The following is a 57,671-nucleotide window of genomic DNA, read 5'->3' as shown; positions in this document are numbered from 1 at the left end:
ACCAGTTCTCCAGTTTGCGCCGGCGTATGCCGCGCGAATAGAAAGACAGCCCGACATAGGCAATCGTCTGGATCACCAGCAAGATCAGCAAAAGGCGCAACAATCCAATCATTTCAACCTTTCCTCACCGAACCCCACGGACCAACCCGAGCAATTATGTCATCGCTGACGCGATCGTCACCACTCATATCCGGCTCATGTCCGAACAGGGCGGCGCGGGCGCCTTGCTTGTCCACCTGATATTCGCGCGCAAGGAAGTCGGCCACATAGGCCTTCTTGCTCTCGGGCCAGCCAGAATATGTTCGGTAGAACAATTCTTTGTGGCAGATGAACATCTGGCGCGGGTCCAGCGGGGCCAATTCGGACAACAGCATGTTCACCAGATCGCGGTTCGGCGTATCGGCGGCGCGTAGCGTGTAGAAATAGGCCGGGTGGTCCGAGGTGATGCGCGGCCACGGACCCCCGTCACTTGCCCAGCGCAGCAGTTGCGCAAGCCCGTGATAGGCCTGCGGCAGGCGATCCGCGTGGTTCCGGGCCAACCGCCGCATGTCGCTGCGATCCAGCCCGGTCAGGTTGACATCGGCATCTGCCGCCGCATCGACGGTCAGGAAATCCATCTTCTGTTGCAGGATCGCGGCCGCATCCACGCCGCGCGCCTTGACGATGGGCTCAACCAGATCGTTGTAGTCCAGAAATTTGGCAATCTGGTTCCGCTGCGGCGGATCAAACGTGTATTTGATCGGCAAGTCGTCAGGCTTTTCACCCATGCAAATCGCTGCCGGGTGATCAACGTCAGGAAAAAGATAAAGCCCACCGAAATGTGCCGTCCAGAAGTTTCGCTGCTCAAAATCCGTATGACGCAGGCGCACCGGGTTTCGGGTGACGTCACCGGTTTCCCTGGCGGTTTCGATCATCTTGGCGATCAGCACATCATCGAACCAGGCGTCCTCTTCGGTTTTGAACCGTTCGACCATGCCTGCCAGTTGCTGTGCCTTGCGCAGGGTGCCGCCTGTTGTGTCGGCCTCAATCTCGATCTTGCGCAGGTTCAGCAGGTCGCGCGGCGTGGTGAGTTTGAAAACCGAGTTCACCAACTCTCCGGCCACCGCATCGGTGGCGGTCAGGGCGAACAGCTGCGCCTCGTTCATCTCGATGAATTCCCGCAGGATATCGCGCGAGGTCGAGAATTTGACGTTCAGCAAAGGCGCACGTTTCTGCTCGGTCGTCAGCAGGATGAACTGCCGGTTGACCCCGTTGGGGTTGAGGTAGAGTTCATCCTCCAGCTCAATCCCCACCTCCGGCGAATAGCCCGAGATATCTACATGGAAATCCGTCAGCGCCGTTGTCTTGCCCGCCAGATGCTGCAACGCGCGGTTATACCGCTCGACCAGAGCCGGGCTGGAGATGTGGACGAGGTTGCCAAACATCAGGCCTTTTTTGATGAGGCGGATCATAACTCCTTCCCCAAGTCTCGTGATGCAAACAAAGGGATGCGGAAGTCAGAAAATTCCCCGACTTTTTCAGAATTAATCCAGAACACGCTCTCCTTCTTAAACTTATCAGAAAGTTCTGATGCAGCCAATTGCGTGAAAACCTTTAGGTGACATGCTCTCACCCAACTGTTCGCCTTTAAATTCCAACCAAACAGTTGGTCAATCAGTTGGTTTCTATCTCCTGCACTAGCTGGAGAAGCACCGTGTCGATTTAATCGACCAGCAAACATTACCTCCTCACCGAAAGGGTAAAACGAGTTTCCAGCTTGCTTGTTAACGAACATACTAGCGATGCCCTCGTTGTTGACATGGCCTAGGTTCTTTTTTGCGGCACTGAATGAGTAGTGACCAGCAGCTTCATGTCGTACATCTCTGGCAAGCGAATAGGACCTATCCAACTGAAGTTCATGGTTGAACTTGTTCAGGCAGTATTCAGCGACCAGTTTTACTTCGCTCCCAGAAGCCTCTTTGCCACTGGCTAGTTTTTTGATGCATTCATGAAACTCGAAGAGCTTTAATGTCCAAATCCTCAAGATGCAGCATTGTTGGATAAAAGCTGCAACATTGACTGGTTCATCTTTTTCGGAAGGTTGGAATGTAGAGAGAACCAAGCGCGCGATGACGTTTAACTCTGTAATTGCAAAGCTAGTGACGGCAAAGAGAGCCAAACTATCTTTGGGAACACTTCTTAGGTCCTCCACTTTGAGAGGCAATTCCTCAAAGTGTACGGCAGAGTAGTTTCCGTCGCTCACCCCTTCCCCTCCAGATACCGCCGCTTGGCCTCTTCCATTCGGCCCATCTCACGCACCGCATTTTCGATGGCGACCTCGTCGCTCTTGTCGGCATAGCGGAACTCGCTGTCGGCGTAGCGGTTGATCTCTTGCATCACCATCTCAACCGTGATCGGCTGGCGCAGATCCTCGATCATGGCCTTTTTGGTGTCGTAGTCGCGGAACAGGAACAGGTCGGGGTTTTCCATCCACTCGTCGGGCAGTTCGAAATCCATCGCACGGACCTTGACCGCGTCGGTGATGTTCTTGATCGCGCGGCCGGTGAACCGCTCATCCGCGGCTTGGATCGCCTTGAGGTAAGTGCCCAACTTGGCGATCGTGTCCATCTGTCCGATCTCGCCAGACACCCGGTCATAGACCTGCAACAGCGCGTCCTCATGCGGGCGGGAATGGCTTTCGAAGCTGGCGGCAACGGCCTTTTTGATTTCCTGCGCGGCATAGGCCTCGTGCTCGCCCAGCGGGATGTCATGGTTGCGGCCCATCAGCAGGTGCAGGATATCGATGTAATCCTCGCGCGTTTGCGGCCCGTCCACCAGAAACCGGGCGCCCGCCCGCTGGCGCAGAGCGTCGTCCACATTCTCGGGGTAGTTCGAGAACATGCCAAAGGTGCAGTTGCCGCGCACGACGGTGTTGGCGCCCGCAAAGCTCTCCATCAGCACGGCGGTGATTTCCAGTTGCCCGGCTGACGACTGCCGGTCGCCGCGCTTACCCGCCAGTTGGTCGATATCGTCGATGGTGCCGAACCCGATGACCGAGGGGTCGATGATCGTGTTGATAAACGCCTTGGCGTTCTGGCCGGATTTGCCCTGATAGCTGTCGATGTTGTCGGTGCTCAGGTTCTGATAGCGGAACGGATAGCCCGCGTTCTGGCAATAATCATTGATCAGCCCCGCCATCATCTGGATCAGGGTGGTCTTGCCGGTGCCCGGCTTGCCGTCGCCCATGAAGGTAAAGATGAACCCGCCCAGTTCCGCGAACGGGTTCAGGCGGCGGTCGAAGTCGTAGGCCATCACCATCTTGGCCAGTTTCATGGCCTGATATTTGGCGATATGGTTGCCGACCACCTCGTTCGGTTTCTTGAACGTCATGGTGAGCGTGGTGGATTTGGCTTTTGAGGCCGGCTCAAACCCCCGGATGGTCAGGTCATCCGCCTCGATATGCCAGGCAGCATTCTGGAACGGGGCCAGATGGCCTGCGGACCCTGCACGCAGGGCGGCCTTTTCCATCAGTTGTTCGGCATAAGCGCTGGTAGCCGCGATCAGATGGGCGTCGTCGGGGGCGTGTTTGGCCAGCACCTGATCCAGCTCCCACAGCGCGCCATGCAGGGCAAGCTGGCCATTGTCGGTCAGAACCTCTTCAATCTCACTGAGATCAACGGTGGTTTCGCCCAGATGCGAAGACATCAGATAGGCCAGCGCGTTGCCGAACGTATGGAGCGTGATCAAAGCCTCGGCGGTCAGCAATTCCGAGAATTCAGTCTTGCGCGCGGCAGGTAGATCCCCGGCCAAATTGGCACGTTTCAGATCGGCCAACGGCGTCTGCTCCGTATAGGCCTCGGCCACGGCCAGAGCGATGGCAATCGCGCGCCGGATGGCCTGCTGCGCAGTCGCCTGCGGGGGTGAGACCAGCGTATCGCCATCATCCGACGCCTCGATTCGTTCAACCAGATGCACCCCATCCGCGCGCACCGTGCGCCGTGTCACCAAACCCGGTGTCGTCGACCGAAACCGCCGCCCCGTCGACACACCCGGAGACCGTTCGACGGCGGCCTCAACGGGTTTGGCAATCCGCGGTGCATGCTCGAACCCGTTCAACAGGGCGGTCGCTGCGGGATAATGCTTGCGAATGTCGTCTTCGCGCAATTCCATCTGATCTGACGTCAAACTCATCTCAATAACCGCCCTTGCTTCATCTTTTCAAAAATACTCCCGTCGGAGGCGAAAAATTCAATATCTCAGCACCTGCCCAGTCTTGCTGACGACGAACTTGCGCACATCGGCAAAGCCTGGCGGGTTGCGCTCGGCCAGCACCTGAAACGGCCGCTGGGGCAGGATGATCGACCGCTGGGTGCGCGTAGCCCCAGTCTCGGCCCCCTGCCCGCCGAACGGGTCCAGTGCAAAGACCTCGCGTTCGACGGTAGAAAACCAACCGGCGCGTTCTTCGATCACCTCTTCGCTTTCCAGCTCCTCGGTGGTCCAGGCCAGCGCCCAATCCTGACCTTCGGGCGCCTGTGCGTCCTCCAACACCTGCCGCAGGGGGCCGGATTGCTCGGTATAGGCCGAGGAATACATCGGGCCCACATGGATGCGGCGCATGTGTTTGGGGTGCAGGTCGTCGAAATCCTGATCGAACCCCTTGGCGATCGTCACCAGTTTCAGCCCGCCCAAGCTTTGCGCCATCAGATGCGCCTGTACCTCGGGCCAGCGGCGTTGATCCTTGGGCAGGGCAGTTTTGCCGCTGTCCTCCAACTGCATCAGATAGATGACGGGCAGGTTGATCTGGCTGTCATAGACCGCCCAGTGGATCAGGAACTTGCGCCGCTCGCCCTCATTCCCGATCCAGTGGCATTCGGGATCGTTGCGGGCCCAGAACAGCTGACCTTTCAACAATTCCTCGTAATAGAGCCTTTGGGACAGCGCGAATTGCAGCTTGGTGGGAATCTCCCGGTCGCCAATAATTGTCCGCACCATGTCGGTTTTCAGATCCTCTTCCGAGGGCATGTTCGCCAGATGCACCTGCGCCTGCTGCGCGTCATTGGCCATGGTCAACAACTCGGCCGCCACCGGAAACCCGCTGTCGCGCTTGTCCATGGCGAGGCTGCCAAAGAACCGCCCCGTATCGCGCCCCACCAGCAGGTATTTCATGCTGAGCGCACGGAAGGTGTAGAGCAACCCCGAGAGGTAGCGCGACACGATCTGCACCTCTTGTTTGCTGATCGCCCCCTCGGCCTCCATCGTCGCCGCCACGCGCAGAAGGTGGACGGTGATGACCTCAAATTTGCGGAAATAGCGGCGTGAGGCGAAGGTGTCGGTCAGGCCGACATGGTCTAGGGTGGGGTCGTTCATAAACGGTTCCCAAATCTGTCGAAAAGCCAAGGTCGATGTTTCTTTTCGATTTTGAGCATTTCTTCTTTGAGTATCTTCAACGAATACAAAAGACAGTAAAAGCTACCGAGCACGACAGACAAACCCACCATCTGAAACAATAGATAGTGCGCGCTTAAAATCCTTCTGGTTGCTACGAATACGATTAGCATCGCCCCAACAATACACCCGTACATCGCTAGCATTTTGAGGAGCAGAATAAGTACGTCTTTTATCACGTTGGACCCGCTGGCCTGTTCACCCACGATATAAATTCTTGTCATGCTTCTCGACAATCGAGGCAAACCGGCGGGCAAAGCGCTCATCCGCCTTGGCCTTTTTCTCCAGCACGTCGCGGGCAAAGACCATGTGGTCCTCGTGCGCCTCGAGCATGTCGGCCATTTTCTGGTTGGTCGCGGTGCCGATGGCGGCCATTGCCGTCTGAGCCTCCTGGTCGGTCTGCACGCCGATCTCGTTGATGCGGTGGGCCACGTCCTGCTGCTGTGCAGTTTTCAGCGATTTGGTCAGGGCGTCATACAGCACCACGCGCTGTTGCGTGTCTGTTTGCAGCTTGTTGATCAGCACCATCTGCGTCGCCGCCTGGTTTTGCAGTGAATCGACCCAGGTTTTGCCCTTTTCGATGTAACGCTCCAGCGTTTGGGATTTGGCCAACTTGACCTGTTCTTCCTGAACCTTGGCGTTGTATTGTTTGTTCAACTCGGCAAGTTCGGTTTCCAACTGGGTGCGCGCGGCGGCGTCCTGTTCGACGCTGATCTTGTTTTCCAGCGTGATGATCGTCGGATCCATACCCTGAATCTCGGCGCGCAGCGCCTCGAGTTCCGCCACAGTCGCCTCGCGATCGTCCAGCGTGACGGTCAGGTTGTCCTCGACCTTGACGCGCTGTTCCTCCAGCACGGCCAACTGCCCTTGCAGCAGTTTGACGATCACGTCGGATTTGGCGATCAGGTCTTGCAGCTTGTCATCGATATTGGCGGTGCGCATCCGCTCCTGCCGCATCGACTCGGATTTGCCTTTCGAGAAGATGCCGACAAACGACTCCCACCCGGTTTTCGAGCGCATCTCGTCAAAATCCTTGGAAAACGCGCTGGTGACGTCGTCCAGCCCCATGATCAGTTCGGCGATATTGGCGTTCATCACCTCGGTATGGGCGTGCACATCCTCGAGCGTGGCGTTTTCGATGTCGATATCGGCCTCGGCAGTGCCGATCTTGGCGCGGGCCGCTTCAATGCGCGAGGTCAGCCCTTCGATCTGAGACTGGCTTTCGCGCACTTTGGCTTGAGTCTCTTCTATCAACGCTTCGAATTGCTGGTTCGACATCGCTTCTATCCCTTTTTTCTTCTATTACCCAATAAGATAGGGAATGTTACACTGATTTACATCCCCCGGGTCTCAAAATTCACTCAGACTTTGGCAAACTCCTTGGCAAAAAGAAAGGCGAGACCGGCCAATGAAACGCGCAGATTTCGGGTGACTCGATTAATTTAACTTGTTAAGTATTTTTTTGATCAAATCTGGATTGATTCCACATCCAGAGTGGCCATAGACAATTGAGACATCACCTGATTGGGTGCGCACAACCCAATTCACGCCGGAGGCTTATCATGCTGGACGCAACGACCGATCTGAAGTCAATCCTGAAGAACCCCGAATTGCTTGTAACCAAAGCCTATATCGGCGGTCAGTGGGTAGACGGTGACAATGGCACGTTCAAAGTCACAAACCCCGCTCGGGGCGATGTGGTCGCCGAGGTGGCAGACGTAAGCCGCGCTCAGGTCGCCGGAGCAATCGCACAGGCCGAAGCCGCGCAGAAAGAATGGGCCAAACTGACCGGCAAGGAACGTGCAGCCATCCTGCGGCGCTGGTTCGATCTGATGATGGAAAACGCCGAGGATCTGGGCAAGATCCTGACCGCTGAACAGGGCAAACCCCTGGCCGAAGCCATCGGTGAGATCGGCTATGGCGCGTCTTTCATCGAGTTCTTCGGTGAAGAGGCCAAGCGCGTCTATGGCGAGACCATTCCCGGCCATCAGCGCGACAAGCGGATCATGGTGATGAAGCAGCCGATCGGCGTTGCGGCCTCGATCACGCCCTGGAACTTCCCCAACGCGATGATCACCCGCAAGGCAGGCCCGGCTTTGGCCGCTGGCTGCGCCTTTGTGGCGCGCCCGGCCACCGAAACGCCCCTGTCGGCGCTGGTACTGGCGCTGCTGGCGGAACAGGCCGGCGTACCTGCGGGCGTGTTCAACGTGGTGCCCTCGTCGCAGGCCGGTGAGATCGGCAAGGAGTTCTGCGAAAACCCCGGTGTGCGCAAGCTGACCTTTACCGGATCGACCGAAGTGGGCCGCATCCTGCTGCGCCAGGCAGCCGATCAGGTCATGAAATGTTCGATGGAGCTGGGCGGCAACGCACCGTTCATCGTGTTCGACGACGCCGATCTGGATGCCGCCGTCGAAGGCGCGATGCTGTGCAAGTTCCGCAACAATGGCCAGACCTGTGTCTGCGCGAACCGTATCTATGTGCAGGCCGGCGTCTATGACGCATTCGCGGCCAAACTGAAAACGGCAGTAGAGGCACTCAAGATCGGCGACGGCTTGACCGAAGGCACCACCACCGGCCCGCTGATCAACGCCGACGCGGTCGCCAAGGTCGAGGAACATATCAAGGACGTGACCGACAAGGGCGGCGCGGTTCTGACTGGTGGTCTGCCTCATGATCTGGGCGGCACGTTCTTCCAGCCAACCATCGTGACCGGCGTGACGCAGGACATGCTGGTGGCGCAGGACGAAACCTTTGGCCCGCTGGCCCCGCTGTTCAAATTCGAGGACGAAGACGACGTGATCGCCATGGCCAATGACACGATTTTTGGTCTGGCCTCGTATTTCTATGCCAAGGACCTGAGCCGCGTCTACAAGGTGGCCGAAGCCTTGGAATACGGTATCGTCGGCGTGAACACCGGCATCATCTCGACCGAGCTGGGCCCGTTCGGCGGCGTCAAGCAATCCGGTCTGGGCCGCGAAGGCAGCCATCACGGCATGGAAGACTATCTGGAAATGAAGTACGTCTGCATGTCGGTCTGATCCAATACGGTCTCTGTCCCATTGCGGTGGGCAGAGACCCCGCGTCCGGAAACGCAATCGCGTCGTGTTTTGAGTGTGTATGGCGGCGGCCCAGTCGACGCTGACACGGCTATTCTGCGGACTTGTCGCGGATTTGTTCGATTGCACGGGTCGCGAACTTTCCCTGCAACGAACCGTCAACCATGGCTTCCAGCGCGGGCAATGCAGAGGACGCCGCGCCACCAATTTTCCCCAATGCAATAGCTGCCTCTTTGCGGACAAACACCGACGGGCTTTCAAGAAGCGCGATCAATTCCGGCACCGCTGGCTCTGCCTCGGGACCGAACAGGGCCAGCGATTGGGCTGCCGTCCTCTGATCTTTGGCATCCCCCCGTGACAGATCCGCCCTCAGACTTGCTATGGTTTTTTCCGGAGGCAACGCCGCCAGACGCAGCCCGTCGTTCAGCCGGGCGTTCAAATGTTGGTTCTCACCGACCCAGCGAATGATGAAAAAGTAATTCTGAACAGCGTCCTGTATGACACCGGCATGCTTGCCCTTTTGCCATCGGTCGATGATGGCCCTGCCCGCACGTCGATCTCCATTCAGGGCCAGAACCGAGGCTGCAAATGGCATCAGTTCAGTTGCCTGCGGATTTCTGTTCAACTCTTTCTCGATCACATCTGCCGCACCCGTCAGGTCATTCAATGCGTAAAGAGCCGCCGCTTCAAACAGCGCGTAGTGGCTGGGATAATTGGGATCCAGCCGGGTCGCGGCCTGTACAAAGGCCAATCCTTCCTCGGGCTCACCGGCTGCAATCAGCGCCCATCCCATCGTCAGATGCGCCTCGGGGTCGCTGGGTTGCAGCGCGATGGCTTTCGCTGCTTCTCGTCTGGCTTCTTCCGTCCCCCGACCTACCCGTAGGTTACTGTCCCAATCCGGAAGGTTGAGACTGACAATAGCCCGGATAACGTGCACCAGGGCGGTGTCCTGCTCCATCACATCCCGGTAATATCTGTAAAACAGGCCGATATGCATTTGCGCGCCTGACTCTGCAAACCCATTCCAATGATGAAAGATGTGCGGTCGCAAATGCGCCAGGGCAAGCGTCGCCCAGGCACGCCCATAATCCGGGTCCAATTCCACGGCCTTTTCAAAATGGGGAATTGCCGCAAGGTTGTCCTGTTCGTTGAACTGCGAATACAACTCCCACCCGCGCTGGAAGGCCTCGCGTGCTGCAATGGTCTGGGTTTCCACGCTTTCGATGGCTTGCCGGCTTTGAGGGTCGAGCGGAAGATCCAGCTCCTGAGCAATTGCGAGAACAATGGTTTTCTGCACTTCAAAGATGTCATCAATCGCGCCATCAAACCTGTCCGCCCAGATCAATCGCCCGTTCAATGTGTCGGTCAGGCGAATGTTGATCCGGAAATCTTCATCCGCACGTCGCACGCTGCCGTCAACGACGTAGCGAACCCCAAGTTCTTCGGCGAAACGAGCGATATCTATGTTCCTGTCGCGGTATGCGAAGGATGAATTGCCGGCGATGACGAACAATCCGGATATTCGGGACAGGTCCGTGATCAAATCCTCAGAGATACCGTTGATCAGCATTTCCTTGGATGCGTCATCGGTGTAATTCGCAATCGGCAACACTGCGATGGAAGGTAGATCCGGCAAAGGGTAAACCATCTGCGCCTCTGAGGCGCGCAATTGGCCAGTCTTCCACGGTTTCGTCAGAAAAAGCCCAACAGCCGCCAACATCACGAGCAGAGCCGCCAGCGGCAGCCAGCGGGATTTCCTCAGTGTGCGGCTTTTTCGCGGTGAAGGCAAAATTTCCGCTTCTACGCGAAAGGCCTGAACTGGGTCTGCGATGTTCTTGACGTTCTGTGGCCCGATCGGGGCAAAACCATAGGGCACTTTGTTGCGCGCATAATCGACGATGGATTGTGAAACAATGATACCACCGGGATCTGACAGTGCCTCGAGCCGCGCGGCAACGTTCACCCCGTCGCCAAGGATGTCATCCCCGTTCGAAACCACATCGCCGACATTCAGGCCGATCCGAAACGTGATGACGCTATCTTGATCGGTACCCGCGTTTCTCTTTGCAAGGTCGGCCTGAATTTCCACGGCAGCGTGAACCGCATCGACGGCGCTGCGAAATTCGATCACAAAGCTGTCTCCCGCAGTGTTCGCGATGCGCCCTGAATGCCGGGCGATCGCCGGCTCTATGACTTCGCTGCGGATCAGGCGAAGCCTTGCGATGGTACCTTCTTCGTCCAGACCAACCAATCTTGAGTAGCCGGCGATGTCGGCTGCCAGGATAGCTGCTAGTCGACGTTTTGGTCGGCTTTCCATAATACCGAAGACTATCAGGCGGATAATTTGCTGGGAACCAGTTTTCGCACACGCCCAAAACACAACGCCCCGCGTCTGGAGGAACGCGGGGCGTGTGTTGCGGCAGTCCGGGAGGAGTGAACTGCCGCGGGATATTCAGAAGCCTCAGTTCACGGCTTTGGCGTCCACCACATCCTTCTCGATGGCTTTGGCCGAGGTGATCTCGATCCGGCGCGGTTTCAGAGCCTCCGGAACCTCGCGCTTCAGTTCGATGTTCAGCATACCGTTTTCGTGGCTCGCACCGGTGACGCGGACATGATCCGCCAGGGCAAACCGACGCTCGAACGCGCGGGTGGCGATGCCACGGTGCAGATAGGTGCGCTCTTTGTCTTCGGCGGCTTTTTTACCTGCCACGACAAGTGAATTTTCTTTCACTTCCACGGTCAGGTCGTTTTCCGAAAAACCGGCAACGGCCACCGATATCCGGTAGGTGTCGACATCGGTTTTTTCAATGTTGTAGGGTGGATAGCTGGGCTGGGCCCCATCGTTGGTCAGAACGCGATCCATCATGTCGGCGATCTGGTCAAAGCCAATGGTGGCGCGGTGCAGCGGTGCAAAATCAAACGTACGCATGTGTCATATCCTCATTCTTGAGCGATTTGCGATAAGTGCCCTCCGACTGGACGGGCGATTTCAGGTACCGGACCCCGTTGTGGCGGTCCGATACACATCACATGGGTAGCGATTTCGCCGAGTTCAACCCCCGCCAGAACTGATGAATTTCGCACCAGATCCTGACTTACCGGACCCGACCTGCAATCGGCGGATCGACGCCTTGGGCTGAGGTGCGTCGCGCCGCATGATGGCCTTGAGCTCGGCGACGATCCCGCCAAGCTCCATGCCAAACCCCACCTTTCTACGGCCGTTCGTGCCTACCGCCGATACCACAGACAGGATCTGCCAGCGCGCACCGTTTTTCGCCAGAATTGCAGACCCGGAAGACCCGAAAGTAATGTCGCAATCAAAGGTGATCAGACCCTGGCTGCGGTCGATGATACGGCACGAACGCTCTCGGGTGATCGCCTCGGACCGTCCCCGCCCATACGAGGCAATGCTGATCTCGTTGCCCGGAACACGGCCGCTGTGCAGCGCAAAAGGGTCGGCGACCGAATACGGGATAGGCTCGTTCAGCCGCATCAGGGCCACGTCCAACTGGACACCTTCGTGCGACAGCGGGTTCTGCGCCCCATAGCTGGGATGAAGGGCGATTTGCGTGACCTGACGCTCGGCCAAGGCGTTGCCGTTGCTAAGGCCTGCACGAAACGTGATGTCTTCGGGCACATAAGTCTTCCCGGTACGACGATCCACCGCACAATGGGCTGCGGTCAGCACCATGTCCTGCGCGATCAACGTGCCGGTGCAATACGAGGCATCGCGGACATCCAGCCGACCGATAGCCTCCCAACCATAAAGGTCATCCCGGTCGGTCAGCTTGCGCTTGTTGGATTGCGCTTGCGGCGCTGTTGCCAAGACGCTCAGGCCCAATAACAGGCTCCAGAAGACTCTCATCATGGTCGAATGAACCTTGCGCCTATGTTCTTGTTCGTTTCCGATCCGGACGAGGAAAGCCCAAATCCCCGCCCCGCAGAAAGTTCGTCACGCAGCAATTGCAGAGAATGCTCAACCGCGGTTCCAATTGCGACACTTTGGCCGTCCATACTGGCCTTGGCCGCAACCACCGATACGATCTGAGGACGCGCGCCCGTGAAAGAAAAAACGGGTGCCCCCGAAGACCCGAAATCAACGTCGCAGGACATGACCATAACCCCGGCCTGCCGGTTCATGACCGAGCAGACCTGTTGCAGCGACGGAGCTTCTGACCGGTCATGCGCATAAGACACAACGCCCACTTCAGCGCCACGTTTGGGCTGATCGCCCGACTCAAATGGAATGACGGCTGTATTGCGGATCGGCTGCCACAGCTCGATCAAAGCCACGTCCGCGCTTACCCGGTCGGCCGTAGAGTCGACGCCATATTGGTAGTCCGGATGGATCACAGCCTGGCGCGCGGTCCGATAGGCCAACGCACGTCCCAAACGCCACCCGGCCAGAAACTCGATATCCGCAGGGTTGATCCGTTGTCCTGATCTTTTGTCGAACAGGCAATGCGCCGCTGTCAGTACAAGCGTCGGCGACACCAGCGTTCCGGTGCAAAACCCTGCGCCGGCGATATCCAACCGCCCGACAGCCATCCACTCGCGCCCGGAATCCGACGTATCCAGGCTTTCCAGCCTAGTGTCCTGCGCCGTGGCCGCCAATGGCAAGACACAGAGCACGATCGCCTTGATCCAGTTACGCACGAGGTTCTCCGAGACTCACTTCGAAGCTTTTGTCCTACGTGCCGCGTTGGGCGAAAATAGGGCGATCATGCACCAAAGGTATTTCCCTGGGAAATGATGCGCGCTGGCATCAGCATGATTCACCGCAAGACGGGAACCGGGTTCCCTGTTCCCTGCAAGGCCGGTGGCTTTGGTCCGCCGGTCGCCCAGTCCAGCAACTCTACTGTGTGAACGATCGGCAGTTGCGTACCAGAACCGATCTGCATCATGCACCCGATATTGCCGGCAGCAATGATATCAGGCTTTTTCGCCTCAAGAGTTCTAACTTTTCGCTGTTTCAACTGGCCTGATATGTCCGGCTGCATCAGGTTGTACGTTCCCGCGCTGCCGCAGCACAAATGACTGTCGGCGGGTTCGACGACCTTGAAACCCGCGTGTTTAAGCAAGTCTTTGGGATAGGATTTGATCTTCTGCCCATGCTGCAATGAACAGGCCGCATGATAGGCGACGGTCAGGTTTTGGTTTTCCCCCGCCGGCAGGTCCAGCTGGATCAGAAGTTCACTGACATCCATGGCGATTGCAGACACACGCGCCGCATCTTCGGCAAGCGGGCCATTGCGAAACATATGCCCATAATCTTTCACGGTGGTGCCACAGCCAGAGGTATTGATGACGATGGCGTCCAACCCATCACCGTCCATTTCCCGTTTCCAGGCTCTGATATTGGCGGTTGCCGCCATATGACTGTCTTGCACCTTGCCCATGTGATGGGTCAAAGCTCCGCAACAGCCAGCACCTTCGGCGATCACGACCTCGCACCCCAACCGTGTCAGCAGGCGGATCGTGGCGTCATTGATATCGGTGTTCAGCGCCTTTTGTGCGCAGCCCGTCATCAGCGCCACCCGCATTTTTCGTTCACCACCGGGCGCAAAACTCTGCGGGTCATCGTTGCGGCTGACAGGCGGGATATGCTTGGGCGCCATCTCCAACATCGCGCGCAGCCGGGCATCGGGCATCAGGAACCGGAAAGGACGGCCCAGCCTGGCCCCGATCAGGGCCCAACGGAACCGCATCGGATAAGGCAGGATCTGCGCCAAAAACCAACGCAACAGCCGATCCGTCCGCGGACGCTTGTAGTTGGCCTCGATATATTCGCGCGCATGATCGACCAGATGCATATAATGCACACCTGACGGGCAGGTGGTCATGCAGGCCAAACAGGACAGGCAGCGGTCGATGTGCTTGACCGTCTTTTCGTCGGGCACACGCTCGTTTTCCAGCATGTCCTTGATCAGGTAGATGCGCCCACGAGGACTGTCGAGCTCGTCTCCCAGCACCTGATATGTCGGACACGTGGCCGTGCAAAATCCGCAATGGACGCAGTTTCGCAGAATCTCGTTCGAGCGCTGGATTGCCGGGTCTTGCAATTGCTCATCGGTGAATGTTGTCTGCATCGCCCTATCCCATCAGCCCCGGGTTGAACAAACCCCGAGGATCAAATTTCGCACGCAAGCCCTTTGTTAGAGCCGATATTGATGTGGGTTCCGGATGAAATCGCCCCAGTTTTCTGACCGTTTCGTGGTCGGATCGTACCAAAGTGGCATGACCCGAAAACGCACAAAGCCGGCCACGCACATCCGTGCCACCCGGGACCCGCAGCCAGACAAGACCACCGCCCCAGTCAAACAGCGTTTGATCCGCTTCGGCGCGCGCCGAAATCTCCGCCGCGTCACCCGGTTTTACCGAAAGCCGCCAGACGTCCCCGTCCTTGCCCTGAAATGGGTGAACGTCGCGGATCCCGGTCCAAAGCGTTGCGGCGTCTCCCTCGTCTGTCACCTCACCATAATCTGCCAGTAAGGCGGTCAACCGACCGATCCTGTACGTCACCGATTCTGCAAATCCCTCGACCCTAAGCAGGGCATTTCCACCCGCCGGGTCATAGGCGGCACCAGTCACTTCAAAAGGTGAATTCAACGCAGCGGAAAGAACTTTCACCGCGCTGCCGGCATCCCGAACGGCGACGGACAAAGTCGCCACTCTTTCCGGCTTGGGCAGCACCTTCAACGACACTTCGGTCAGAATTCCCAGTGTTCCCCAAGACCCACCCATCAATTTAACGAGATCATAACCGGTGACGTTTTTCATAACTCGCCCACCATTCTTGACCACCTGCCCGCGCCCGTCGACGAAACGCACACCCAGCAGGAAATCCCGGCAGGCACCGACCTGAATCCGCCGCGGGCCCGAGATATTGGCCGCGACGACACCGCCGATCGTTGGTTCACCTTGAGTATCAAGCAAACTGCGGTGATCCATCGGCTCAAACGCCAGTTGCTGACCTTCCGCTTCCAGCACGGCCTGGATCTCTGCCAATGATGTCCCGGCCTTGGCCACAAGAGTAAGTGCTCCGGGTTCGTAAAGCGAAATACCACGCAGAGCCCCGGTTTCGATATTCGCTTCGGGACCGGTGACCGCGCGCGTGCCGCCACCGACGATGCGAACAGGCTCTTTCAATCCGGTCACCATGTCGGCCAGTTCAGATTCTGATTCAGGTTTCATGGCAAAATCCGTTATTAGAGCCTTTTATTCGGCAGCAATCTGCGCGTGGCGACGGGTTTCCGAAACGTTCAGTGGAAACACCTTGGCAGGGTTCAGCAGCCATTTGGGGTCAAAAACGTCCTTGACCGCCATCTGCGCCTCAAGATCGGCAAGCGCATATTGATGCGACATCAGATCCCTCTTCTCGATACCCACGCCGTGCTCACCGGTCAGACAACCGCCTTCGTCCACGCATAATTTCAGAATTTCGGCCCCGAATGCCTCGCATTTTTCGAGATCACCCGGTTTGTTGGCATCGAAAAGGATCAGCGGATGCATGTTCCCATCCCCTGCGTGAAAAACGTTCCCGACAGGCAGACCGAATTCTTCACTCAACTCGCCGATACGGCGCAGCACCGTTGGCAGGGCCGACACCGGGATCGTACCGTCAAGGCACATGTAGTCGTTCAACTGCCCCATGGCGCCGAATGCGGATTTCCGACCAAGCCAGATTTTTGCGCTTTCTTCGGCTGACTGGCTTTCTCGCAGCTCGACCGGGTTGTGGCGTTTGGCGATCTCGATGATTTTCGACAATTGATGGTCAATTTCGGCTTCCGACCCTTCCACTTCGACAATCAACAGCGCATGGCAGTCGGGATATCCGGCGTGTGCAAAGTTTTCGCAGGCTTTTATGCACAGCGTGTCCATGAACTCGATCGCAACCGGCAGAATGCCCGATTTGATAATGTCCGAAACACACTGGCCCGCAACTTCGTTGTCGTCGAACCCCATCAGAACCGGCCGCGCGCCTTCGGGTTTGCGCAGAATGCGCAGTGTTGCTTCGGTCACCACGCCCAACTGACCTTCCGAGCCGCAAATGACGCCCAAAAGGTCCAGACCGGGCGCATCCAGATGCGCGCCGCCGATCTCGACGACACTGCCACCCATCATCACCATGGTCACGCCCAGAAGGTTGTTCGTTGTCACGCCATATTTCAGGCAATGCGCGCCACCTGAATTCATCGCGATATTGCCGGCAATGGCACATGCCAGTTGCGAGGAAGGATCAGGCGCATAAAAGAAATCCTCCTCCTCGACCGCGCCGGTGACGCTCAGGTTTGTGCGGCCCGTCTGCACCCTGATGAAACGGTTGTCATAGTCAACCTCCAGCACCTCATTCATCCGCGCGACGCCCAGAATGACGCAATCAGCCGTTGGCAATGCCCCGCCGGCCAGCGACGTACCCGCACCGCGCGGCACGACAGGCACGCCTTCTTCATGGCAGATGCGCAAAACGTCCGAGACTTCCTGCGTGCTCGACGGCAACACGGCCAGCATCGGAGGGCATTTGTAAGCCGTCAGGGCATCGCACTCATAGGCTCGGGTTTCAGCCGGATCATGGATAATTGCCGTATCTGGCAAAACCCGCGACAGCCGCGAAACGATCGCGCTTTTCCGGCTCAGTACGTCCGGGCTTGGCTTTGGCATTTCCATGGCATCCCTCCCTTTGGTAAAATAATATTACCAATTTACCACTCTGGCAAGTTCCGATGTCCGGTCGTACTGTCGCGCCATGACCTGGATCGAACGTGCCGCCCTATTTTCCCCTCTGGATTATGCTGCCATTGCAATATTGCTGGGTGCGTGGCTGTGGATCGGATGGAAGATCGAACACCCGTCACCACAGAAGCCGTCCGTCGCCCTTGTGATGGATGGCTACCGCCGCGATTGGATGCACGAGATGGTGACGCGCCAGCCACGGATGTTCGATGCGCAGGTCGTGGCTGCCATGCGGCAAGGCAGCACTTTTTTCGCCTCAACCACGATGATTGCCATCGGGGGCGGTCTGGCCCTGTTGGGCAATACCGAGCGATTGGCCGGGGTGGCGACGGATCTTGCCATCGGCAGCGCACCGGCGATGGTCTGGGAAATCAAGATACTTGTGGTTGTCCTGCTGCTGGCCAATGCTTTTCTGAAATACGTCTGGGCACATCGTCTTTTTGGATATTGCGCCGTTTTGATGGCCTCGGTCCCAAACGATCCTGAAGACCCGAACGCCTATCCTCGGGCCGGTCAGGCGGCCGAGATCTGCGTGACCGCCGCCCGAAGCTTCAACCGCGGTCTTCGCGCCACCTATTTCGCCCTTGCTTCGCTGGCGTGGTTTCTCGGGCCGATGGCATTGGTGTTGGGCACAATGATCACATTCGGTGTCCTGTATCGCCGCGAGTTTGCATCGCATTCCCGCGCGATCCTCACGGCCCAAACTTCGAACACAGAGACGTGATCCCCAAGCGCGGCATTAAACCCTAGGTTCGAACCATGCGATATGTGATTCTCAGCGCCCTTCTGGCTGCACCTGCCCTTGCCGACCCGCCGACAATCGAACAGGTCCGCGCCAGTGCCACCGGTGACACATGGCGGTTCGACGTGACGATCCGGCATCCCGATACAGGCTGGGATCATTACGCCGACGGCTGGCGCGTTCTGGACATGGACGGGAATGAACTGGGACTGCGGGTGCTGCACCACCCGCATGAGACAGAACAACCTTTTACCCGCTCGCTTGGCGGCGTGGTGATTCCGGAAAACGTTTCACAGGTGCAGATTCAGGCCCGGTGCAATGTGGATGGCTGGAACGAAGACACGACGTTGGTCGAACTGAACTGACCTTCAGAAAATCCCCATGGCCAGGCCCGCACCCAACGCGGCGCCGATCTCGCGACACCGATCCAGCTGATCTTCCGGAATGGTTTTTCGGGCCAGAATGACCTCGGGCGTTTGCGCGTGCGTGCAGACAATCAGCGGCGACTGGACCTCTTTCAACCGCCATCCAGTGGCGATCCGTGCGATCTGGCGGGCTGCATTCTCTCCGTCCGACCCGGCGCAAATCATCTGCGCATATGGACGACCTTCGATCTGTCCCAGAACTGGGTAATAACAGCGGTCGAAGAATTCCTTCATCAAGCCAGAGATCGCCGCCAGATTCTCTGGCGCGCAGAAGATGTAGCCGTCGGCGGCCAGCACATCCTCCGGCCCCGCCTGATCCGCAGGCACAAGCTCAACCTCGGTTTCAGCCCGCGCCGATTCAGCCGCCGCTTCGGCCATCTGCCGGGCACCACCTGTGCGCGAATGATAAACGATCAGAAGCTGCGCCATGTCAGACCCGGTGATAGGGGCCACCTGACAGAATGGTCGCGGCCCGATACAGTTGCTCGGCCAGCATCACACGGACCAGCATATGAGGCCAGACCATCGACCCGAACGAGATGGAAAAGTCGGCCTCCGCCCGCAAAGCAGGGTCTATTCCGTCCGCTCCGCCGATGATCAGCGCCAGATCCTGCCGCCCCGCATCGCGCCAACTACCCAGTTTCTTGGCAAAATCGGGCGAGGACATCACGCGCCCGCGTTCGTCCAGCGTACAGATCACCGCGCCCTTGGGCAGCGCCTTGCGCAGCAACGCGGCTTCGGCCCCCATGCCTGCGTTTTTCTTGTCCTCGACCTCGATCACCCGCGCGGGACCAAGGCCCGGGCCACGGCCGGTCCGGTCAAAGCGGGTCAGGTAATCATCAAGCAGGGACTTCTCCGGTCCGGAGCGCAATCGCCCGACCGCAACTATGCTGATACGCATATCTCTCTCGCCTCCGGCCCCTCAATACGGGCCGGGATGGCGCCTCAGTTCGCCGAGGCGCTGCCGCCCTGGGGCAGCCACATCTTTTCCAGCTGGTAGAATTCGCGCACTTCGGGGCGGAAGATATGGACGATCACGTCGCCCGTATCGATCAGCACCCAATCGCCGGCATCCTTGCCTTCGACCTTCGAGGTGAAACCGAATTCCTGCTTGATGCGATCCGTCAGCTTTTCCGCCATGGCCGAGACCTGACGGGTCGACCGACCCGAAGCAATGACCATGTGATCCGCGACAGACGACTTGCCTTGCAGGTTGATCTGCACGACGTCTTCGGCCTTGTCATCGGAAAGTGAGGAAAGGATACGCTCAAGCAGCTTGTCGCTGATTGACTGAGAGTGGGCCATTACACGGGACCCGTCTTCGGCAGGCAAACCCGCCTGTGTATGTAGTGACAGGACATAGTCCTCCTTTGCTGCGCGCCGTGAAACCCCGGCGCCGGGGTACTAATAAAGTAACAAGGGGAATGCAACATTTCAATGAAAGCGCGTCCGGCCCCGCGCAGGGTTGATCACTCTTCTGCGATTTGTTGCATGTTTGCGTTTTCCGACAAAAGCCGAACCTCGCGCTGCGGGAAGGGAATCGAGATGCCTTCGTCCTGAAACGCATCCCACAGCGCAAGATAGACATTTCCCCTGATATTGGTCAGCCCTTTGGTCGGATCGCTGATCCAGAACCGCAGAACGTAATCCACGCTGCTGTCGCCAAAACCGGTGATATGGCAAACCGGTTCATGTTTTCCGCCACTCAATACGCGGGTCACTGCCTTTACAGCCCGGATCGCCGTTGCCCGCACTTTGTGGGGGTCATCCTCATAGCTGGTGCCGAAATCCAGATCCAACCGCACGAATTTGTCGGAATGCGACCAGTTCACCACCTGGTTGGTAATCAGGTCCTCGTTCGGGATCAGGTATTCCCGCCCGTCCCGCGTGACAACCGAGACATAGCGTGCGCCCAGCGCATTGATCCAACCGAACGTATCGCCCAGCGAGATCACATCGCCTGGCTTGATCGACCGATCCATCAGGATAATGATCCCCGATATGAGGTTCGACACCACTTTTTGCAGGCCGAACCCGATGCCCACGCCGATCGCGCCCGACAACAGCGCAATGCCGGTCAGATCGAAGCCCAGCGTGCGGATCGCAGCCAGAAAGACCGCGCCATACAGCAGCACCTGAATTCCCTTGGCCAACAACACCTGCATGGACGGGGTGATGTCGTCATTGCTCTGCAATCCACGCTCGGCCGCGCGGGTGCCGATGCGGGCCAGCGTCAACAGGACCCCGATCAGCAGGATGGCCTTGAGAATACCCAGCAAGGAAATATGCAGGTCACCGACGGAAATCGCGACCCCATCGAGGAATTCGGCCACGTCATCCGTCAGATTCAACGCAACAAGCGTTGCATAGACCCACATTGCCCACTTGAATATCCGTCGCAGCGTCCGGTTGCGGACAAGCCTCGCCACCAGTGCAATCGCCAGCCACGCAGTTGCCAGAGTTGCAATGATCCCAATGAGATAACTGCGCGACGGCCAGGTGACATGCTGCATTACCTGGTACAAGAGCCAGGACAGCAGCACGAAATAGACCAGTGTCAGCCGCTGCATCAGCTGTACCATGGTGCGAAGCCGCCATTTCGGCCATCCGGTGCGGGCACGCGTCCAGGCATCCCATCGCGGCTGTGTCAGAACTTTCAGAAGGAAAGCCAGCGCCCAAAGAAAAAGGATGATGACCAACTGATACTGCCGCCAGCCCGGCGTAACCACCAACTCGACCAGTTCTTGAAGCTCGGAAGCGAACCCCGCGACCATGTTGTTGTAAAGGTCTGTCAGCGAGCTGGGGATCAGGTCTTGGTTCATACGCGCCTCCTGCACGGCAGCTTGGACAGCAATGCTGGGCGATGCAAGCCTGACACCGGTTTTGAACCTTGATTGCAGCAAAGGCGCGGTATATCTGAACCGCATGAGACTCAATGTGGCCCAAGAACAGAATCTGGAAGACCGCGCGCGTCTGCGCGAACGGTTCTTTGGGGCTGCCCGCACGGTCCTGGCGCGCCTACCCGTCGCCTGAGCCAACTCGCCAGCTATTTCTCATTACATACGGGAGAGGACACATGTCCCCCAAAACACTCTATGACAAGATCTGGGATGCCCATGTCGCGCACGAAGCCGATGATGGCACCTGCCTGCTGTATATCGACCGCCATCTGGTCCACGAGGTCACCAGCCCGCAGGCGTTCGAAGGCCTGCGCATGGCAGGCCGCAAAGTGCGCGCCCCAGAAAAAACCATTGCCGTGCCGGACCACAACGTTCCGACCACACCGGATCGGGTGAACGGTATTGAAAACCCCGAATCGCGCATTCAGGTCGAAGCGCTGGACAAAAACGCCCGGGATTTCGGCATTCACTACTACCCGGTGAATGACGTCCGTCAGGGCATCGTGCACATCGTCGGCCCCGAACAAGGCTGGACCCTGCCGGGCATGACCGTCGTCTGCGGCGACAGCCATACCGCCACGCATGGCGCATTCGGCGCATTGGCCCACGGCATCGGCACGTCCGAGGTCGAACACGTTCTGGCCACGCAGACCCTGATCCAGAAGAAATCCAAGAACATGAAGGTGGAAATCACCGGTAAATTGCAGCCGGGCGTGACCGCCAAGGATATCACCCTGGCCGTGATCGGCGAAACCGGCACCGCCGGCGGCACCGGCTATGTCATCGAGTATTGCGGTGAAGCCATCCGCAACCTGTCGATGGAAGGCCGCATGACCGTCTGCAACATGGCCATCGAAGGCGGCGCACGCGCAGGGCTGATTGCACCGGATGAGACCACGTTCGAATATGTCAAAGGCCGTCCGCATGCGCCGAAAGGTGCGCAGTGGGAAGCCGCGATGAATTGGTGGAAAACACTCTACACCGACGAAGGCGCGCATTTCGACAAGGTTGTCACGATTCGTGGCGAAGACATCGCGCCTGTCGTCACCTGGGGTACTAGCCCCGAGGATGTTCTGCCGATCACTGCAACCGTGCCGCACCCCGAGGATTTCGAAGGCGGCAAGGTCGAGGCGGCCCGCCGGTCAATCGAGTATATGGGTCTGAAGGCCGGTCAGAAGCTGAGCGATGTCGAGATTGACACCGTCTTTATCGGGTCCTGCACCAACGGACGTATTGAAGACCTGCGTGCCGCAGCCGAGATCCTGAAAGGCAAGAAGATCAAGGACGGGATGCGCGCCATGGTCGTGCCGGGTTCGGGGCTGGTCCGCGCCCAGGCCGAAGAAGAAGGCCTGGCCGACATCTTCAAAGAGGCCGGGTTCGAATGGCGTCTGGCAGGCTGTTCGATGTGCCTGGCGATGAACCCCGACCAGTTGCAACCGGGCGAACGCTGTGCCGCGACCTCGAACCGCAACTTCGAAGGCCGTCAGGGCCGGGGCGGGCGCACACATCTGCTGAGCCCGGCAATGGCTGCCGCAGCGGCAATCACGGGACGGCTGACAGACGTCCGTGAATTGATGTAAGGTGCCCTCATATCTAGATATTTGAGGGATTGAACAAATGAGTGACTGGGTCAAATGGCTCCTGCTGGGGCTTCTATCAATTGCGTTCGGCGTCTTTGCGCTGGGCAATGCGATTGCGGCTTCGCTTGCCGTAACGGTCGTGACCGGTGCGCTACTGCTGATTGCGGGCGCGATGCAGGTGGTCGGCGGTTTCACCGTCGAAGGCACAGGCAACAAGATTCTGTCACTCATCATGGGTGTGGTCATGCTGTTCCTGGGCTGGTCCTTTCTGGATCACCCGCTACAGGGAACACTGACGCTGGCAACCGTGATGCTGATCCTGTTCATGGCAGGCGGCATCGCGCGGGTCATTCTGTCGTTCCAGATGAAAGGAACACAGTTTTTCTGGCCCACGATGATCTCGGGCATCTTGTCGATCATCCTCGCAGGTATCATCTGGTCTTATGCAAGCAGCGAACCCGCCGCTTTGCTGAGCCTTCTGGGTATCCTGCTGGGCATCGAGATGCTGTTCAACGGGTTCGGATTGGTGTTCATGGCGTTCTTCGTCAAGAACGCACCCAAGGACGAAACAACAGAAGCGAAAGAAGCTTAATCGCGGGATACGGGCGCGGCCCTCTCCTGCAGGAGTGCAGACATGGAAAAGTTTGAAAAAGTCCACGGGGTGGCCGCCCCGATGCCACTGATCAATATCGACACCGATATGATCATTCCCAAAGTGCATCTGAAAACCATCAAACGGTCCGGCCTTGGCGTCGTGCTGTTTGATGAAATGCGCTATCATGATGACGGGCAGGAGAACGAAGAGTTCGTCCTGAACAAACCCGCCTATCGCGAGGCCGAAATTCTGGTCGCCGGCGACAATTTCGGCTGCGGCTCGTCGCGCGAACACGCACCCTGGGCGATCAAGGATTTCGGCATCAAGGTCGTGATCTCGACCAGCTTTGCCGACATCTTTTTCAACAACTGCTTCAAGAACGGCATCCTGCCGATCGTGGTTGAAGAAGAACACCACGCGATCCTGATGGAAGACGCACATAAGGGAGAGAACGCCCGGATGACCGTGCACCTGGAAGATCAGCAGATCACCACTTCGGATGGGATCGTGATCGAATTCGACATCGATCCGCACCGCAAGCACTGTCTGCTGAACGGTCTGGACGATATCGGTCTGACCATGGAGAAAGACCACCACATCGACAAATTCGAGGATCACGCAAGTCAGGCCCGCCCCTGGGTGTAAGGCCTTAGCCGATTCTTTGGATACTCAACCTAACGGGGTCGCCAAGGCGGCCCCGTTCTCATTCTTGGGGTTGAATTTACCAGAACCACAACATCTTGGTCTCACATTGAGATACACGTCGGATTTGCGTCGAAAATGATGCAATCCCGCACCAGTTGCGCCATCATTTTGCCCGAAATCACGTGTTTTCTGCACCCTGTCTTGAGCGAAATGCCGCTTATCGTCCATGTTGGCGCTAAAGAGGCATCCGTCAAAAACTCGAGACGATGGGCACAAGTTGGAATGTAAGTCGGCGAAGATCGACTTATCCGGTTTGAAAAAGGGTTCGGATAGTGATTGCGCGCACAACAGGGGCGGCGATACGCGGAATACTTGTGGCACTGATGGTGCTGACACCCGCGTTGTACCTGCCTGTATCATCGACGAACGGGACCGAGATTCTGGTCTTCCTCGCGATTCTCGCGTTCATCCTGACATTCGCCGAGTACAATTCTGCCTTTCCCAGCTTTATTGAATTTCGCGATGCGCCGCCGGTGAACCGTCTGCGGTTTGTCGGGCTGATGTCGATGGTCACCTTTCTGACCCTGGTTTGCAAAAACGCCTATGAGCCGACTGAGCTGACCGCGTTCGCCTACACCGCGGGTCTGGCCGTCGCGAATGTCGCGGACTTTCCCTATTCCCCGGTTCGGTTGATCGTGCTGATGCTGCCCTTGGATGCGGGCCAGCCGTTGATCGAATTGGTTCGGATCGCAGCCAGTGTGGCCTATGTGGCCGCCTTGGTCACCGTCGCCAGCTTTGCCTATGCGGTCAAAGTGCGTGGCTGGCCCACGGGCAATGGCGCCTTCAACGTGTGGACCAATCTACCGTTGTTTGATCCGACCAAGGGCGGCGATGTCGTTACCCGTCTGCAACGCGATGGCCGCCTGAATATCTGCATTGGCGTTCTGCTTCCCTTCCTCATTCCGGCTGTAATCAAGCTCATGAGCAGCGTCGTCGCCCCGATCTCGCTGAGCAATCCGCAAACGTTGATCTGGACAATGTGCGCCTGGGCCTTCCTGCCCGCCAGCATGATCATGCGCGGCATGGCGACGCTTCGCATCGCGGGTCTGATCGTAGAAAAGCGCCGCGCCTATTCGACAAGCGAGACAACGCAAGCCGCATGATCCGTGCCCTTGCCCTGCTGCTGCCTTTATCGGCGCAGGCAGAGGTTTATCGCATCGCCACCTACAACACTGAACTCAGCAGAAACGGCCCCGGCCTGCTGCTGCGCGACATCCAGCGGGATGATGCGCAGGTTGAAACTGTTGTCGAGGTCATTGCCGCTGCGCGACCTGATGTCATTGCCCTGCAAGGCATCGACTGGGATCTGGAAGGCGCGGCCCTGAGCGCCCTGTCCGAGAAACTGCGCGAGGCGGGCCTGGATTTCCCCTATCACTTTTCCGCCCAACCAAATGCTGGGTTGGAAACACCGCTGGATCTGGATGGTGATGGCAAAATGCAAGGCCCCGGCGACGCGCAGGGCTGGGGGAAGTTCACCGGCCATGGAGGAGTGGCGGTGTTGTCCCGTTTCGAAATCATGACCGATGACGTTCAGGATTACACCGATCTGCGGTGGAAAGATCTGCCTGGGGCTGCTTTGCCACGCAGTGATGGGCTTCCCTTCCCGTCTGAAGCTGCGCACGACATTCAGCGCCTGTCCTCGACCGTGCATTGGGTGCTTCCGATCGAAACCCCGCAGCGGCGATTCAGCCTGATGGCCTTTCACGCTGCCCCACCGGTTTTTGACGGACCCGAGGATCGCAACGGTCTGCGCAACAGGGATGAGATTCGCCTGTGGTCGGTTTTGTTGAATGGCGGTCTGGGGCCAGTTCCTCAAGGCCCCTTCGTGATAGCTGCGGACGCCAATCTCGACCCGACCCGCGGAGAAGGCCACAAACAGGCCATTCGCGCGCTTTTGGCCGATCCCAAGGTGCAGGACCCGATGCCAATGGACCCATCGGGGTCATCAGCAACGGTCGAATGGAAAGCCACCGGGGAAATGCGCGTTGACTACGTGTTGCCGTCCAGTGATCTGCAAATCTTGGAAACCGGCATTGTCTGGCCCGTGGAAGGTGACATGCTGTACGACAGTGCCCGACGTGCCAGCAGGCATCGACTGGTCTGGGTTGACATAATCCTACCCTAGAACCTCGCCCCCGTTCCCGGTTGTTGGCGATGAAGCGGCACGTTGGGGCGAAATGGCGGAGCGCAAGGCATCCTCCAGCTTCGTTTCAGAAAACGAGGCCAGCAATTCTTTCATATAGCCGCCATCCAATTGATGCGGCACGTGCCAGAGGTACCGCATCTCGATCAAATGAGGAGCCATGCGCCAGAATGGGCGGGCCAATTGCAGCGGCCACCAATTCATGCGTCGCACTGCAACCGGCCGGCCGGTGACTTGCGAAAGCGATTGAGCCATCTGCGTCCCGGTCAAAGTGTACCCTTCAAAGGGAACATCGCAAAAACGGGGAAGGTCTTGCCGCATCTCTGCCAGCGCGACGGCGGCACGGGCCAGATCAGGCAGAAAGGCCCAAGCGTGCGGTGCGTCCGGATCACCGGGGTAAACGAACTGACCGCGCGAAAGACGCTTGATCATGACCTGATCGTACCAGTTTCCGGATGCATTGGTGTCGATGAAATCCCCGGCGCGCAAAAGGATGGTGCGCACGGTTGACGCGCGATAGGCCTCTTCCATCTCGATCCGAACCCGGCCCAGAGGGTTGGTGGCCCGATGCGGCGTCCCGCCCGACCATGGACCCGGCGTATTTCCACCAAATACGTAGACATTGCCCGGCACGATCACGGTCGCCCCCGTATCTGAGGCCGCATCTATCACCCGTTTGGTCAGTACCGGCACATCGCGCGCCCAATCGGAATAGGGCGGATTCCATCCGTTCACGATGACGTCCACGCCGCGCGCCGCCTGTGACAGCGAATCGGACCTGCGGTCAAATTCCGTCACATCCCAGCCCGCGCGCCTGAACGCCAGGGCTGCATTGCGTCCAAAACGACCTGTTGCGCCCAGTACCAGTGCAGACTGTGCCATGTTTGCCTCCTGACTGAGATCAATCTAGCCATTCACTTCGCGCAAGGAATTGCCGCAATTCGCAGAACGTGTATTCATTTCTGAATGGACAAAGCTCTGACACATGCAGATTGGTCTCTGATCCAATGCTTTCTGGCCGTGGCCGAGACGGGATCGCTGTCCGCCGCCGCCCGACATCTGAATCGCAGCCAACCCACTTTGGGGCGACAGGTCCAAAACCTCGAGGATGAGCTGGGTGTCTCTCTTTTCGATCGCCACGCGCGTGGTCTGAAGCTCAGCGAAGCGGGTTCACAGCTTTTGCCGATGGCCCAGCAGATGCACAGCGCCATGACCGCGTTCAGTCTTGCTGCCGCGGGGCAATCGCAACAGCTTGAAGGTTCGGTGCGCATCACAGCATCCGTCTTTGCCTCGCATCACCTGCTGCCACCGATACTGGCGTCCATCCGCAAGCAGGAGCCCACGATCCAGCTTGAACTGGTGGCCACTGACACCACCGAGAATCTGCTCTATCGAGAGGCGGATATCGCCGTGCGGATGTATCGCCCAGCGCAGGTGGATCTCATTTCGCGCTATCTCGGGGATGTGCCGCTGTGTTTTTGTGCGGCAAAGTCCTATCTGGACCGGAAGGGGCGCCCCAACACACCCGAAGAACTGTTTACGCATGATCTGGTGGGGTTTGACGCGAACCAGGAGATCATCAAAGCCATGCGTGAAAAGGGGTGGCCAGCCAGCCGCGACAGTTTTGCCACCCGCTGTGACCTGCAAAGCGCCTATTGGGAACTGATCCGGGCAGGCTGTGGCATAGGCTTCAGCCAGGTACAGGTTGCCCAAGCCGACCCCGACGTGGAAATCCTGCCGCTGGATGTTGACATCCCGATTCTACCCGTGTGGCTGGCCGCACCTCAGGCCATGCGCCAGACCCCGCGCATCCGCAGAGTCTGGGATTTGTTGGCAGAAGGGCTCAAAGCCGCTCTTTGAGGGTCAAAGCGGACCGGTATAAGTTCCACGCGCGGGATAGTTGTTGCCCAATGTGAATTTCAAACCACCCGCAATATCCGACATGGACGGGCGACCGAAAGGCGTGGTCTGTTGCCATGCATAGTACAGCGTCCGGTCGGGTGCGATGTAGAAGTGCCCCGGCTCGGCGAACAGGTCCGGTTCGGCGCTGCCTTCGCGCTTGGTCGAGATGTTAAGGCCCCAATCATCCCGCGCGGCGGACAGGGGAAGGCTGTGACCCACCCGCAGGCGCGACGCTCCGGCTTTTTCGGCGGTTTCCGCCGCGCGCTCGGCTGTATCGGTGGTGATCATGATGACCTCGACGCCCAGCGCCGCAAAGTCATCCAGCGCCGCTTCGACCTCGGCCATCTGCTTGATGCAGATCGGGCAATGCAGCCCGCGATATTGAATCACCAGCGTCCCGTTTTCGCCCTTGTCCGCGTCCAGATCGAAGCTGCCATGGGCAACAGTTTCGATTTTCAGCGCAGGAACCGGATTTCCAGGAGTCAGCATGTGTTTTCCTTCTGTTTTGGCAGGTTCGTCTCATTGACCCGATGCAACGCAGACGCTAGGCCCTGTGCAACAAAACGCAAGGAGACCCTTCATGTCCAACCCTTCGCTCCTTATCCTGCCCGGAGACGGAATTGGCCCGGAAGTCATGGCCGAAGTGCGCAGAATCATCGATTGGTTCGGCGCCAATCGCGGTCTTCAATTTGACGTGAGCGAGGATCTGGTCGGCGGTGCCGCCTATGACGCCCACGGCAAGCCTTTGTCCGATGAGACGATGGCCAAGGCGCAAGAGGTCGACGCGGTTCTGCTGGGCGCTGTCGGTGGTCCGAAATACGACGATCTGGATTTCAGCCTCAAGCCCGAGCGCGGCCTGCTGCGCCTGCGCAAGGAAATGGACCTGTATTCGAACCTGCGCCCGGCCCAGTGCTTTGACGCGCTGGCTGACTTCTCGTCGCTGAAGAAAGACATCGTTGCCGGTCTGGATATCATGATCGTGCGCGAACTGACCTCGGGCGTCTACTTCGGTGAACCGCGCGGCATCTTCGAGGAAGGCAATGAACGCGTCGGCATCAACACCCAGCGTTACACCGAATCCGAGATTGAACGCGCCGCACGCTCGGCCTTTGAACTGGCGATGCGCCGGAACAAAAAGCTGTGCTCGATGGAAAAAGCCAACGTGATGGAATCGGGCATCCTGTGGCGCGAAGTGGTCAACCGCGTTTCCGCTGACTACCCCGAAGTTGAGCTGAGCCATATGTACGCCGACAACGGTGCCATGCAGCTGGTGCGCGCGCCGAAACAGTTCGACGTGATCCTGACCGACAACCTGTTCGGTGACATCCTCTCCGACTGCGCCGCGATGCTGACCGGGTCTCTAGGTATGCTGCCGTCGGCGTCGCTGGGCGCGCCGATGGCCAATGGACGCCCCAAGGCAATGTACGAGCCCGTACACGGATCCGCCCCCGATATCGCGGGTCAGGGCAAAGCCAACCCGATCGCCTGTATCCTCAGCTTTGCGATGGCTCTGCGCTACAGCTTTGATCAGGGTGAGGAAGCCGATCGGCTGGAAGCTGCGATAGAGAAGGTTCTGGCCGACGGCGTTCGCACCGGCGACCTGCTTGCGGATGAGGGCGTTCAGCCCGTCTCGACCAGCGAAATGGGCGACGCGATCCTATCTGCATTGGACGCAAGCGTCTGAGTAACGAAAGTAAGAAAAAACAAAAGGCGGTGCACCGGGCACCGCCTTTTTTTGTTTTGGCGTTTCGAGATTGCTTTAGTTGCCGCCGAAAATGTTCTTCAGCAGATTGTTGATGTCATTGGCAAAACCTCCGCGCTTTCGGCGGGGCTGCGGCTGGGCAACCTGAACCGGTGGTTCCGGCGCCATCATCGGCAAGGGCGTGGGCGTCATGCCCTCGGTCACGCGCAGCATGGTTTCTTTCCAGATCTCGGCCGGCAAGCCACCACCGGTCACGCCGGACAAGGGCGTGTTGTCATCATACCCCATCCAGACCCCGGTCACATAATCCGCCGTGAACCCGATGAACCACGCATCGCGCGCGGCCTGGGTCGTGCCGGTCTTGCCCGCCACCTGCCAGCCGGGCAATTTGGCCCGCCCGCCGGTTCCTTCAGAGACCACGCGCTCCATCATCCAGGTCAGTTGTTTGGCAGCCTTTTCATTGATCACCCTCTCGCCAATACCGGTCGTCGTGACCATGACGGGTGTTTCGTCGCCCAGCAGCTTCAGTTCGGTCAGCCCATAAGGTTCAACCTGTGACCCACCATTCAGGATGCCCGCATAAGCCCCGGTCATCTCGATCAACGTGCTTTCAGATGCACCAAGCGCCAGCGCAGGCCCCTGTGCCAGGTCGCTGGCAATCCCAAAGCCGCTGGCGACCGTCCGAACATTGTCCAGGCCGGAAATCTCGGCCACTTTCACCGCCGGTATGTTCAGCGAGTTTTTCAGCGCATCCGCCAAGGTCACCCGCCCATAATACTTGTTGGTGTAGTTCTTGGGGCACCACTGGCCTGACCCCGGAATATCGACGCAATAGGGTTCATCCATCACCGTATCCAGCGGCGAATATCCAAGTTCCAGCGCGGTGGCATAGACGAATGGCTTGAACGATGATCCCGTCTGTCGCAACGCCTGCGTCGCCCGGTTGAACGCGCCAGACACGCGTGTCTTGCGCCCACCAACCATCGCGCGCACCGCACCGTCGGCCGACATCACCACAATGGCCGCCTGTGCCTTTGATCCTTCGCGCACTTTTTCCTGAAAGATGAATTTCAGCGCCTCTTCCGCTGAGGTCTGAATGCGCTGATCCAAGGTGGTCCGGATCACCACATCTTCGGTCGTGTTGCGGGTAAAGAACTCGGGCCCGCTGGCCATGACCCAATCTGCAAAATACCCCCCGGCCCGCGCAGCCGCCGCCTCGGACAGTTGGGCTGGGCGCGCCCGCGCTTCGCTGGCCTGCGCGGCGGTCAGATAGCCCTGATCCTCCATCAGACCGATTACAAGGCGGGCCCGGTCCTGCGACCGTTGCAGATTGTTCGTCGGCGCATAGCGTGTGGGCGCAACCAACAGCCCGGCCAACATCGCTGCCTCGGCCGGCGAGACTTCGGCAGCGGACTTGCCAAAGTACCGCTGGCTTGCGGCCTCGAACCCGCGCGCGCCTGCACCAAGGAAAGCCCGGTTCAGGTAGATCGTCAGAACCTCATCCTTGGAGTATTTCACCTCCATCGCCATTGCATAAATGGCCTCTTTGGCCTTGCGCCACAGCGATCCCTGACGGCAATCGGCTTCATAGGCGGCCTCTGATTCCCATTCTGTCGGATCATAAGGCACGCCCAGACACAACAATTTGGCCGTTTGCTGCGTTATGGTTGACCCGCCATGCCCGGACAACGGGCCGCGCCCTTCGCTGAGATTGATGCGCACGGCGCTTGCCACACCGCGCGGGCTGACCCCGAAATGGCGATAGAACCGTTTGTCCTCGGTCGCGATGACGGCGTTTTTCAGATGCGGCGACACCGTATCAGCCGTGATCACCCCGCCAAACTGGTCGCCCCGCCAGGCAAACACTTTGCCGTCGCGGTCCAGCAGCGTGACAGACCCGCGCGCACGGCCGTCCAACAAGGCATCCAAGTCAGGCAACGAGGAATAGACGACACCCACCGCCAAGGCGATCAGGATGGCCACGACCGCTCCGACCCGCCAGGTCAGACCCCAGACCATGCGCCAGACCCAACGGAAGAAACGACGCAAGATGCCGCCGCCTTTGCCCCCCGATCTTTTGCGCGTCTTTTTGCGCGCAGTTTTGCGTGAGGTGGTTTTGCGAGCCGTCGCCTTCTTGCCCGCCGGGCGCTTGGATGCCGACGGTTTACGACCCTTTGACGGGTACCTTTTATCCGCAACCAATTTCGGCTTGCGTCGCTTGGACTCAGTCATGCTCAAACTCTGCCCGGGTTTTCTTTTGCGCCACCATACCCCGGTGATCTGAGTATGTAGAGGTCCGAATTTCCGAAATTTCCCCTCACAATACTGCCTATTATTTAATCAGCGTGCCTATTTTGTGCAAATAATGTGCAATTTTTCGCCGTTTGGCGATCCTTTGGCCCTCAAGAGCCGTTTCTTACCACGATCAGTCGCGCATTTTTCTGCAGGTGCAAACAAACCGGTTCCACCGGAGAACCAGAGGGGAAAGACGTGAAACTGATCATTGCGACAATCAAGCCGTTCAAGCTGGAGGAGGTGCGCGAGGCACTGACCGAGGCCGGCGTGCGCGGCATGATGGTAACCGAGATCAAGGGCTTCGGCTCGCAATCCGGCCACACCGAAATCTATCGGGGGGCCGAATACGCGGTGAATTTCGTGCCCAAGATCAAGTTGGAAATCGTGGTGCCTGCCGCGATGACCGACCAGATCGTCGAGACCATCACCAAAACCGCCAAGACCGGAAAGATCGGCGACGGCAAGATTTTCGTCCTCGATGTCGAGCAGGCGCTGCGCGTGCGGACCGGGGAAACCAACGAAGAGGCGCTGTAGGCGCCGCGACCGACAATCATTCGAGGACTGAACATGAACCTGATGAAATCTCTCATTCCTGCCGCGGCGATCGTCGCGCTGCCGCAGATGGGCCTGGCGCAAGAGGCCACCGGCGAGACTGCGCAGCATACGCAATACATCCTGACTTCGCTGTTGTTTCTGGTCGGCGGTTTTCTGGTATTCTGGATGGCCGCGGGCTTTGCGATGCTCGAAGCCGGCCTGGTGCGTTCCAAGAACGTTGCCATGCAGCTGATCAAGAACATGGGCCTGTTTTCCTTTGCAGCCATCATGTATTGGCTGGTGGGCTTCAACCTGATGTATCCGGGCGACGGCTGGACCATCACCGGCATTCTGGGCGCGTTCTCGCCAACGTCACTGGAACCGGTTGGTCTGGAAGGGGTCGAAACCGACCTGTCATATGCGTCCGTCGGATCGGACTTCTTCTTCCAGCTGATGTTCTGCGCCACCACCGCGTCCATTGTATCGGGCACCATGGCCGAGCGCGTCAAACTGTGGCCCTTCTTCTTTTTCGTGATCGTCCTGACAGGCATCATCTACCCGATCGAAGCGTCCTGGCAGTGGGGTGGCGGCTGGTTGTCCGAGATGGGCTTCAGCGACTTCGCCGGCTCGACCCTGGTTCACGCCGCGGGTGGCTTCGCGGCTCTGGCCGGTGCCATCGTACTGGGCCCGCGCATCGGTAAATACAACAAGGACGGCAAAGTTGTGCCTATCCCCGGCTCGAACCTGGCGCTGGCAACCCTAGGGACGTTCATCCTGTGGCTGGGTTGGTTCGGCTTCAACGGCGGCTCGCAGCTGGCCATGGGCACGATCGGAGACATGGCCGATATCAGCCGTATCTTCGCCAACACCAACATGGCCGCCGCCGCCGGTGCCGTCGCCGCCCTGATCCTGACGCAGGTGATGTATGGCAAGGTCGACCTGACCATGGTTCTGAACGGCGCGCTGGCCGGGCTGGTCTCGATCACCGCCGAACCGCTGGCACCGTCGCTGTTCCAGGCGCTGATCATCGGCGGCATCGGCGGCGTGATCGTGGTCTACACCGTGCCGCTGCTGGACAAGATGAAGATTGATGACGTGGTCGGCGCCATCCCGGTTCACCTGATCGCAGGCTTCTGGGGCACCTTCATCGTGGCCTGGACCAACGGTGATGCGTCCTTCGTGACCCAGATCATCGGCTTCGCGGCCATCGGCATCTTCGTCTTCGTGGTCAGCTTCATCCTGTTCTCGATCCTCAAGGCCACCGTCGGCCTGCGGGTTGGCGAGGAAGAAGAGATCAACGGGCTCGACATGGGCGAACTGGGCATGGAAGCTTATCCCGAGTTCTCGAAAGGCTGATCCCACTTCCACCCAAACAAAAAAACCCGGGCATTCGTGCCCGGGTTTCTTGTTTGGCAATGCCTGAAAATCAGACGCCGACGTCGACAATCGCCTGCGCAAGGATCGGAACGGTGTTGGCGTTCAGACCGGCGATGTTCAGGCGGCTGTCGCCAACCATGTAGATGCCGTGTTCAACGCGCAGTTTCTCGACCAACTCCGGGGCCGCACCCAAGCGCGAGAACATGCCGCGGTGCTGGGCGATGAAACCGAAGCGGTTCGAACCGCTCAGACGCTGGAGTTCGTCGGCCAGTTGGCGACGCAGGCCCAGCATTGACAGGCGCACCTCTTCCAGTTCGGCCATCCAGTCGGCGCGCAGGGCTTCGTCCATCAGGATCGTGGTCACAACACGTGCGCCGTGGTCGGGCGGGAAGGAATAATTCTGGCGGTTCAGGAATGCCAATGTACCCTGGTTCAAAGCGGTCTGCCCGGCATCGGCGCTGATGGCCATCAGCAAACCGGTGCGTTCGCGATACACGCCGAAATTCTTCGAGCATGACGCCGCTATCAGGCATTCCTTGACCGAAGATGCGACCAGACGTGTTGCTTGCGCATCCTCTTCCAGACCGTCGCCGAAGCCTTGATAGGCGATGTCGATCATCGCAACGAGGCCAAGCGCGTTGATCAGGTTCACGACCTCCTGCCATTGAACCATGTTGAGGTTGGCACCGGTCGGGTTGTGGCAGCAACCGTGCAGCAGAACCACATCACCCGCTTTGGCGGTCTTCAGGTCTTCGATCATGCCGTCGAAATCGACGCCACGTGTGTCGCCATCGAAATAGCGGTATGGAACCGTCTCGATCCCCAGGTAGTTCAGGATCGACAAGTGGTTCGGCCATGTCGGGTTCGACACGAAGACGCGGGCCGACGGGTTGGCCATACGGATCATCTCGAACGCCTGACGGCAGGCGCCGGTGCCGCCCGGCGTCGCCACGGCGGCGATATTGCCGCGCTCAACCGACGTGCCGAGGATCAACCCGATCATCGCATCCGCATAGGCCGGGTCGCCGGCCAGCCCGGTATAAGCTTTGGTTTCCTGCTCGTCCCAGACGCGCTGCTCGGCCGCTTTGACGGCGCGCATGACCGGGGTGATGCCTTCCGCGTTTTTGTAGACGCCGACGCCCAAGTCGATCTTCTGATCGCGCGGGTCTTCGCGGTACATCTGCATCAGCGCCAGAATCTTGTCGGCAGGCTGCGGTTTCAGGTTCTCGAACATCAGGTCTCTCCGGTTGCGACGGGCAGGGTCGGGAAGGCGCCCCATTCAGCCCATGAGCCGTCATAAAGCGAGTGGTCTTTCTTGCCCATGCGCTCAAGCGCAAGGCTGAGGATCGCGGCGGTCACGCCAGACCCGCACGAGGTGATCGCCGGTTTTGACAGATCGACGCCCGCGGCCTCGAATATGGCGCGGCACTCTTCCGGCGACTTCATGGTACCATTGGCGTTCAGCAACTGGCCAAAGGGGACATTGCGTGAACCCGGAATATGCCCCGAGCGCAGCCCCTCGCGCGGTTCGGCTTCGGCCCCGGAAAACCGGCTGGCAGAACGGGCGTCGATGATCTCATGATCACCCAGCTTGGCGGCGGCGGAAACTTGCGTGACATCCCGAACAAGCTGATTTTGCACCCGGACGGTCATATGACGATCACGGATGACTGGCGGCAGGTCTTCAACCTCGCGCCCTTCCGCCTGCCATTTGGGGAATCCACCATCCAGAACCGCGATGTTTTCCTGCCCCATCAGACGGAACAGCCACCAGACGCGCGCGGCCGACATCAGCCCGGCGCCATCGTAAACCACGACCTGATGACCATCACCCACACCCATCGCCCGCAGGCGCGACATGAATTTCTCGACCGGAGGCGCCATATGCGGCAAGTCGGAACGGTGATCTGATATCTCGTCTATGTCAAAGAACCGCGCCCCGGGTATGTGGCCTGCGTCATATTCCGCCCGTGCATCACGATTTTGCGCGGGCAAGTACCACGACCCGTCCAGAATCCGCAGATCCGGATCCTTCAAATGCGCGGCCAGCCATTCAGTGGATACGAGGGTTTTTGGATCGTCCTGCATCAAAGCCTCCCCTAAGCGCGCTTGATTTTTCCCTATACCCGGCAGCATAGGGGTTCAAGGCTGGATAGCGCTCACTTGGCGCTGCGCAGGCGGAAATGTTGGATAATCCCAATGAGGCTGATCAGAATCCAGAACCCCTCGATCAACATAGAAGCGAGATTGAAATTCTGAAGCAGGGAATAGACGATCAGCACCGAGCCCAGCAGGTTGATCACCGGAAAGGCCAGATCATCCGAGTTCATCATCCGCATCTGTGTTGCGAAATACGCGGCGACCACGATCAAGGCCCCGAAAGAGCCGATGGCGTCGACGATGGTCAGGCTGTCGAAAAATGCGGTCATGAATGGGCCTTGCCGTTCTCTACAAATTCGGTGTGTTGGGCGTAATGATGCATGTTCAGAAAGGCCGCCCCCGTTGGACCGGCGCGATACCCGTGCGGAAGATCGGCCGCGAAACGCAACCCCTGCCCGGCCTGTAGGGAAACCCACTCGTCTCCGCGCAGGATCTCAAGCGTGCCGTTCAGAACAAAGACCTCCTCGGTCACGCCTGTCGCGTGGGCGGGCGACTCGTGGCTTTGGTTCGGCTTGAGGTTGACGTGGAACGTCTCGGCCCCCAGAGCGGGATCGAATGGAAAGACGATCTTGACCTCGATCGTGCCGGGGAAAGTTACGGTCTGAAAAACCGAAGGATCCCCGTTCATCGTATCGATCAGCGCGCTGAGCGGCAGTTGAAACCCCTTGGCAATTTTCCACAGCGTTGCGATGGTCGGGCTGGATTCGCCGCGCTCGATCTGCCCCAGCATGGCTTTGCTCACGCCCGTCATCTCGGCCACTTTCGACAGGCTCAGGCCCGATGCCGCACGCACGTCTCGCAGTTTCAGCGTTATATCGTCAGAGTTCATCTCGTCGTCCCGCGAATCCTCTTGTGCGTTATAGCGCACATGTGGTACGTGCGCTATAACGTACGAACCCCAAGACATGCAACCCGAGGCAACAGGGAAACAGCATCATGCCATTGTACCGATCCAGAACCTCAACCCATGGCCGCAACATGGCTGGCGCACGCGGCCTTTGGCGCGCCACCGGCATGGGAGACGATGATTTTGGCAAACCGATCATTGCCATCGTCAACTCGTTCACCCAGTTCGTGCCCGGTCACGTCCACCTTAAGGACCTGGGTCAGATGGTTGCGCGCGAGGTCGAGGCCGCCGGTGGCGTTGCAAAAGAATTCAACACGATCGCGGTGGATGACGGCATCGCAATGGGCCATGACGGGATGCTGTATTCGCTGCCCTCGCGCGAAGTCATTGCGGATTCGGTCGAATACATGGTCAACGCGCATTGTGCCGACGCCATGGTCTGCATTTCGAATTGCGACAAGATCACCCCCGGCATGCTGATGGCCGCGATGCGCCTGAACATCCCTGCTATATTTGTTTCGGGCGGGCCGATGGAGGCCGGCAAGATCGATATCGCAGATCTGGATGCCAAGAAAATCGACCTCGTCGACGCCATGGTCGCCGCGGCGGACGACAGATTCACCGACGAACAGGTTCAACACATCGAAGAGAATGCCTGCCCGACCTGCGGGTCCTGTTCTGGCATGTTCACTGCGAACTCGATGAACTGCCTGGCCGAAGCGTTGGGCCTGGCCCTACCGGGCAACGGCTCGACACTGGCGACACATGCCGACCGCAAAGAGTTGTTCCTTGAGGCAGGCCGCCGGATCGTCGAGATCACCAAGCGCCATTACGATCTGGATGAAAAAGGTTTTCTCCCACGCGAGATTGCCACCTTCGAAGCATTCGAAAACGCCATGAGCCTCGACATCGCCATGGGCGGGTCCACCAATACGGTGCTTCATCTGCTGGCCATCGCGCATGAGGGCGGCGTTGATTTCACCATGTCCGACATGGACCGCCTGAGCCGCCGCGTTCCCTGCCTGTGCAAAGTCGCGCCCAACACCGAAAATGTGCACATGGAAGACGTCCACCGCGCCGGAGGTATCTTCTCGATCCTCGGAGAGCTCAGCCGCGCAGGCCTGCTGCACGAGGAATGCAACACGGTACATTCGGCCACAATGGGCGAGGCGATCGCCAACTGGGACATCAAGGTCGCCAACAATCCAAAGGCGCAGGAGCTGTTCAAGGCCGCCCCCGGCGGCGTGCGCACCACACAGGCGTTCAGCCAGTCCAACCGGTACAAGGAACTGGACACCGACCGCGAAGGCGGCGTGATTCGTTCGAAAGAACACGCGTTCAGCCAGGATGGTGGTCTGGCCGTTCTGTTCGGCAATATCGCCCGCGACGGCTGTATTGTGAAAACTGCTGGCGTGGACGCCAATATCCTGAAATTCACCGGCTCGGCCTACGTGTGCGAAAGTCAGGATCAGGCGGTCAACGACATTCTTACGGGCAAGGTGAAAGAAGGCGATGTGGTCGTCATCCGCTATGAAGGCCCGCGCGGAGGCCCGGGGATGCAGGAAATGCTATATCCGACGTCATATCTGAAGTCCAAAGGACTTGGCAAAGCCTGCGCGTTGCTGACCGATGGCCGTTTCTCGGGCGGCACATCAGGCCTGTCGATCGGACATGTATCACCCGAAGCGGCCGAAGGCGGTGAGATCGGTCTGGTTCAGAATGGCGACACGATCGAGATCGACATCCCCAACCGCACCATTCATCTGGCGGTTTCGGATGAAGAGCTGGCCGCCCGCCGCACTGAACAGGACGCAAAAGGGTGGGAGCCCGCCGCGCCGCGCAAACGTAAAGTGTCCACTGCGCTCAAAGCCTATGCCAAGCTGACGACAAGCGCTGCGAAAGGTGCTGTGCGTCAAGTCTGACGAATTGGTTTTCAAATCATCAAAACCGCAATAGCTTCAAAGGCCTCGCTATTCAAAATCAGCGGGGCCTTCTTCCGTCCAATCAGCTGTTCCGGTGCTGAGACATGACTATCTGGCGTCCACAAAATAGTATTCGTGTCAAAGCCATTGGCTTGCTTTGGCGGGGACCCCGGCTGCTTGTGGCAGATGTTCGTGACGACGACAACGTGTTGAAAGGTGTGCGCCCGCTTGGCGGAAGCATCGAGTTTGGCGAGACCTGGCAAGTCGCGCTGAAACGCGAGTTTCGTGAAGAACTCCAAGTTGATGTCGAAGTATCAGATGCGCCGCTGGTGCTCGAAAACATCTACACCCACGAAGGATCGTTTGGGCATGAGATCATTTTCGCTGCGGACGTGCGCCTTGCAATTCCAGCAGAATTGCCGGATGCACCCATCACGTTCCGCGAAGACAACGGGGTAATCTGCACCGCCCGTTGGCGCGACATCCGCAAACTGGGCACACGTGACGGACCGCAGCTTTTTCCCAACGGTCTCAAACAGCACCTGAGCTCAGACTGAAACGCAAAAAGACCCTCCCGCGCCCAAATCGCACCATCAGCTTCGCTGATGCCACGTTTGGCCTTGGGCCCGGCGCCGCGCAACGCGCGGCGCCGGGCCCAACCGGAGGAGATGTTTCGCAAGAAATACCGACGACGGGCGGGAGCACCCCCACCGTCAGTCGCCCAATTTGGCGTGGATTTCGTCCAGATCGATTTCACCGATCGGCATCTTGTTCGCCGGGTTTTCGAAGTCGTATTTGAACAGCTCGAAATCCTGCTTGTAGATCTCATAGACCAGATGCATTGACAGATCGTCAAAGTAGTCCTCGACCGGATGCGCACGTTTTGGCCCATGCCCTTCGGATTCATTGAACCGTGGGATTTCGGACAAATTGACCGGGTGCTTCAGCTCGACATTGTCCAGAACATCCTGCATCCCGTCATTGAACGCTTCTGTCCAGAAAATACGGTCATAGTGACCGCCGTTCACGATGAAGGTAGACACGTGGCCTGACATCGCAGACCAGTGAATGTCCGGGTCCATCGGGCGCCGCCACCGGATCGTATCACGTGCAAACAGCAGAAACCGGCGGAAGCTGGCGATCTGGTCAAACTCTCCCTTGCCGTCGTCGCCGCCCACTTCGATCCCGTAGTTATAGATCAGCGTCGGCACCAGATTGCCGCGGTATCTCTTGCCGTTGCGCTGAATGCCACAGATCTTGTCAAAGAATGAGCTGAGGATGCGGGTGTAGGGATTGCGCACGCAAGTGAACGAATAGGACGCGTGATTGCGCACATTGTTCGAGATCAGCTCCTGGCTCTGATCAAATGCCCATTTGTGCATGCCGTCCTTGGCATCATGGATATCACCGTCGAAGAACTGACCATGATCCGAGAAATACATGATCTGACCAATGGTCGAGCAGGCACATTTGGGCACCACGCGGTACACCATGCTTTCGCTCTCGGTCATCCAGGTGCCGGGAAACCCCATCTGCTGTGCCTCCTCCGCTGGCCAGGTCTCGATCCGACACGCCAGCTTTTGGTTACAAAGAACCAAAATTATTCTGTTTATTCAATCGTTCATCCTCAGTATCACGGTTGAAATCAGGCAGAAACGGATATTGCGTAATCTCAATGGCAAAAGTCGCCTATATATTGCTGTGTCACAAGGACCCTGAAGCCATCATTGCACAGGCCGAACAACTGACCGCTGTCGGCGATTGCATGGCCATCCATTTTGACGCCAGCGCCAGCGCCGAAGCCTATGAGCGCATTCGTTCCGCACTGGATCAGAACCCCAATGTGACCTTTGCAAAAAAACGCGTCAGATGCGGCTGGGGAGAATGGTCGCTGGTCCGGGCCACGCTGAACGCCCTGGAAGCCGCCGTGGAAAATTTCCCGCGCGCCACACATTTCTACATGCTGTCGGGTGACTGCATGGCGATCAAAACCGCTGAATACACGCACCGTTACCTCGACGATAACGACAAGGATTTCATCGAAAGTCACGATTTCTTTGAAAGCAACTGGATCAAGACCGGCATGAAGGAAGACCGGCTGATCTATCGCCACTACTTCAACGAGCGCACGCAGTCCAAGCTGTTTTATGCCGCCTATGAATTGCAAAAGCGCCTCGGTCTGACGCGGGACATCCCCCAGGACATTCAGATGATGATTGGCAGCCAATGGTGGTGCCTGCGTCGTAGAACCGTCGAAATGATTCTGGATTTCCTGCGTCAGCGCCGGGATGTGATCCGTTTTTTTTCGACCACGTGGATCCCTGATGAAACCTTCTTTCAGACGCTGGTGCGTCACCTGATCCCAAAAAACGAGATTGAAAACCGAACGCCGACCTTCCTGATGTTCTCGGACTATGGAATGCCGGTCACGTTCTACAATGACCATTATGACATGTTGCTGGGCCAGGATTATTTGTTCGCCCGCAAGATCAGCGCCGAGGCGCATGAGTTGAAGGCCCGGCTCGGCTCGCTCTATGCAAGTGAGGGTGTCGATTTCCCGATCTCGAACGAGGGGCGCAATCTGTATGCGTTTCTCACCGGCCGCGGGCGTATCGGCCGCCGGTTCGGACAACGCTTCTGGGAAGCCGGGAGCGTACTCGGCCCGGAACGGGAACTGTTCGTGATCGTCTGCAAGAAATGGCATGTCGCCAAACGTCTCGTCGATCAGATCGCATCTGAAACGGGTATTCCTTGCGTCGAATACCTGTTCAACGAAGAAAACACGTTGCTGCCGGACCTGGGCGGGATCGAATCCACACTGACCAAGCGCTCTCGTCACCGGCGCGCCGTTCTGCGCCTGTTGTTCGACAGTTTCGGGTCGGATCAGCTGGTGCTGTGCCTTGACCCGGCCAATCTTGACGCGCTCGAGGATTTCTGCGGCGACCAGGCCAAAACCCACGTGCTTGAGATCGAATGCGAATACTCGGACGACTATCTGATCGGCCACGCGCGTCGCGTCGGGCTGGCCGGAGACAACAGTCCAACGGAAACCGTTGCTTCCTTGCTGCCGACCCTTCGCAACGATCTGGGCTATGAATCCGAACGGATCCGTGCCGCCCGGCTGGACAATTACCTGCGCCTGCGGGAAACGGCCCCGCGCGCCGAGAACGAAGCGGTTATTGCCAGGTTTCTTGGGGTTGGTGAAGACAAAGCCCAAGCCATCATGCAGTTGGATTATCTTTTCCTCGACTGATCCCCAAAGCCCTTCACGGATTGTGTGCTTGAAACTGGGCACCTGTGCCCTGCGCAATCCAAATCGCGGATGGCAAGTGTTCCGCCACGCAAGGCAGCAGCAGCCGCTGCAACTGCACTCGTGATTTTTATTCAAATATCGGATATTGTGCAGCCAATTGGGCCATTTTGTTCATACTTTTTCTATCAGCAACACGGCCCTTGCCAGGAACACGCACGGAAAACAGGCAGGTCTTTTATTCTGAATGACCGGCGTCCGAGCTTCGAAGAACGAGAAGCACTGGCTGACCGAAGATTGAAATATTGCAACGCAACTCCGGGGGGACACAGTTGTGACCATAGATCAAATTTCCAAATTCAGACCTTACACCCCAAGCGACGCAGACTGGAAGATGATATATGATGTTCTTCCGGGCAAGGCTCAGATCGCCGACCCAGCCGTCATCAACCCACAATTCGAATGTATCGAGGTGACCGGAGACGCGGTTCTGCCAGCGAACGGCATGTATATCGTGCTGCGTGGCGTGGTTCAGTTGCGCCAGAACGGGAAACCATTGGCCAGCGCGGATGTCGGTGATTACTTCTATGAAGAACACCTTCAGATCTCGGATATCCCTGTCAGCCTTGAAGCGCTTGCGCTGGATGGAACCCGGTTGGCGTATCTATCCAGCCAGAACTGGCTTCAGATACCAGAGAGCGTCCGGCAACCCTGTTTTGCAACGATGTTTGGTGATCTGGTCAGCGTTCAGTTGCAGAATTTTCAGCAGCCGATCAATTGTTGCAGTGTCACGGCGGCCGCTCTCAGCATGTCGGCGCTGGGGTTCAGCTGCGAAGTGAATGACATCTTCCGCGAATGCGCATTGCCCTCGTCCTTTGTCGTGAACGACGGAATCTCGCTGGGCGAGCTTTTTGACGTCGCCTGCACCTACATTCACACGCAGGGGCTGCGCGAGAGGGTTCAGGTTCAGGCCTATTTCATGGACGCAGACACAACCAATGTGCCGCTGCTGCTTGAGGCGATCGACGAATCCAACCGGCTGGGCGGTGACAACGACATTCTGGTCGCTAATTTCCAGGTCGGTCTGGCCCATGGCAACGAGACTATGCCCGGCGGCCATTTTGCCGTCATCGCCAAGTGCAATCCAAGCACGGGGCTGGTGCATATGATGGATGTGCACCCTGAGAAATACGGCAAGCTTTGGGTGACAACCGTCGAAAGGTTGTGGCAAGCCATGTCGGATCGTGACGGAACCTCGATGCGGTCCCGCGGCCTTTTGCGGTTTTCAGCACGGGCCGCGGTCAAGACGCACCTGAAGACCTTCAAGCAGCGGTGCAATTACGTCGACAGCACACGTTATCTGTCGAAAGATCCCAAGAAACGCCGCAACCTGTTCCGCCGGGCAACGCCCAACATGAACTCGATCGGCGTTTTGGTGGAAAGCCTCGCCATTCACGGCGACTACAGGGTGGACGAGGACGAGTTGCTGCGGGCGGCCCAGGTGTCGTTCACGGATACTGTCCGCCGGGTCGCCACCGCCAAAGACATGCACGACATGGTCGAAAAGTATATCAGACAATCCGAGAACCTGCATCTGAGCAGCTCGTTCCAGAGCTTTGAGACTCGCGATGACAAATCAATCCAAACCCCCGAAGACTGGTTCAAGGCGCAGTTGAAAAGCCTGACCCCCGACAGCAATCGCCACCTGATGATCAACATCGACTTCAATCGCGTCACCGGGATTGAGGCGATCCGCCCGCCGGACAACGTGTTCCGGGAAACTGCGTTGCTCGAAGAGTTCTGGTGCCTGTGCATAGACTATGACGACGATGAAGACGTTGTGACCATAGTCGATATGAGCCCGGCAACCTCGCAGGTCTGGCAAGCGCCGCGCAGCAACATCTTCCGTGGTCTGCGGGATCTCGAAGACCCTGCATTGTTGGTGATCGAAGAGGTCGAACCGCCCGAAAACCCAAGCGATGTTGCCAGCATCATCAAGCACAATACGATGGTTCTGTTCTACGAGGACGAGGACCCGTGGTCCTATATGCTGCGCAGCATTCTTTCGAATATCGGGGCAACAACCGTCAAGCAGATCGACGTGGGCGGGCGCGATCCCAATATGATCAGGATGCGGCGGCAACTGGTGACGCTGGGCGAAAGACCGGACGTGCCGTATTTGTTTTTCAAAGGGAAATGCATCAGCAAAAGTGAAAAGCTGGAAGACATCGTAGACATGATCCAGGCCGGTGAATTGCAGGCCAGGATGCGCAAGGAAGGGCTGCCGGTATCCGAACTGAATGAAACCCCAAGCCTTGAGAAGAACCCGTTCGGCTACCCCAAGGGGGTGATGAATCAAGTGAACGCCGGAAAGCGAAACGTATTGCTCTGCGCCTGCGGGTCGTCGGCGGCGGACAAGATCCCCGAGCTTGTCGAACGTATTGTCGACGCGGGGCATAACGTGAAACTGATCCCGTCTGTTTCGGCCGAGAAGTTCTTTCGGGATTTCGGTGCCGAACGGATCGACGCCAAAATCACCCACAATGACTATTACCGCGACGATGACGAGTGGAATTTCCGCTATTTGAATTTCGACATGCCGGTGCGCGCCTCGCATCTGGCACTGTGTGACTGGGCAGATTGCGTCATAGTGGCCCCCATCACCTGCAACACGATGGGTAAAGTTGCCAATGGCATCGCCGACAATCTTTTGACCTCGGTCTTCGTGGCCTGGCAATACCAGAAGAAACCCGTGATCCTCTGCCCCGCGTGCAATACGAATATGTGGAACAATATCACCACGCAGAACAACGTCGACAAGCTTAAGACGCTTGGGGTCGATTTCGTGGGACCGCGCGAAGGCCGCCTGTCGAACGGCCGGATGGGCATCGGCATGATGGCAACGCCGGACCAGATCATGGAAGCTTTGGCGGATGCGTTCGAGGAATTGGACGACCAGAAGTATCGCGTCTGCAAATGGGCGCGCGAGGCCGCTGCCGCCGATGACATCAACGAATGGAAGCGCGTGTTCCGCGCCATCGACGAAGGCGTGGTCGGCGTCAACATCGTGGACGAGGCCCATGGAGATTCACTGTTGCACTATGCAGCGGGCGGTGAAGGCGAACTGGGCGAAAGCGGCCATGATCTGGGCAAGCCGGATTATGAGGCCGCCCAAGACCTGATCGACAGGGATATCGACGTCAACATTGTCAACGATCACGGGTTCACCGCATTGCATGTGGCGGTGATGAACAAGGCACCGAAGATGGTGGAAATCCTGCTGCGGGCTGAAGACATGGATGCGACCCCGTGCATCGAATTCGTTCAGGGCATGCAGATCGAACCGGAAATCCGTTCCATGCTGGACGCCTGGGCGCAAGATCACAATCTGAAGATGGCAGACCCCGAACAGGGGCGTGACGAAAGCTTCGTGGCGGTGAACGAACCCTCTTACCTGTATTTCACCTATGGATCACTGAAGCAGGGGTTCCCCAATCATGACGCACACAGCGCGGTCCTGAATGAATTCGTGGGAACGGCGCGCACCCGGCAACCAATGCCCCTGATCATCCCGAAGGAACCATTCTGCGACAATCCCAACTGTGGGTATCTGCATCGCATGGCAACCCTTGTGGATCAGCAGGGGATGGGCAAGCAAGTGGGTGGAGAGGTCTACCGTGTCACCGAATCCGGTCTCCGCGAACTGGACAGGCTGGAAGGGTATCACGGCCCCGGCTCACCCGAGAATGTCTATGTGCGCAAGAAAATCAACGTCGTCATCGACGGGGCGATGAAACCCGCATATGCCTATGTGATCGCGGATCCGGAAAAATATCTGAAAAGCTGGCGCGAGGGTACATCCGAAGTGGTGAGCGACTACACGCTGGATATGGCGCAGGGCGAACCCAAACCCGGGTTTGAACCCGTGGTCTAGCATTCTTGCGTGCTGATCGGTGGCGGTTCGGAACTGTTCTTGATGCTGAGATTATAGGCCGTGATCGCTACCATGCACAGCAGCACGAAAGGCCAGAAACTGGCCTTTGGAATCAGGTTGTCCCGATAGTGGATGATCCACAGCGACGGCACCGCCTCTGAGGCGAAAAGGTACGTGTTGATCGAAACTGCCAACAGCATGAAGTACATAAGGAAAAAGAACGACTCCATGTAGATCACGGGCGATCCGGCGAATCCTTCGCGCAGTTGCACATGGGCCAGCAGGATCACGAAGAACAGAACCGAACAGGTGCCGATCACGCTGGACGTGCTGAAGTCATGTCGCTCCACCAGGCCCTCGCGGCGCGTGACGGTCATGACCGCACCGAACAGCAGCATCACCACGACCAGCAACGGGATCATGTGAACGATGAACGCGTTTGCAAAATTGCGTTTGATGACGAAGTTGTAATGCAACTCGGGCGCGTTGGTTTGGTATGCGTTCTGTCGTATGCCCAGCGTCGTATCCAGATTTGACAGCTTGTAATCGAAATAGGTGTTTTCACGCTCCCACGTGCCCATCACGATCCGGTTGTCGATCCCAAAGATGTCATCCGGTCCGGTCGCCGGATAAGCCTCAAAGTCGGGCACCAGCGCGACATTGACCTCAAAAGGGGCCGGCCAGAATCGTACCCAAACCGTTTTGTGATCGAAGGGGTAACTGGTGTAGTCGAAGCTCTGGCGCAGAGTTTGTTCGAAATACCAACCAATCAAAACGCCGTCGGGTTGCGGCAACCGATAGGCCTGCTCGATAAGGCCGTTTGCCGAATCGACCGCTTCGGGTAGAAGAAACCCAGCCTCACCTTCGGCAGGAATGATCGCATCATGTTCACCTGCTTTGTAGTGCTGCCAGATATAGCCGGTAAGCTGTATATCGCTGGCGCCAAGAAAGCTGAAAGACTTTATGAAAATCCCCGTTCTCAAACGGTAGTCCGGTGCAACGTCCAGCTTGCACAGATATGCATCTACCGCAGCCTGATCAGGCAGTTGTGTCGGGTCTCCTTCGAAATGGTTCAGTTCGATCCAAAGCTTGAGCAACAAAGCGGCCAACCCAAAGGTCAGCAAACCCGAGATAAGCCACACCTTTCTTTCGACGCTCATTCAGCCTCCTGCCCTGCCGCCTAACCCGTCAGAAAATCCGCGCGGCCCAGCAAGGATTGGGTAATTCCCATCGTGGCAAAATGCTCGGTCATACCGGCAAAACCGCTATGCTGTGACGGTGGAATATTCTGCCTTCCGCTCTCGGCCAACAGCCGTGTTTGACGAATGGACAGGTCAACCATCGGCAACGGCTCGTTCCTAGTGAACGCGGCAAGGCCTTCCGCATATTCAAGTGCGGCATCCCAATCACCACGCGCCAGCATGACGGCGCTGGCATCGGGAAAAAAGTGCAGATGACTGTGGCCAACACATCCCTCGGCGATGATCTCAGAACCCAGTTTCAAAAGGCGCGTTTGCTCATCCGGGTCCGTTTCGGCCATCGCCAGGGCTGAAAGGGCCTTGGGTCCAACAAAGTTCCGGCCGTGTTCAAGCGCGATTTCGACCGCTCGCAGACCGGTTTCACGTGCGCGCACTGCCTGGCCGGCATAAACCTGCGTTCTGGCCAGATGTTCCAACGCCTGCGCTTCAAGGCGTTTTGCGCCCACGCGCTCGGCAATTTCGGCAGAGACGCCAAAGGCTTCAAGCGCACGGTCGAGGCTGCCCAGAAAGGTTTCGGCCACACCAAGACATGTTTGCGCAACACATTCCGGAACGAAGGCAAAATACGTCTGCGAGATTTCAATCGCCTCATTGGCATCTGCTCGGCCCTGACCGACATCCCCAGTATAGCTGCGCGCCACGCTGAGATTGTGCAGATTGGCCGCAAGGTCTCGAACCAGCCCTTTTTCGCGCGCCCGTTCAGCGGCTTGGGTATAGAACCCCGCCGCCGTCTTCATCGAGGCTTTCATGAAATTGGCGTCGCCAAACCCACTCAGCGCCCCAACTTCAAGGCGCGGGGATTCCAGCTTGCGGGCAAGCAAGAGCGCCCGCTCGTTGGCCTTCAGCGCTTCTTTGTTCCGTCCCAGCGGGAAGTAGACGTTGCCGCGCACATAGCTTATCTGGGCCTCATCTTCCTCAGACCCGCAGCGCTGTGCTGCTGCCTCGGCAATGTCGAGCGCTTCCAGCGCGTCCTGATACAGGCTTGCTTGCCGCGCCGCCTGCGCAAGCCCGATATGGGCCCGGGCGATTTGTTCATCGGTTTCCGCCAAACTGGCCGCGTCCTTGAACTCGTCCAAAGCTTCGTTTGACAACCCCTGCAACCGATGCGTTTCGCCCCGCGCGCACAGCAGGTCAAATCGGACACCCGCCGGGGACGGCAATTCCAAAGCACGCTCGATCAGCGGGCTGGCATCGTCGAACCGGAAAGCTTGGATCAATTTATCCGCAGCCTCCAGATAGGCTTGCGCTGCGTTATTGGCCCCGGCCCGGTCCAGATGCTGGGCGCGCAAGGTGGCGTCTCGATCCTCGAACCACTGAGCCGCCTGTCGATGCAGACGGGCCCGTTCGGATTTGACCAAAGTAGCATAGGACCCGTCCCGGATCAGCGCGTGGGCAAACATGAGATCAGGTCCGGCCTCTCGGATCAGCGCCGACCGGATCAGGTTACTCGTATCCAGATGTCCTTCGCCCAGAACGAAATTCAGAACTTCGGGCGAGAACCTTTGCCCCAGAACCGATGCGGCCTGAAGGGCGGTTCGACTGGCGCGATCCAACGCATCCAATCGCGACTGGACGATACCCTGAATACTTCCGGGCACACTTTCCTGCTTGAGTACGTCTGTGTTGCGCAACAGCTGTTCCAGAAACAACGGGTTGCCGCCCGCCCGTTGGACACATGTCTCCAGCAAATCCTGATCGATGGCCCGGAACTCTTCGACCAGTTGTCTGACATGCTCCTCTCCCATTGGCGCCAGTTCCAGCTTTGACACCAGCGCGCCGTCCGTCGCCATCTGCCAGTCCCTGTCGATCGGATCGCCTTCGGCCCGACTGGACATCATCAACACACAGGGAATGTTCCGCGTCGCTGCGGCGATATGCGAACAGGCCGTCAGGATGTCAGGGGTCGCCCAGTGGATGTCCTCAATCTGAATAAGCAGGGGCGATTCCTGGCTGCTGGCCGAAAGCAGTTCCTCAAGAACCTGACGCCGTCCTCGCAGACGGGTCTTGTTGTCCATCACGGCATAGACCTCGGCCAGACCCGGGTCTTGCTCAAGCTCAAGCAAGGCATTGAGATGCGCGGCGTTGGAAGGACTGACCCAGCCCCTGCTGATCGCGTCTTTTGCGACAGCCGCCCCTGTTTCCGCCCCATCCAACGCTTCAAGTCCCAGAATGCTGCGGGCGACGGTCTGAATGGCTGAATGACCTTCGCGCGCACCGAAATCCACCACAGCGCCGTTGTGGATTTTGTAGGACAGGCTGGTGGCCAGTTCCGCCACCTGCTCGGACAGGTGGGTTTTTCCAATTCCGGGTTCGCCCAGAACGATATGAACTTCTCCTTTGCCATGGCGCTGGCACCGGTCGAACGTGGCCGAGAAAATCGACATCTCGCGCTCGCGCCCGATGAATTTGTGCCGTCTCGTTCGAATGTTCCTGGCCAGCCGGTCCAGACGCCAGACCTCAACTGGTTCGTTCAGCCCCTTGATCGCCTTGACCCCGATGGAGTCGCCCACGAACAACGGACCCAGCGCGCGTTGAATGTCATGTGAGACCAGCGTTTCCCCTGCCGCTGATATGTCCGTGAGACGGGAGGCCAAGTTTACGCCATCTCCTGTCACCGTGTATTCCGTATGTGACTGGCTGCCGGTTGTACTGGCAATGACCTGACCTGAAGAGATGCCGATATGGCAGGAAAGCGGCGGCGATAACGTCCGAAGAACCGCGTGAATTTCAGCCGCAGCGCGTGCTGCCCTTTCGGTGTCGTTGGTATGTGAGACCGGCGCCCCGAAAACAGCCATGACCGCATCACCAATATGCTTGTCGATGCGACCCCCGTATTTTTCGACCACATTGTCCACTTTGCTGAAGAACTGATTGAGCAGCGCGTGCAGATCTTCGGCATCCAGTTCGCTGGAAATTTTCGTGAACCCGGTCAGGTCAGCAAACATCACCGTGACCTGCCGCCGCGCGGGTTCATGCGGTGCCGTTGGTTCAGGCTCTGCCGTGGTGTGGGTGGAATCAAGTTGCTCGATGGCACGCAAAAGCCGCCGACGATCGCCGACAGCAGTCACACCGATTTCGATCAGATCCTCTGCCGTCAAATCTGGCAGAATGGAAAAGTCGATCTTGTTGTCAATGAAGGCCTGCGCGTACTCGTTTAATCCATTTGCGCTCAACCAGCCCCTCAGGTCTTGAGACATATCGCCCCTCTGAAGTCCCCCACTTCAAGCGAGAGCCTAGCATGGCAGCGGGCCTGTGTCTGCAAAAACCAAATTAATTCGTGATTTTGAGCAGGGTTAATCCATTTTTTATGCGTTCACCTGGCTTGCATTTCCAAACCCGCTCGACAGGACAAATGAACGGCAGGCCTCGGAGATTTCTCGAAATCGCGCTCTTTCCCTTACATAAAGATACACCTCGCGCCTGTCCGGCAAATCCGAAATCGGACGAAAGGCGACTGCGTCCGGAATGAATTGCGCGACGGTCTGCGGCAGGACCGTGATCCATTGGCCTGCCCTGACCGTCGTGATCAGGGAATGCGTGTTGTGAATGGTAACCTCGGCCCCGTCCAGAATCTCTCGGAAAGGCGCGGACTCGATAAAGTCACACAGGGCGTTTCGAACGAAAGGCTCAGCCACCAGATCCGAAATGGCTGGCGGTTCTGCCCGTGTCATCAGCGGATGATCCGACGCCGCAACCAAACCAAAGCGGTCCTGAAACAGCGGCTCTGCACTGACCCCGTTCAGTGGATGATGGCCGGACGCAATGCCAATATCAGACGTGTCGCCGGCAACCGCATCCAAAACCTGCTGCGAATCGGCGTCTCGCAGCTCGATCTTCAGGCCGGGAAAGCGAGACGTCATATGATCCAGCAGGGCAGGAAAGACCAACGCCCCCACGGACGGCACCGATACGATACGGATCAGCCCATGCTCGGCCTGTGCCGCCAGTTCAATGTTCTGAACGGCCTGATCAAAATCCCGCACCTGTTTGAGTGCGAGGTCGAGAACTTGCTGACCCAGCGGTGAAAGGTGGTTTTTCCGTTCGCCTTCAAACAGTTTCTTTCCAAGATGCTCCTCGAATTGTTTCAACATCATTGAGACCGCGGATTGCGTGCGGCCCAAACGGCTGGCTGCCTCGGCAAGGTTTCCGGTTTGGGCCACAGTGCAAAAGCACCGCAGCATTTCCACTTTCACGGCCATGCTTCAATCTTTCTGAAGTTTTCTAAAGTTATTTGAGTTTGACTGATGTCGCCGGCAAGTTCCATTCTTTCGCAAACTGAAATTTGCGAATTTGGGGCCTGACGTGACCAAACTGAATCTGATTGCCGGCGAATGGCTGGCCGGCGAAAGCGAAATCGAAAACCGCAACCCATCGGATCTGAGCGATCTGGTCGGCATATTCGCGCAGGCCAGTGCTGATCAGCTTGAGACAACGCTGGATCAGGCGCGCGCGGCCCAGGTGGAATGGGCGGCTTATGGGTTGGAGCGCAAGCAGGCCGTGCTGAACGCCATCGGCAACGAACTGATGGCCCGCGCCGAGGAGCTCGGCACTCTGCTCAGCCGTGAAGAAGGAAAACCGCTGGCCGAGGGCAAGGGCGAGGTTTACCGCGCAGGTCAGTTCTTCACCTACTATGCGGCCGAATGTCTGCGACAGATCGGAGAAAACGCCGATTCCGTGCGCCCGGACATCGAGGTTGACGTGCGCCGCGAGGCTGTTGGCGTGGTTGCCATCATCAGCCCGTGGAACTTCCCCACCGCAACGGCTTCGTGGAAGATCGCCCCGGCGCTTTGCTATGGCAACGCGGTTGTTTGGAAACCCGCCAACATCACCCCTGCCTCGGCCGTGGCCCTGACCGAAATCATCGCGCGGCAAGACATCCCCAAGGGTCTTTTCAGCCTGGTGATGGGCTCGGGCCGTTCCATCGGTCAGCGCCTTGTGGAAAGCCCCAAGGTTAATGCGATTTCCTTCACCGGATCGGTGCCCGTGGGCAAAGGCATTGCCGCCGCGGCGATCCAGAACCTGACCAAGGTGCAGATGGAAATGGGGTCCAAAAACGCGCTGACTGTCATGGACGACGCCGATCTGGATCTTGCGGTGACGCTGGCACTGGGCGGGGCCTTTGGCGGCACCGGTCAGAAATGCACCGCCTCGTCGCGTCTGGTGGTTCACGCGGGCATCCATGATGCCTTTGTCGAAAAATTGGTTGCCGGTGCGCAGGCAATGAAAGTGGGTCACGCGCTGGAGGACGGGGTTCAGATGGGTCCGGTCGTCAGCCAGCAGCAGTTGAATGAAAACCTTGCCTATGTCGAACTGGGCAAAACCGAAGGCGCCGAGCTGGCCTGTGGCGGTCAGCGGCTGGAGATGCCCCATGACGGTTTCTACATGTCGCCGGGCGTGTTCCTGAACACCACCAACGACATGCGCATCAACCGCGAAGAAATGTTCGCACCGCTGACCAGCGTCATCAAGGTCGGCAGCTATGACGAGGCGCTGAGCGTTGTGAACGACACCAATTTCGGCCTGACCTCGGGCATCGTGACCAAATCGCTGGCCCGCGCCACGCATTTCCGCCGCAACGCGCGCACCGGTGTTGTGACGGTCAACCTGCCCACCGCTGGCACCGATTACCACGTGCCTTTCGGTGGCCGGGGCGACAGCTCGTACGGACCCCGCGAACAGGGAAAGGCGGCGGCTGAATTCTATACGACCGTCAAAACCGCCTATATCAGCGCAGGCCCCGTCTGATGCGGATCGATGGCCTGCAATATGCCAACTGGTCGGAAAAGATCTTCCGCCAGTTGCGCGAAGGGGGCGTGGACGCGATCCACGTCACCATCGCATATCATGAGAATTTCCGCGAAACGGTTCTGAATTTCGAGAAATGGAACCGCTGGTTCGAGCAATACCCGGATCTGATCATGAAAGGCCGCTGGGTCAGCGATATCGACACGGCCCGTAAAACGGACCGAACCGCCGTGTTTTTCGGGTTTCAGAACCCGTCGCCCATTGAAGACGATATCGGGCTGGTCGAAATCCTGCACGATCTGGGCGCGCGGTTCATGCAACTGACCTACAACAACCAATCCCTGCTGGCGACCGGTTGCTACGAGGCCGAAGACACCGGCATCACCCGCATGGGCAAGCAGGTCATCAAAGAGATGAACCGCGTGGGCCTTGTGGTCGACATGAGCCATTCGGCGGACCGTTCCACGATCGAGGCGGCTGAAATCTCGGACCGGCCCATCGCGATTACACACGCCAATCCGCACGAATGGTCCCCGGCCCTGCGCAACAAGCGGGATGACGTCATCCGCGCGGTAACGGAAAAAGGTGGGATGCTGGGCTTTTCGGTCTACCCTCACCACCTGAAAGACAAGTCCGATTGCACGCTGGAGAGCTTTTGCGAAATGATCGCCCGCACTGCCGACAAATACGGGGCCGAACATCTGGGGATCGGCACCGACCTGTGTCAGGATCAGCCCGACAGCGTCGTGGAATGGATGCGTGTGGGGCGTTGGACAAAAGAGATCGACTATGGCGAAGGCTCGGCCTCGGCGCCGGGATTCCCACCGATGCCGGGTTGGTTCCAGGACAACCGGGACTTTGGCAACATCGAAAAAGGGTTAAGCGCGACCGGCCTGAACGATGACGAAGTGGCCGGGATCATGGGCGGGAACTGGTATCGGTTCTTTGCCGAGAACTTCGTCCCACAAAGGTAACCAAATGGAACCACACGCGCAGACAGAGATCGCCAGACGTGACCCATCCACGGTCATGCGGCTGTCACGTTTGGGATCGTTGCACCAATGTCGGCTTAGCTTTATGCGGCAGCTGACGCGTCGCATGGCCGAAGAAAACTGGAGCTTTTCGCGCCCCGCGTTCGAAATTGACAACAAGGGTGTGGGCCATGCGGTCTATACCGCGCAAGGCCCCGATCGGGCCTATTCGCTGGTCGCCTTTGCCCATGACCTGCCACCCGATCAACGATCGGACCGGGTGATTGCCGAGGCCTGGGATGCCACCTTTACCTTGTTTGACGGCATTCCAACGGCGGAGGATATCGACCGTCTGTCGCAGAATGTTCCGTTGCAAGAAGCCGGACGCGTCAGCGAAGCCGAACTGTCCCTGTCGCGGGCGAACCGTTCCGTGCGGCTTTGGGCTCATGTGGTGGATCAGCTTGCTGCGGGGCAGCAACCCGACCTCGAACAGATATACAAGGTCGGCTATCTGATGCGGACCACGGCCGTTTATGGTTCGGGCAAATTCGGCGCGGCGGACCGCGAAAAGACAGCCGGCCGGGCCGAAGTCAGCGGTCCGTTCCAGATCGAGATGCTGTCGGTCTATCTGACCCGCGCCTTTGTGCGCGATCTGGTACAGCACATGGCTCGGGTCAAAGGCCAAGACCAGACCGCAGAGCTTGATCCGGACATCGCGCGCTGGCTGGGCATCGGGAATTCGACCGGCCTGGGTATGGCGCCGTTCATCGTCAATCACCCGGTACTGTTCAACAACTGGATCATGGTGCGCGAGGAGGCGATCTCGCGCGTTCGGTCCATTGATGTGGCTTCGGCGGATGAGGCACGTGTCTTTTGCGATGTCTTTGCACGCTGCAAACAGTCAATCGCCTGGTGGCGATCTGAACACCCGGTGCAGATGGAAAAGCTGGCGGCGTTGAATTCGGATCTGCAAGAAATCGAAAAATACCTGGCCAAGGATGATCTGACACAGGATCACCCCTGGAACCGTCTGATCCTTTGGTCCGAAACCGCGCTGACAGAAGAAGGTCAGGAGCTGCTGGCCTCTTTGATCCTTGAACCTTACGGCGCGCTTGTTGACGGGCTTGCGAGCTGCATGGCAGACACCAACGCCTCTGCACAGGTGATTGATGGGACAATGCCGGTATCAGCGGTGCGTGCGTTGATCCGGAACAGCTTTGACTGGGCTTTGAACCTTGATTGGGCCGCCGCCGAAAACTGCGCGCGGGCCTGGTACATATCCGAAGAAAAGCTGGAACCCCGGCTGGGGGAGCGGTTCGAGGAGCCGATCTCGGACTATGAACAACCTCTTGCACCGGCGCGGGATGCAACCTTGGCTTTCGAAGCGTTGCAGAACTGGCCTGATGACGCTCCAATAGCAGAGTTTCTGTTGCGCCATCCGGGACACCGCCACAGCGTGCGCCGCGCGCAAGTCAGCCGTATCGCACCCTACGGTGAAATTCGAGACAACACGATCAGCGCGCAGGTGATGCCCATTGATATGCTGCGCGCCAAACTGTCCTTCTTTGGGGCGACGCATTTCGACCCGCGTTCGGATCGGTGGGTGCGTATCTGCATGTATGCGGGCGCGCCCCACCCGGAAGAGCTGAACACCGCGAACGCCGATCTTTGGGTTTATCCGGAGGTTGCGCAATGACCTTCTCGTTGAACGAAGTGGAAGCCACCGCCAAACGCGCAACCCGTGGGGCTGGATATGCCTGGGGTGTGGCGGAGGAAGCCGCGAAAGCAACCCGATGGCTGTGCGTCCAGGGGTTTGACGGGCCTGCGATCCTGGCCCAGTTGCTTAAGCAGAAATTTGCGCCGCACCTGGAACATCACATCCCAGAGGCCCGGGACGGCATGTGGTCCGGCGCCCGGGATCTGTGTCCCCTTATGACCGGATCGGCATTATCAGATTTCCCGGACGCCCTGTCGCAAGGCAAAGTTCTGATTTCCAATGTTGCCGCTCCTCTTCTGTTGCTGCCCTTTGTCGCCACCATGGCGAAAAAGCGGAAATCGACTTTGGAAATCACATTGGACGGGGTTTCAGCGACCACTGATGGTGTTCATCTCAGCTGTGGCGATTTCGGAATGGAGAGGGCAAATCGCGTCGGGATAACCGAAACCGGCCGCATCAGACCCACCCGTTCCATGCACAGCCGCGCTGACCCGGATCCGGGGGCGTGGCAATTCCTCAACACTGTGGCGCATCGCACCTATGCCCCCGCAACTGAAGAATCCCGACTGCTTGGCGCTGGTTCAGGCTTGTCAGACAACGATTGAAGGACCACCCGATGACCGAAACCAGAACCCTCTCGCTTGCCGAAATCGAAGAGCTGTCATTCAATGCGCTGGTTGCCGCCGGCACAAGCGAAGAAAACGCGCGCCCTTTGGCTGTTGCCACAGCCGCGACCGAAGCGGACGGCGTGGCCAGCCATGGGCTGGCGTATATCCCGATCTATTGCGAGCATGTTCAATGCGGCAAGGTCGACGGTCAGGCAAAACCTGCCCTTGAAACCCCGCGTCCGGGCCTCATCCGCGTCGATGCCAAAACCGGGTTTGCACATTCGGCCATTGATCTGGGTTTCGAGGCGCTGATCCCTGCGGCACAGGAACAGGGCATCGCCGCATTGGCGATTACAAACAGCTACAATTGCGGTGTGCTGGGCTATCACACGTATCGGCTGGCCCAGGCAGGGCTGGTCGGATTGGGGTTCACCAATGCGCCAGCATCCATCGCACCTTCGGGCGGATCGAAACCTGTCGTTGGGACCAATCCGTTCTCGATCGCTGCACCGGGAACAGATGGTCAACCCGCACTGCTGATAGATCAGAGCGCCAGCACCATCGCCAAAAGCGAAGTGATGAAGCATGCAAGGGAAGGCAAGGCCATTCCCGTCGGATGGGCGCTGGACGCTGACGGCAACCCTACAACGGATCCTGACGTTGGACTGAAAGGCAGCATGGCCCCCTCGGGCGGCTACAAGGGCGTGGGTGTTGCTTTGCTGACCGAAGTCATGGCCGCAGCCCTTACTGGATCGACACTTGGGTTGAACGCATCGCCTTTTTCCGGAACGGCCGGTGGCCCCCCGAAAACGGGGCAGTTTTTCATTGCGATTGATCCCGTGGCGTCGTCCGCAGGTTTGTTTTCAAACGCCATGGCAACTCTGGTTGAGTCGATCAGATCTCAGGACGGCGCGCATCTGCCAGGTGATGGCCGCCGCAAGAGCCGGCTTTCGTCAAGCAAAGCGGGAGTTGCAGTGAACTCCGCAACCCTGTCAAAGATTGAAGCAATTTTGGGCTCAGGCTAGGTCAGGACCCATAACCAGTAGATGAGGTTTGCTACGAGTGCGATGGCTGATAGGAAGACCTTGGAACAACGGTCATAGCGTGTCGCCACGCGCCTCCAATCCCTAAGCCTGCCAAACATA

Annotated in this window: 51 protein-coding genes and 1 pseudogene (1 of these 52 running past the window's edge); 22 read left to right on the top strand and 30 right to left on the bottom strand. The window is 58.2% G+C overall.

The genetic code is table 11. The annotated features are described in order from the left end of the window. The 6 genes from GOW09_RS19275 to GOW09_RS19250 form a co-directional block, all read right to left on the bottom strand. A protein-coding gene (locus GOW09_RS19275; RefSeq protein WP_171120117.1) for a hypothetical protein crosses the window boundary here: on the bottom strand, nucleotides 1-112 show its start. The gene continues 155 nt to the left of window position 1, outside the view; the window shows 112 of its 267 coding nt (coding positions 1-112); its start codon is at nucleotides 110-112; the stop codon falls past the left edge of the window. 1 nt (nucleotide 113) lies between these two features. Next, nucleotides 114-1,451 carry a DUF6638 family protein gene (locus tag GOW09_RS19270; RefSeq protein ID WP_171120116.1) on the bottom strand — a complete coding sequence of 446 codons (1,338 nt, stop codon included), beginning with the start codon at nucleotides 1,449-1,451 and terminating at the stop codon, nucleotides 114-116. Next, complete coding sequence (locus GOW09_RS19265; RefSeq protein ID WP_171120115.1) at nucleotides 1,448-2,242, bottom strand: hypothetical protein; 795 nt, start codon at nucleotides 2,240-2,242, stop codon at nucleotides 1,448-1,450. Before GOW09_RS19265 ends, GOW09_RS19270 begins: the two co-directional genes overlap by 4 nt. Next, nucleotides 2,239-4,170, bottom strand: coding sequence for an ATP-binding protein (locus GOW09_RS19260; RefSeq protein WP_171120114.1), 1,932 nt, complete (start codon nucleotides 4,168-4,170; stop codon nucleotides 2,239-2,241). The genes GOW09_RS19265 and GOW09_RS19260 overlap by 4 nt, the downstream gene beginning before the upstream one ends. 57 nt (nucleotides 4,171-4,227) lie before the next feature. Further along, nucleotides 4,228-5,346, bottom strand: a complete 1,119-nt coding sequence (locus tag GOW09_RS19255; RefSeq protein ID WP_171120113.1) for a hypothetical protein — start codon at nucleotides 5,344-5,346, stop codon at nucleotides 4,228-4,230. A gap of 276 nt (nucleotides 5,347-5,622) precedes the next feature. After that, a complete protein-coding gene (locus GOW09_RS19250; protein WP_171120112.1) occupies nucleotides 5,623-6,702 on the bottom strand; it encodes a hypothetical protein in 1,080 nt (359 codons plus the stop codon). Between the two features lie 284 nt (nucleotides 6,703-6,986). Between GOW09_RS19250 and GOW09_RS19245 the strand changes: the two genes are divergently transcribed. Next, a complete protein-coding gene (locus GOW09_RS19245) occupies nucleotides 6,987-8,462 on the top strand; it encodes an NAD-dependent succinate-semialdehyde dehydrogenase (protein WP_171120111.1) in 1,476 nt (491 codons plus the stop codon). Nucleotides 8,463-8,571: 109 nt separating this feature from the next. Here GOW09_RS19245 and GOW09_RS19240 read toward each other — a convergent pair whose 3' ends face one another. The 7 genes from GOW09_RS19240 to GOW09_RS19210 form a co-directional block, all read right to left on the bottom strand. Continuing rightward, complete coding sequence (locus GOW09_RS19240; protein WP_171120110.1) at nucleotides 8,572-10,797, bottom strand: tetratricopeptide repeat protein; 2,226 nt, start codon at nucleotides 10,795-10,797, stop codon at nucleotides 8,572-8,574. Nucleotides 10,798-10,941: 144 nt separating this feature from the next. After that, nucleotides 10,942-11,409 (bottom strand): Hsp20 family protein, encoded by a 468-nt coding sequence (locus tag GOW09_RS19235; RefSeq protein ID WP_152459732.1) that lies wholly within the window; start codon nucleotides 11,407-11,409, stop codon nucleotides 10,942-10,944. Between the two features lie 123 nt (nucleotides 11,410-11,532). Further along, nucleotides 11,533-12,348, bottom strand: a complete 816-nt coding sequence (locus GOW09_RS19230; RefSeq protein ID WP_171120109.1) for a serine protease — start codon at nucleotides 12,346-12,348, stop codon at nucleotides 11,533-11,535. Continuing rightward, entirely contained in the window at nucleotides 12,345-13,136 is a 792-nt protein-coding gene (locus tag GOW09_RS19225) for a trypsin-like peptidase domain-containing protein (protein WP_171120108.1), read from the bottom strand. The genes GOW09_RS19230 and GOW09_RS19225 overlap by 4 nt, the downstream gene beginning before the upstream one ends. A 119-nt stretch (nucleotides 13,137-13,255) precedes the next feature. After that, nucleotides 13,256-14,569 carry a glycolate oxidase subunit GlcF gene (glcF, locus tag GOW09_RS19220; protein WP_171120107.1) on the bottom strand — a complete coding sequence of 438 codons (1,314 nt, stop codon included), beginning with the start codon at nucleotides 14,567-14,569 and terminating at the stop codon, nucleotides 13,256-13,258. 4 nt (nucleotides 14,570-14,573) lie between these two features. After that, nucleotides 14,574-15,674 (bottom strand): FAD-binding protein, encoded by a 1,101-nt coding sequence (locus GOW09_RS19215; protein WP_171120106.1) that lies wholly within the window; start codon nucleotides 15,672-15,674, stop codon nucleotides 14,574-14,576. 24 nt (nucleotides 15,675-15,698) lie between these two features. Beyond that, entirely contained in the window at nucleotides 15,699-17,147 is a 1,449-nt protein-coding gene (locus tag GOW09_RS19210) for an FAD-linked oxidase C-terminal domain-containing protein (protein WP_171120105.1), read from the bottom strand. 79 nt (nucleotides 17,148-17,226) lie between these two features. Between GOW09_RS19210 and GOW09_RS19205 the strand changes: the two genes are divergently transcribed. Beyond that, complete coding sequence (locus GOW09_RS19205) at nucleotides 17,227-17,937, top strand: DUF599 domain-containing protein (RefSeq protein ID WP_171120104.1); 711 nt, start codon at nucleotides 17,227-17,229, stop codon at nucleotides 17,935-17,937. Nucleotides 17,938-17,972: 35 nt separating this feature from the next. Continuing rightward, nucleotides 17,973-18,320 (top strand): hypothetical protein, encoded by a 348-nt coding sequence (locus GOW09_RS19200; RefSeq protein WP_171120103.1) that lies wholly within the window; start codon nucleotides 17,973-17,975, stop codon nucleotides 18,318-18,320. Between the two features lie 3 nt (nucleotides 18,321-18,323). On the opposite strand, the gene GOW09_RS19195 is transcribed toward GOW09_RS19200, so the two are convergent. The 4 genes from GOW09_RS19195 to GOW09_RS19180 all read right to left on the bottom strand — a co-directional run bounded on the left by GOW09_RS19195 (nucleotide 18,324) and on the right by GOW09_RS19180 (nucleotide 21,202). Next, nucleotides 18,324-18,809 carry a flavodoxin family protein gene (locus GOW09_RS19195; protein ID WP_171120102.1) on the bottom strand — a complete coding sequence of 162 codons (486 nt, stop codon included), beginning with the start codon at nucleotides 18,807-18,809 and terminating at the stop codon, nucleotides 18,324-18,326. 1 nt (nucleotide 18,810) lies between these two features. Beyond that, nucleotides 18,811-19,281, bottom strand: a complete 471-nt coding sequence (rlmH, locus tag GOW09_RS19190) for a 23S rRNA (pseudouridine(1915)-N(3))-methyltransferase RlmH (RefSeq protein WP_171120101.1) — start codon at nucleotides 19,279-19,281, stop codon at nucleotides 18,811-18,813. Between the two features lie 44 nt (nucleotides 19,282-19,325). Then, a complete protein-coding gene (gene rsfS, locus GOW09_RS19185; RefSeq protein ID WP_058276550.1) occupies nucleotides 19,326-19,685 on the bottom strand; it encodes a ribosome silencing factor in 360 nt (119 codons plus the stop codon). Nucleotides 19,686-19,849: 164 nt separating this feature from the next. Beyond that, complete coding sequence (locus GOW09_RS19180; RefSeq protein WP_171120100.1) at nucleotides 19,850-21,202, bottom strand: mechanosensitive ion channel family protein; 1,353 nt, start codon at nucleotides 21,200-21,202, stop codon at nucleotides 19,850-19,852. Nucleotides 21,203-21,233: 31 nt separating this feature from the next. Between GOW09_RS19180 and GOW09_RS22690 the strand changes: the two genes are divergently transcribed. Genes GOW09_RS22690 through leuD form a run of 4 tightly spaced genes read left to right on the top strand, consistent with a single transcriptional unit; the run spans nucleotide 21,234 to nucleotide 24,100 of the window. Beyond that, a complete protein-coding gene (locus tag GOW09_RS22690) occupies nucleotides 21,234-21,413 on the top strand; it encodes a hypothetical protein (RefSeq protein WP_254442760.1) in 180 nt (59 codons plus the stop codon). A 43-nt stretch (nucleotides 21,414-21,456) separates the two neighbouring features. After that, nucleotides 21,457-22,860: a 3-isopropylmalate dehydratase large subunit gene (gene leuC / locus GOW09_RS19170; protein WP_152459723.1), complete on the top strand. Its 1,404-nt coding sequence runs from the start codon at nucleotides 21,457-21,459 to the stop codon at nucleotides 22,858-22,860. 37 nt (nucleotides 22,861-22,897) lie between these two features. After that, entirely contained in the window at nucleotides 22,898-23,452 is a 555-nt protein-coding gene (locus tag GOW09_RS19165; RefSeq protein WP_171120099.1) for an HdeD family acid-resistance protein, read from the top strand. Between the two features lie 42 nt (nucleotides 23,453-23,494). Further along, on the top strand, nucleotides 23,495-24,100 hold the full coding sequence (gene leuD / locus GOW09_RS19160; protein ID WP_171120098.1) for a 3-isopropylmalate dehydratase small subunit: 606 nt from the start codon (nucleotides 23,495-23,497) through the stop codon (nucleotides 24,098-24,100). A 24-nt stretch (nucleotides 24,101-24,124) separates the two neighbouring features. Here the strand turns inward: leuD and GOW09_RS22410 are convergent, their stop codons facing one another. Then, entirely contained in the window at nucleotides 24,125-24,328 is a 204-nt protein-coding gene (locus tag GOW09_RS22410) for a hypothetical protein (RefSeq protein WP_217360293.1), read from the bottom strand. 104 nt (nucleotides 24,329-24,432) lie between these two features. Between GOW09_RS22410 and GOW09_RS19155 the strand changes: the two genes are divergently transcribed. Both GOW09_RS19155 and GOW09_RS19150 read left to right on the top strand, forming a co-directional pair. Further along, nucleotides 24,433-25,263, top strand: a complete 831-nt coding sequence (locus tag GOW09_RS19155; protein ID WP_152459720.1) for a hypothetical protein — start codon at nucleotides 24,433-24,435, stop codon at nucleotides 25,261-25,263. After that, nucleotides 25,260-26,285: an endonuclease/exonuclease/phosphatase family protein gene (locus tag GOW09_RS19150; protein ID WP_171120097.1), complete on the top strand. Its 1,026-nt coding sequence runs from the start codon at nucleotides 25,260-25,262 to the stop codon at nucleotides 26,283-26,285. Before GOW09_RS19155 ends, GOW09_RS19150 begins: the two co-directional genes overlap by 4 nt. Here GOW09_RS19150 and GOW09_RS19145 read toward each other — a convergent pair. Next, the gene (locus GOW09_RS19145) at nucleotides 26,277-27,185 is read right to left on the bottom strand and encodes a sugar nucleotide-binding protein (protein WP_171120096.1); all 909 of its coding nucleotides are present in this window, start codon (nucleotides 27,183-27,185) and stop codon (nucleotides 26,277-26,279) included. The genes GOW09_RS19150 and GOW09_RS19145 overlap by 9 nt on opposite strands. Before the next feature lie 84 nt (nucleotides 27,186-27,269). On the opposite strand from GOW09_RS19145, the gene GOW09_RS19140 reads away from it, so the two are divergent. Next, nucleotides 27,270-28,163, top strand: coding sequence for a LysR family transcriptional regulator (locus tag GOW09_RS19140; protein WP_171120095.1), 894 nt, complete (start codon nucleotides 27,270-27,272; stop codon nucleotides 28,161-28,163). Between the two features lie 3 nt (nucleotides 28,164-28,166). On the opposite strand, the gene GOW09_RS19135 is transcribed toward GOW09_RS19140, so the two are convergent. Beyond that, the gene (locus GOW09_RS19135; RefSeq protein ID WP_171120094.1) at nucleotides 28,167-28,694 is read right to left on the bottom strand and encodes a redoxin domain-containing protein; all 528 of its coding nucleotides are present in this window, start codon (nucleotides 28,692-28,694) and stop codon (nucleotides 28,167-28,169) included. A gap of 91 nt (nucleotides 28,695-28,785) precedes the next feature. On the opposite strand from GOW09_RS19135, the gene leuB reads away from it, so the two are divergent. Then, nucleotides 28,786-29,889, top strand: a complete 1,104-nt coding sequence (gene leuB / locus GOW09_RS19130; protein WP_171120093.1) for a 3-isopropylmalate dehydrogenase — start codon at nucleotides 28,786-28,788, stop codon at nucleotides 29,887-29,889. A gap of 75 nt (nucleotides 29,890-29,964) precedes the next feature. Here the strand turns inward: leuB and GOW09_RS19125 are convergent, their stop codons facing one another. Next, nucleotides 29,965-32,139 (bottom strand): transglycosylase domain-containing protein, encoded by a 2,175-nt coding sequence (locus GOW09_RS19125; RefSeq protein WP_152459714.1) that lies wholly within the window; start codon nucleotides 32,137-32,139, stop codon nucleotides 29,965-29,967. 258 nt (nucleotides 32,140-32,397) lie between these two features. Here GOW09_RS19125 and GOW09_RS19120 point away from each other — a divergent pair, with 258 nt between their 5' ends. Both GOW09_RS19120 and GOW09_RS19115 read left to right on the top strand, forming a co-directional pair. After that, nucleotides 32,398-32,736 carry a P-II family nitrogen regulator gene (locus GOW09_RS19120; protein WP_152459713.1) on the top strand — a complete coding sequence of 113 codons (339 nt, stop codon included), beginning with the start codon at nucleotides 32,398-32,400 and terminating at the stop codon, nucleotides 32,734-32,736. Nucleotides 32,737-32,769: 33 nt separating this feature from the next. After that, a complete protein-coding gene (locus tag GOW09_RS19115; protein ID WP_171120092.1) occupies nucleotides 32,770-34,092 on the top strand; it encodes an ammonium transporter in 1,323 nt (440 codons plus the stop codon). A 70-nt stretch (nucleotides 34,093-34,162) separates the two neighbouring features. On the opposite strand, the gene GOW09_RS19110 is transcribed toward GOW09_RS19115, so the two are convergent. The 4 genes from GOW09_RS19110 to GOW09_RS19095 all read right to left on the bottom strand — a co-directional run bounded on the left by GOW09_RS19110 (nucleotide 34,163) and on the right by GOW09_RS19095 (nucleotide 37,102). Further along, complete coding sequence (locus GOW09_RS19110; protein ID WP_171120091.1) at nucleotides 34,163-35,347, bottom strand: amino acid aminotransferase; 1,185 nt, start codon at nucleotides 35,345-35,347, stop codon at nucleotides 34,163-34,165. Next, nucleotides 35,347-36,201, bottom strand: a complete 855-nt coding sequence (gene sseA / locus GOW09_RS19105; RefSeq protein WP_171120090.1) for a 3-mercaptopyruvate sulfurtransferase — start codon at nucleotides 36,199-36,201, stop codon at nucleotides 35,347-35,349. The genes GOW09_RS19110 and sseA overlap by 1 nt, the downstream gene beginning before the upstream one ends. A gap of 71 nt (nucleotides 36,202-36,272) precedes the next feature. After that, nucleotides 36,273-36,542 carry a hypothetical protein gene (locus GOW09_RS19100; protein WP_152459709.1) on the bottom strand — a complete coding sequence of 90 codons (270 nt, stop codon included), beginning with the start codon at nucleotides 36,540-36,542 and terminating at the stop codon, nucleotides 36,273-36,275. Then, nucleotides 36,539-37,102: a helix-turn-helix domain-containing protein gene (locus GOW09_RS19095; RefSeq protein WP_152459708.1), complete on the bottom strand. Its 564-nt coding sequence runs from the start codon at nucleotides 37,100-37,102 to the stop codon at nucleotides 36,539-36,541. The genes GOW09_RS19100 and GOW09_RS19095 overlap by 4 nt, the downstream gene beginning before the upstream one ends. 107 nt (nucleotides 37,103-37,209) lie before the next feature. Between GOW09_RS19095 and ilvD the strand changes: the two genes are divergently transcribed. After that, the gene (gene ilvD, locus GOW09_RS19090; RefSeq protein ID WP_171120089.1) at nucleotides 37,210-39,042 is read left to right on the top strand and encodes a dihydroxy-acid dehydratase; all 1,833 of its coding nucleotides are present in this window, start codon (nucleotides 37,210-37,212) and stop codon (nucleotides 39,040-39,042) included. A gap of 104 nt (nucleotides 39,043-39,146) precedes the next feature. Beyond that, the gene (locus tag GOW09_RS19085; protein WP_171120088.1) at nucleotides 39,147-39,599 is read left to right on the top strand and encodes an NUDIX hydrolase; all 453 of its coding nucleotides are present in this window, start codon (nucleotides 39,147-39,149) and stop codon (nucleotides 39,597-39,599) included. A 156-nt stretch (nucleotides 39,600-39,755) separates the two neighbouring features. Here GOW09_RS19085 and GOW09_RS19080 read toward each other — a convergent pair whose 3' ends face one another. After that, a complete protein-coding gene (locus tag GOW09_RS19080; protein ID WP_152459706.1) occupies nucleotides 39,756-40,574 on the bottom strand; it encodes a sulfotransferase family protein in 819 nt (272 codons plus the stop codon). 143 nt (nucleotides 40,575-40,717) lie between these two features. On the opposite strand from GOW09_RS19080, the gene GOW09_RS19075 reads away from it, so the two are divergent. Then, the gene (locus GOW09_RS19075) at nucleotides 40,718-42,295 is read left to right on the top strand and encodes a DUF5928 domain-containing protein (RefSeq protein WP_171120087.1); all 1,578 of its coding nucleotides are present in this window, start codon (nucleotides 40,718-40,720) and stop codon (nucleotides 42,293-42,295) included. A 331-nt stretch (nucleotides 42,296-42,626) separates the two neighbouring features. Continuing rightward, a complete protein-coding gene (locus tag GOW09_RS19070; RefSeq protein WP_171120086.1) occupies nucleotides 42,627-46,226 on the top strand; it encodes a flavoprotein in 3,600 nt (1,199 codons plus the stop codon). Here the strand turns inward: GOW09_RS19070 and GOW09_RS19065 are convergent. From GOW09_RS19065 to GOW09_RS19055, 3 genes are all read right to left on the bottom strand, one after another. Then, nucleotides 46,223-47,386, bottom strand: coding sequence for a hypothetical protein (locus GOW09_RS19065; RefSeq protein WP_171120085.1), 1,164 nt, complete (start codon nucleotides 47,384-47,386; stop codon nucleotides 46,223-46,225). The two genes, GOW09_RS19070 and GOW09_RS19065, sit on opposite strands and share 4 nt — an antisense overlap. A 20-nt stretch (nucleotides 47,387-47,406) precedes the next feature. Beyond that, on the bottom strand, nucleotides 47,407-50,682 hold the full coding sequence (locus tag GOW09_RS19060; protein WP_171120084.1) for an adenylate/guanylate cyclase domain-containing protein: 3,276 nt from the start codon (nucleotides 50,680-50,682) through the stop codon (nucleotides 47,407-47,409). Nucleotides 50,683-50,790: 108 nt separating this feature from the next. Continuing rightward, nucleotides 50,791-51,666 carry a LysR family transcriptional regulator gene (locus tag GOW09_RS19055; protein ID WP_371808061.1) on the bottom strand — a complete coding sequence of 292 codons (876 nt, stop codon included), beginning with the start codon at nucleotides 51,664-51,666 and terminating at the stop codon, nucleotides 50,791-50,793. A 121-nt stretch (nucleotides 51,667-51,787) separates the two neighbouring features. Between GOW09_RS19055 and GOW09_RS19050 the strand changes: the two genes are divergently transcribed. From GOW09_RS19050 to GOW09_RS19030, 5 genes are read left to right on the top strand one after another with little or no spacing between them, the layout of a single operon-like run. After that, complete coding sequence (locus GOW09_RS19050; RefSeq protein ID WP_171120082.1) at nucleotides 51,788-53,230, top strand: aldehyde dehydrogenase family protein; 1,443 nt, start codon at nucleotides 51,788-51,790, stop codon at nucleotides 53,228-53,230. Further along, complete coding sequence (locus GOW09_RS19045; RefSeq protein WP_171120081.1) at nucleotides 53,230-54,204, top strand: membrane dipeptidase; 975 nt, start codon at nucleotides 53,230-53,232, stop codon at nucleotides 54,202-54,204. Before GOW09_RS19050 ends, GOW09_RS19045 begins: the two co-directional genes overlap by 1 nt. A gap of 4 nt (nucleotides 54,205-54,208) precedes the next feature. Continuing rightward, on the top strand, nucleotides 54,209-55,897 hold the full coding sequence (locus GOW09_RS19040) for a hypothetical protein (RefSeq protein WP_171120080.1): 1,689 nt from the start codon (nucleotides 54,209-54,211) through the stop codon (nucleotides 55,895-55,897). Continuing rightward, entirely contained in the window at nucleotides 55,894-56,523 is a 630-nt protein-coding gene (locus tag GOW09_RS19035; RefSeq protein ID WP_171120079.1) for a DUF3726 domain-containing protein, read from the top strand. Before GOW09_RS19040 ends, GOW09_RS19035 begins: the two co-directional genes overlap by 4 nt. 11 nt (nucleotides 56,524-56,534) lie before the next feature. Continuing rightward, the gene (locus GOW09_RS19030) at nucleotides 56,535-57,551 is read left to right on the top strand and encodes an Ldh family oxidoreductase (RefSeq protein WP_152459696.1); all 1,017 of its coding nucleotides are present in this window, start codon (nucleotides 56,535-56,537) and stop codon (nucleotides 57,549-57,551) included. Here GOW09_RS19030 and GOW09_RS19025 read toward each other — a convergent pair. Continuing rightward, nucleotides 57,548-57,671: pseudogene (locus GOW09_RS19025) on the bottom strand (IS5/IS1182 family transposase); the annotation flags it as partial. The gene GOW09_RS19030 and the pseudogene GOW09_RS19025 sit on opposite strands and share 4 nt — an antisense overlap.

It is taken from the genome of Ruegeria sp. HKCCA5463 (assembly GCF_013034175.1).
Classification (GTDB): domain Bacteria; phylum Pseudomonadota; class Alphaproteobacteria; order Rhodobacterales; family Rhodobacteraceae; genus Ruegeria.
Note: the sequence above shows the minus strand (reverse complement) of the source record. Positions and strands in the feature narration are given on the sequence as shown.

Bases quoted from the DNA above. Each gene is read 5' to 3' on its own strand.
- GOW09_RS19075 (WP_171120087.1), top strand. From the start codon at position 40,718: ATGGCAAAAGTCGCCTATATATTGCTGTGTCACAAGGACCCTGAAGCC.
- GOW09_RS19085 (WP_171120088.1), top strand. From the start codon at position 39,147: ATGACTATCTGGCGTCCACAAAATAGTATTCGTGTCAAAGCCATTGGC.
- GOW09_RS19030 (WP_152459696.1), top strand. From the start codon at position 56,535: ATGACCGAAACCAGAACCCTCTCGCTTGCCGAAATCGAAGAGCTGTCA.
- GOW09_RS19210 (WP_171120105.1), bottom strand. From the start codon at position 17,147: ATGGAAATGCCAAAGCCAAGCCCGGACGTACTGAGCCGGAAAAGCGCG.
- GOW09_RS19110 (WP_171120091.1), bottom strand. From the start codon at position 35,347: ATGTTCGAGAACCTGAAACCGCAGCCTGCCGACAAGATTCTGGCGCTG.
- GOW09_RS22410 (WP_217360293.1), bottom strand. From the start codon at position 24,328: ATGGACGATAAGCGGCATTTCGCTCAAGACAGGGTGCAGAAAACACGT.
- GOW09_RS22690 (WP_254442760.1), top strand. From the start codon at position 21,234: ATGCTGGGCGATGCAAGCCTGACACCGGTTTTGAACCTTGATTGCAGC.
- rsfS (WP_058276550.1), bottom strand. From the start codon at position 19,685: ATGGCCCACTCTCAGTCAATCAGCGACAAGCTGCTTGAGCGTATCCTT.
- GOW09_RS19100 (WP_152459709.1), bottom strand. From the start codon at position 36,542: ATGACCGCATTTTTCGACAGCCTGACCATCGTCGACGCCATCGGCTCT.
- GOW09_RS19095 (WP_152459708.1), bottom strand. From the start codon at position 37,102: ATGAACTCTGACGATATAACGCTGAAACTGCGAGACGTGCGTGCGGCA.
- GOW09_RS19235 (WP_152459732.1), bottom strand. From the start codon at position 11,409: ATGCGTACGTTTGATTTTGCACCGCTGCACCGCGCCACCATTGGCTTT.
- GOW09_RS19060 (WP_171120084.1), bottom strand. From the start codon at position 50,682: ATGTCTCAAGACCTGAGGGGCTGGTTGAGCGCAAATGGATTAAACGAG.
- GOW09_RS19150 (WP_171120097.1), top strand. From the start codon at position 25,260: ATGATCCGTGCCCTTGCCCTGCTGCTGCCTTTATCGGCGCAGGCAGAG.
- GOW09_RS19080 (WP_152459706.1), bottom strand. From the start codon at position 40,574: ATGGGGTTTCCCGGCACCTGGATGACCGAGAGCGAAAGCATGGTGTAC.
- GOW09_RS19035 (WP_171120079.1), top strand. From the start codon at position 55,894: ATGACCTTCTCGTTGAACGAAGTGGAAGCCACCGCCAAACGCGCAACC.
- leuB (WP_171120093.1), top strand. From the start codon at position 28,786: ATGTCCAACCCTTCGCTCCTTATCCTGCCCGGAGACGGAATTGGCCCG.
- sseA (WP_171120090.1), bottom strand. From the start codon at position 36,201: ATGCAGGACGATCCAAAAACCCTCGTATCCACTGAATGGCTGGCCGCG.
- GOW09_RS19270 (WP_171120116.1), bottom strand. From the start codon at position 1,451: ATGATCCGCCTCATCAAAAAAGGCCTGATGTTTGGCAACCTCGTCCAC.
- GOW09_RS19135 (WP_171120094.1), bottom strand. From the start codon at position 28,694: ATGCTGACTCCTGGAAATCCGGTTCCTGCGCTGAAAATCGAAACTGTT.
- GOW09_RS19145 (WP_171120096.1), bottom strand. From the start codon at position 27,185: ATGGCACAGTCTGCACTGGTACTGGGCGCAACAGGTCGTTTTGGACGC.
- GOW09_RS19040 (WP_171120080.1), top strand. From the start codon at position 54,209: ATGGAACCACACGCGCAGACAGAGATCGCCAGACGTGACCCATCCACG.
- GOW09_RS19165 (WP_171120099.1), top strand. From the start codon at position 22,898: ATGAGTGACTGGGTCAAATGGCTCCTGCTGGGGCTTCTATCAATTGCG.
- GOW09_RS19205 (WP_171120104.1), top strand. From the start codon at position 17,227: ATGACCTGGATCGAACGTGCCGCCCTATTTTCCCCTCTGGATTATGCT.
- glcF (WP_171120107.1), bottom strand. From the start codon at position 14,569: ATGCAGACAACATTCACCGATGAGCAATTGCAAGACCCGGCAATCCAG.
- GOW09_RS19215 (WP_171120106.1), bottom strand. From the start codon at position 15,674: ATGAAACCTGAATCAGAATCTGAACTGGCCGACATGGTGACCGGATTG.
- GOW09_RS19260 (WP_171120114.1), bottom strand. From the start codon at position 4,170: ATGAGTTTGACGTCAGATCAGATGGAATTGCGCGAAGACGACATTCGC.
- GOW09_RS19245 (WP_171120111.1), top strand. From the start codon at position 6,987: ATGCTGGACGCAACGACCGATCTGAAGTCAATCCTGAAGAACCCCGAA.
- GOW09_RS19125 (WP_152459714.1), bottom strand. From the start codon at position 32,139: ATGACTGAGTCCAAGCGACGCAAGCCGAAATTGGTTGCGGATAAAAGG.
- GOW09_RS19250 (WP_171120112.1), bottom strand. From the start codon at position 6,702: ATGTCGAACCAGCAATTCGAAGCGTTGATAGAAGAGACTCAAGCCAAA.
- leuC (WP_152459723.1), top strand. From the start codon at position 21,457: ATGTCCCCCAAAACACTCTATGACAAGATCTGGGATGCCCATGTCGCG.
- GOW09_RS19065 (WP_171120085.1), bottom strand. From the start codon at position 47,386: ATGAGCGTCGAAAGAAAGGTGTGGCTTATCTCGGGTTTGCTGACCTTT.
- GOW09_RS19200 (WP_171120103.1), top strand. From the start codon at position 17,973: ATGCGATATGTGATTCTCAGCGCCCTTCTGGCTGCACCTGCCCTTGCC.
- GOW09_RS19195 (WP_171120102.1), bottom strand. From the start codon at position 18,809: ATGGCGCAGCTTCTGATCGTTTATCATTCGCGCACAGGTGGTGCCCGG.
- leuD (WP_171120098.1), top strand. From the start codon at position 23,495: ATGGAAAAGTTTGAAAAAGTCCACGGGGTGGCCGCCCCGATGCCACTG.
- GOW09_RS19045 (WP_171120081.1), top strand. From the start codon at position 53,230: ATGCGGATCGATGGCCTGCAATATGCCAACTGGTCGGAAAAGATCTTC.
- GOW09_RS19230 (WP_171120109.1), bottom strand. From the start codon at position 12,348: ATGATGAGAGTCTTCTGGAGCCTGTTATTGGGCCTGAGCGTCTTGGCA.
- GOW09_RS19255 (WP_171120113.1), bottom strand. From the start codon at position 5,346: ATGAACGACCCCACCCTAGACCATGTCGGCCTGACCGACACCTTCGCC.
- ilvD (WP_171120089.1), top strand. From the start codon at position 37,210: ATGCCATTGTACCGATCCAGAACCTCAACCCATGGCCGCAACATGGCT.
- GOW09_RS19180 (WP_171120100.1), bottom strand. From the start codon at position 21,202: ATGAACCAAGACCTGATCCCCAGCTCGCTGACAGACCTTTACAACAAC.
- GOW09_RS19240 (WP_171120110.1), bottom strand. From the start codon at position 10,797: ATGGAAAGCCGACCAAAACGTCGACTAGCAGCTATCCTGGCAGCCGAC.
- GOW09_RS19115 (WP_171120092.1), top strand. From the start codon at position 32,770: ATGAACCTGATGAAATCTCTCATTCCTGCCGCGGCGATCGTCGCGCTG.
- rlmH (WP_171120101.1), bottom strand. From the start codon at position 19,281: ATGCGTATCAGCATAGTTGCGGTCGGGCGATTGCGCTCCGGACCGGAG.
- GOW09_RS19055 (WP_371808061.1), bottom strand. From the start codon at position 51,666: ATGCTGCGGTGCTTTTGCACTGTGGCCCAAACCGGAAACCTTGCCGAG.
- GOW09_RS19140 (WP_171120095.1), top strand. From the start codon at position 27,270: ATGGACAAAGCTCTGACACATGCAGATTGGTCTCTGATCCAATGCTTT.